The organism is Deefgea chitinilytica, from assembly GCF_016881405.1.
In the GTDB taxonomy this organism is placed as follows: Bacteria; Pseudomonadota; Gammaproteobacteria; order Burkholderiales; family Chitinibacteraceae; genus Deefgea; species Deefgea chitinilytica.
Genome location: NZ_WOFE01000007.1, coordinates 1 through 57,671, shown reverse-complemented (window position 1 = coordinate 57,671; position 57,671 = coordinate 1). Strand labels below are relative to the sequence as shown.

Genomic DNA, 57,671 nt, shown 5'->3' with positions numbered 1-57,671 from the left:
CGGGGACGACCGCCTTCTACCCCATCTCCATGAATAGAACCTTGTGCCAGCGACCAAACTTCGTGTAGCCGCGAATGAACAATACCGAACGTCGTGTCGTCGGCGCGGGCAATCACGATCAGTTTTTTATCGGGCAGGATTGCGCCGTTGAGCCAAACAAAAGTGCGATGCTTGGCGGTTTCGGGGCTGGCGATGTAGCGCGGTAAATCCTTGATGGCGATACGCATATCTTCACCCGTTCTTCCAAAGCGCCACCAATATTTCTTCCGGTTTTTATCTTTGTTTTTGTCACGCTCAGGCTTGACATGCATTTCTACAAAAGCAAACGGTAGTTCAAATAAGGCAGCCTCGTCCTGACTCAGGTGACAGCCAAAATCAATGATCCAGCCATCTGTATAGCGTGAAGTGACGTCTTGACCATTTAAACGTGGTTTCAACACCAAGCTGTTTGGTTGGGCATGTGGATTTGGTTGTTTTAACCATTCTCGTGCCTGAGTACCAGTGATATCAAAAGCGCCGTTTTTTTCTGGCCCCTGAAATGCCACTCCCGCGTTTTCTGCCAAGGGCTTGGCCAGCGTCAGATCACACGATGATTCATCGCCACCCACTGTCAAATCGGCATTAATCCGCGCCACTGGCTGGCCGTCGAGGCAAGCGTAGGATGGGTGGAGCCCCGCAGGGGCGATACCCATCGCGGCATCGATTTGATGATGGGTATCGCTACGCTCCACCCATCCTACGGTTGGCTCAATACCGAAACACACCAGCGACACGCGTACCGCCGCGCCTTCGTTGACCCACGGCTCATCTGACCACGCGTTAAAAATAGGCGCATCGGCGACAATCGCGTCAAGCACTTTGCGATTGCTGCCATTGCGAATGGATTGTGTGGAGACCAGCCCGGCGCGCAGGCATTGCCCCGCAGCGATCTGCTCACGCGCTTTATGAAACCAATAGCAGACCAAGTCGGCACCGCCGGGCACCTGCGCGTCGTACAGACGATTGAGCGCATCAAAATAAGCGCGCCCCAGCTCACCGCTTTTCTTGCTACCGCCCAAAAACGGCGGATTGCCAACGATCGCGTCGCAGGCTGGCCACGCCGTGGCCTTGCCGTCTAAATCAATCAGCGCGTCGGTGTTCTGAATATGATCAAGTGGCTTGAGCAGCGGGCGTTCGTTCAGCGGATAGCCGTTGGCCTGCATCCACTGGATTTCGCCAATCCAGACGGTGACGCGCGCCAGCTCGGCAGCGTAAGGGTCTAGCTCCAGCCCCAGCACATTGGCGGGGCTCACCTCGATGCCGACTTGGCGTTGCAAGCCTAAATCGGCGGCTTCGATATTGGCGCGGTGCTCTAGATCTTTGAGCGCCTTGAGCGCCAGAAACAGGAAGTTGCCGCTGCCGCAAGCGGGGTCAAGCACGCGGAAATTACGCAGCATTTCCAGATAATGCTGGAAGGTTTTTTGCGCTTTTTTATATGCCGCGTCATTGTGTTTTTTTGATTTGGCGAGCTGCTCAGCGATGTCGCTGCGGGTGCTCTGCCATTGGGCGGCTAGTGGCTCGACAATCACCGGATTGATAATTCGCATGATCGAGGCACGGTCGGTGTAGTGCGCGCCGAGCTGGCTGCGTTTTTTCGGGTCTAGCCCGCGCTCGAATAATGTACCGAAAATCGTCGGGTCAATCGCACGCCAGTCGAGCAATGCAGCCTGATGCAGGCGGAATACGTCGTCGCTATTGAGTGCCGGAATGGCGATGTTTTTGAATAAGCCACCATTGAACCAGCGAATTTCATCGTCGCCATAATCGCCGCCCTTTTGCATGGCTTTGAATAGTGCGGTCAATCGGTCAGTGACGCGTTCGGGCTTGGCGAGATTTTTCTCCAGCAAGGTCGTAAACAGTTTGCGCGGCAGCAGTCCTTCGTCCTCGGCAAACATGCAAAATAAGCATTGAATCAAAAAGTGAGCCACTTCGGTGGCGGGCAAATCCCGTGCACGCATCGCTTCGGCAATGTCACCAAACTTGCCTGCCGCTTCTTCGGTAATCGCGGCGGTTGATTTGATGGGTCGCAGTTTTTCCGGTTCGGTAAATACCCAGCGCAGTATTTGTCTGGGCTTCTCATCCAGCAGATCTTGCAGACGAATACGATGTACTTCGTGCGGATAGCCCGTAAAGGCGGTGTGGATTTCTATACTTTCGCGATCACAGACAATCAGTAACGGCGGGTTGTCTAAATTAAGAGCGTAATCCGTCAGCTGTTTGAGTGCTGCTTTGAGATCACGGCCAGGCTTTTTGTTTTCCCACGCAAAATGATCACGCTTCCACACATCGGCCCAACCCTCGCCACCGCTCGTTTTGCTGGCTCCACGCTCGAAGCAATAGTTTTCTGGATCGTAGGGCTTTTCAACTCCAAGCAACTCACACAAATCTGCAAAGTGCAATTGTGCGCCTGCGCGTTCATTGAGATCGTTATTGGTCCATTTCTGGATAAACTGAGCAGGTGTCATTAGGGTATATCTTTAAGATTATTAATTAATTTGGCATAGATAAACATACCCAAACTTAATTGGCAATGTTCAGATTTGATGCTGATGGTTTTTTCTCTTGAAATAGTCCTCACGCCTTTGATGACATAACTCTAATGTTGACTCAAACCATCGCTGAGCGACATTCGATAAGCCCGCCATGCAGGAATCACGGCAATACTCGCCCCAGCAAGCAATGTTGCCAGTAGCAGACCATATTCATGGCTTGACGGCGCGTTGATTGCGATATGCAAACCATAAAATTCTTGCAGTATTGAGCCAAAGACTTTGATTAACAAGTACAACAGCGACATACCCAGAACAATACCAACAGCAAGCAGTAACAGCGTCTCGCCCATCACCAACACAAAGATCTGCCCCGCACTAGCACCGACCGAGCGTAAAATCGCCATTTCGCGGCGGCGCTCATTTAAGCCGGTGAGTAAAGCTGTCAACATGCCCAATAAACCAATCACCATCACAAAACCTGACACCACCAACAAAGCTTGCTCAGCAATTCTCAGCAAAGCCCATAATTCTGATAACGCGACCCCCGGCATCACCGCCATTAAAGGCTCACCTTTAAATTGATTCACCGTACGCTGAAAACTAAAAATCGACGTTCTCGAGTGAAGTCCAACATAAAACGCAGTAATCGAACTCGGCGGTGGGATAGCGCGGTTTTCATCCGCCGCCAACACCCCCGAGCTAGACAACAGTGAGGCACTACCCGATTCCCAGCCTTCGTGAATCGCCGTCAAACCATCCAAACTCACATGCACCGTATCATCGACGGGCGTTCCAGTGGGAGCAAGAATGCCAACGATGGTAAAGGGCTGATCGGTATGATCCGTGAGCGCGCCGTCGCCACTGCCATGCGTCAAAGTGATTTTTTGCCCTAAACTGTAGCCGCGCTTTTGTGCAACATTTGCGCCCAGCACTGCGTCGTGAGTTTTGATAAAAACGCGCCCGTGACGGAAAGCAAGCGCCTGCTGCTCGCCAACACGTAAATGCCTGAAATAATCCAGCGTCGTGCCCAGCACGGCAAAGCCGTGATGACTATCGCCCAGCGACACCGGAATCGTCCACGCCACGCGCGGATCGGCGGCGAGCGCCTGATAGCTATCCCAGCCAATATTATTGGTCGCATTACCAACCCGAAATACGCTATACAGCAGCAATTGCACCGAGCCGGTGCGCGCGCCGACAATCAAATCCGTGCCGCTAACCGTATTGGCAAAACTATTTTTCGCCTCAGTGCGCAAACGCTCAACGCCAAGCAGCAATAACACCGACAACGCGACGGTCAACACCGACAACGCAACGGTTAAGCGCCGATTGAGTAGACTCTTGAACGCGATTTTAAACATCGGCCAGCTCCAGATTGCCACGATTGATTCTTAGCAAATCCACGCTGCGGTCAAACTGCAGCGCCAATTGCGGATCGTGACTGACTAAAAGCACAGCGGTTTGCTGCTCGTCGGCACATTCAAACAATAATTTGATAAACGCGGTACGACGGTCAACATCGAGTGCCGATGTCGGCTCATCAGCAATCAACACTTCGGGCGCGCCAATCAGCGCCCGCGCCAAAGCCACGCGCTGCTGCTGCCCCACCGACAGTGCATTCACGGTGCAATTCAAATAAGCCGTCAGATCCAAGCGTTCCAACAGATGCAAAGCTTGTTGTTGCGGATTACCAGCGCGATGACGGCGAATTTTGGAAAATTGACACGGCAGCAGCACATTATCGAGTACCGATAAATAGCTCAGCAGATTGAATTGCTGAAACACATAGCCAATATGATCGGCACGAAAACGGTCACGGGCAGGGCCAGACATGACTGCCAAATTTTGCCCCAACATCCACACTTGCCCCCGCTGTGGCACTTGGATTCCCGTCAAAATCGACAACAAAGTGCTCTTGCCGCTACCGCTAGGGCCATGTAAAAAGACACGCTCACCCCGCCCAAGGGTAAACGCGGGAATATCTAAGGTTGGCTGCGCGGCACGCGGCCAAGTGAATTGCAAATCAGCCAGTTCAATGAGCACCGCGCACCTTCCTTACAATAATCAAACTTCAATGCATTTAAGTAGGCTGACAAAAATTTCCGCCCATCGTTGGCTCGCCTCGCTGTACTACTTGTACTATCTTCGGCTTCGCCGCCTTGTTCGAAAACTTTTGCTCAGTTACTTATTTCAAATCCAGCACTTGACCCGGTTTAAGCTTGAGTTGCTTCTGGCCTTGCGGCGTTGCCAGATTGACCGTCAATGATTTAAACCCGGGAAACAACTGCCACAGCGGTAATTTGACTTGTGTGGCTTGATTGCTGCACTCAAACACATATTCGACCGAAATATCGCTATGCTCGCCCTTACCAAAGGTCGGCATCGTCACAGCGGGTTTAGCACTTTTACATTGCGCATTCAAAGCAAATAGATTGGCAGGCACTTGCAATTGCGCGGCCACGTCTTTGACTTTGTTTTTCTCATAATCGCTTTTTGGTGCTCGCTCAAAACCCAGCAAATTATCCGCCGGGCTCTCCAAAGTGATCTGCACTTGCAGCCCATCCACCACCACATCCAACTCAGCTACCCCATGCACATGGGCGGAATGTGGCGCAGCCATTACAGGTATCGACACCAAAGCCATGATTAATAATGATTTCATACAAATACCCCTTACTTTGTTGTGTTATACGCGCGAACTTCTGAGGCGAGCATTTGATAACCAACGTCAACATCAGCAGCGCCGTCGGCCAAAGCCAGATTCGCTTTAGCCGATTTAATCGCTAGTTTGCCCACCACGGTCACTGGAGCAAATAAATCGCCTTGTGCAAATCCAGCAGGATATTGCACCACGACCATTTGATTGGGCGGCGGTGCCGGTACATGGATACACGCGCCAATCACTGGCACCAATAAAAATTCAGTCACCAGTTTGCCTTTGAGTTTAAGCGGCAATAAATAGCCACTGAGCTCAATCACTTGCCCTTGCAGGCTGGGTATCATTTCACTGATGCGTTTTTTTTCGAACGCTTCAATCTCAGAAATCAACGGTTTTAAATCTTTCAAATCTTCCTTTAATAAAGCAACATCTGCCGCCGTCAAATTCGCAGGCTTCACTTTATTACTTTCGAGTTGTTGCTTAAGTTCCAGCTGCTGAATCGCTCGCATCAAACGGCTTTTTTGTTCTTGATTCATGCTAGTAATAGCCTTGCGTAACGCGGGGTCATCAGGCTGCAACTGCGGCCATTTCACCACTTTGGCCTCCGCCGCCAGAACCAAATTACTGAACAAGGCAGCAATCAATATCAACAATACGCGAGCCATGAGTATTCACCGTGTTTATCGTGCGGCAATTCTAACGAGCTTGCGTGGTTCTGGTTAGAAAAAATAATTAGCGCCGCATTTTGTATACGAAGTACAACTGCAATCAGTTTGCAATATGAAAAGACTAGGATCAGTTTTAATCCATTCACGTCGAGGAAGTGCCATGAAAAAAGCTGCACAATTATTCACGACTCAACTTAAGACACGCGACGCGTTCAAAAAAACACTCGCCGAACGCATGGTCGGTAAAGCCCCTTTTGCCTGGCTCAAGTTTGCCACCATGCCAACTAACGCAAAATGACCATCTAGTTAGACCTCGCCATCGGCTCTGGTCACGAGCGAGGCATCCCATAGCGGAACGCCAGCCACTCAACTCGGTCTTACACCCCAGCCGCGCACAAAAACTGCGCAGCAGTGCACTGGCTGAACGGAGTTACACTTTGCAATAAATATGCAACATATTGATCTATATAAATATTTGCGTATGACAATTAGATACACAGGCCGCAAATAAGCGTTTACCCTAATGTGCAATGGATTGCAACAGCTTACAATTGGTCTTCAATTCTTCAAAGGGATATAACCCATGCCACAAGCAAAAACCGTCGCCAAGAATTCAGCGCCGTCTCCTGCGAAAGCAAAACCGAATTCAAAGCAAAATTTTGTTGAGCGTATGGCCAATGGGAAGCCTTTTGATTGGCTCAAAGTAGACGCCACCCAAGCCCAGCAAAAATAAATCGGTACTATTTCCGAATAAAAAAACGCCAGCTTAAGCTGGCGTTTAAAGTTTTTTGCACCCAAAACCAAGCACAAACTCACTCACTGAGCGCTTAAGCGCAGCCATCTGCGGTGCAAAATGCATTAGGCTCCGCAACAGCCAGCGGCGTGACGTGCTGCAACAGCGCTTGCAATTTCGCAATAAACTGCTTTGGCTCACCTAGATACGGCGAAATATCAATCAGCTGCTGTACGCCCTGTTTTTCCAGCACCAGCGAGGGAAACCCACGTAAATTCCGGCGCTTCATTGCCATTCGCGTAGCATTAAAATGCGCATCAAGATCTACCGCTTGCTCGCTCATGGCCTGTGCAAATGCTGCGCTTGCAAAGCCTAATTCGACCGCCAATCCCAGTAGCACCGTGCCATCGGCAATCCGTTGCCCTTGCGCATAATGTGCGTGCTGAATCCGCGCCAACATCGCCAAACCAGTTTGCCCGATACCGTCATCGCCACCTAAAGCGGCCGCAGCCAAAACGGCCAAGGTCGGTGGTGTTGAATCAAACACCGCATTTTGATCCAGCAACAAACCATTAAAGTATGCTTCACCAAACGGCTGACCAGTCAAGGCGGCGATGCGCTGATCGTGCGGCATTACGTAGTTGCGCAAGGTTGGCGTCACCGTTTGGCGATTCTCACCACTCATCATGCCGCCAGCGTGCAATTGAACCGCCAACGCTTGGCTCTCTGCTGCCGCGCGCAGCAAGGGTGCCGCGGCGTAGCACCAGCCACATAAGGGATCAAAATAATAATGAAGTACCGGTTTGCTGGCGGCGCTGTCGCTACGGCTTACCATTTCATTTCACCCTTATTCACTTTCGCGCCGATCTCTAATGCCATGCCCAAACCTGCATCGGGATAGGCTTTTTTCATGCTGGCGATCAATTCGGCGCTGTTTTTGGCGGCTGCAGCGTTTTTCTCAAACGTTTGCAGGTATTGCTTGGTGTAGGCGATGTTGCTCACATCCAGCTTGCTACCCGCTTGCATATGCCCCGGCACGATGACTTCGGGTTTTAAGGCCGCCATGTCATCCAATTGCGCAATCCACAATGTGCGTTCAGCGGCATTTTGCGTATCAGCAGTCCAGACATGCAAGCCACCAAACACGCCGATATTGCCAGTAATCGTCTTAGTCGATGGAATCCACACATACGGGCGGTGCGCGAGTGGCCCCTTGGTACCACGAATTTCAATTTTCTCGCCATCAACAGTCAAAGTTTCGCCCTTCAACGCCGCTGGTAGCACGGGTTTCTTCGGCGCATTGGCGCCCATTTTGGGGCCCCAAAATGCGACTTTGCCGTCAAGCTTGCTACTGATTTTCGCCAACACTGCTGGCGTTGCCACGACTTCGGCATTCGGGAACATTTGTTTTAGCACTTCAACGCCAAAATAATAATCAGGATCGGCTTGGCTCACAAAAATCGTTTTCAATTCTTTACCACTATCGAGCACATTTGCGCCAATTCGCAGCGCATCAGCGCGAGTAAAGCCCGCATCGATCACAATCGCCTCTTTTTCGCCGTAGATCAGCGTTGAATTGGCATGAAAACTATTGCCATCGGCGTTATACACTTTCATTTGGAGTGGCTGCTTAGCGGTTTCTGCCTGTGCGTTAGCAAAGGTCAAAGCAAGGGTGGCGGCAAGTAAAGTAGTGCGAAACATAGTGAATCTCCGTTCGGTGTTTGATTAAAGTGACGCTAGTGTAGTTGCATGAAACGAACGGATAAATAGACTAAACTGCGCATGATTGTTGCAATATTCGAGCAGATAGCAAGGAAACACTATGGACCGACTCACTGCGATGAAGGTATTTAGCGAAGTGGCGCACAGCGGCAGCTTTAGCGCCAGCGCTGATAAGCTCGACATGTCGCGCGCGATGGTTACGCGTTATATCGCCGAACTCGAGCAATGGCTCGGTGCACGGCTGCTGCAGCGCACGACGCGCCGCGTCACGCTGACTGATGCGGGTGAAAATTGCCTACGGCGCTGCCAGCAAATGCTGGCCTTGATGGAAAATATCGAAGAAGAAAGCATAAGTCACGATGGCGAGCTGCGCGGCCAATTGCGCCTCACCAGCAGTATGTCGTTCGGATTTGCACATTTGGCCGCGGCAATTAGCGATTTTCTGGCGCAGCATCCCTTGCTTAAAATCGATCTGAATGTCAGCGACACCGCGGTGAATTTAGTCGAGGCGCGGATTGATCTGGCAATCCGCATCAGCAGCGAACCCGACCCAATGTTAATCGCCCGCCCCTTGGCTCGCTGCGACTCTATTTTGGTTGCATCACCAGGGTATTTAGCTGCAAGCAATACTTTAAAAGAACCAGCGGAACTTACCCAACATAAATGTTTAAGCTATGCGAATTTTGGCAAAAGTGTTTGGCACTTTTCGCGCGGCGATGAAACGACGCAAGTCGGCGTTACTAGCCGTTTCAGCGCCAACGAAGCCACCGTATTGCTATACGCCGCACTCGCTGGCTGCGGCATCGCGCTACAACCGACTTACCTTGCCAAGCCCTACATCGACAGCGGCGCGCTGCAAATTGTACTGCCCGATTGGCAAGTCCCCGCGATGACCATCTACGCACTCTACCCTTCTCGCCGCCACCTTTCGCCCGCGGTGCGCGCTTTGCTTGATTTTCTAGTACAGCGGTTTGCTACGCCTTCGTGGTAAATAAAAAAGGGGCTTGCGCCCCTTTTTCAATGCAAAACACCATTTTTAATGCTTTTTTCGTTCCGAAAACTTCAAAATTGGATCAAGCATCAATAAGAAGAACAGCGAAATGGTTAAATTAAAAATCAAATGCGCGGCAGCGACGACTTGACCAGTATCACTAATATGCTGAGTCAACTGATTCGACAGCAGTGCGATAAACGGGAAAAACATCAACAAGCCAACGCCTTTGAACAAGAAATTGTAATACGCGGTTTTTTTGGCAATCGCACTCATGCCCATACTGGCAATCAGCGCAGTCGACGTAGAGCCGACATTAGCACCGAGCGCAATCGCAATCGCGGCCTGTGGCGGCAAAAAGCCTTGTTGCACAAATAAAATCGCTAAACCGGTGGTCACACTGCTCGATTGCACAATCGCTGTAATCACAATCCCCGCTAACACCCCCACCAAGGGCGAATTGGCTTGCGCCATTAATTCCATCACCGCAGGTAATTCACGCAGCGGCATTACCGCACGCGAAATCAAATCCAGCGCGGCAAAAATCATCCCGAAATAAAACAGCGAACGACCGAATTGACCATAGCGTTTTGGCAATAAGGAAACCAACGCCCCTAAGGCAATAAAAATCGGGCCAATTTCAGTCAATTTAAACGATACCAACCATGCCGTGGCCGTCGTACCCACATTGGCGCCGAGTAATACGCCCAAGCTCGCGCGAAACGAAATCACCGACGCATTCACCAAGGCAGTCGTTAACGACGACACCGCGCTGCTCGACTGTAAAATCGCCGTTGCAAACGCACCGACCGCAAAACCAGCCCAACGATTGGACGTCACCTTGCCCAGCCAATCTTGTAAAGTATCGCCACCAACAGCTTGCAACTCACGGCTAAAGCCTTCAAGTGCGTACAAAAAAATTGCAATCGCGGCAATAATCGCTACCAGTGTTTCAAACATGCCCATCCCTTTTTCTCAAATTTTTTTCTGATGCTCAACTCAGTAACGCTGCTGCTGACTGGCGCTTGGCTGATCGGCCAAGCCATCGTCGATTCTAGCGTGGAACGGCATGGATTGCACCGAGCGATGCCAAATGGATGATCCTGCTGCAGTCGCTTCATCACCGGCCGAGCACGATGCCTCTCCCTGCTCAAAGCACAGATCTGGCATAATACGGGTCGCAGCCAGTCACGTCGCCAAACCAGTAATTCATTGGGTATTCTCTTTAATCCAATATCTAACAATGCCTGTGGCAACATACATCAATATCAGGAGTGTTTTGTGTTCATCCCCACCATCAACACCGAGATCCCTACTTATGGCGCTGATGAGCTCACAGAACAGAGCTGGCAATGGCTACATGCTGTCGCACATTTAGTTGCGCAAGAATTGGCTGAGCAAGCCAAGGGCACACTGGCCTTGCTGGAAGATCAAGACCGCGTATATTGGCTAGCGATTATTGGAGATGAAGGCTTTTTGGCCACGGCGACGATTTTTGAAGGCGAGATTGGCATCCAGCACGGCACACTACTGCGTGATCTGTATGGTTTCTCTGTTGAAGAACTGCACTTTCTGCGTGAAGGACTTACGGCCTGGCTCAGCCAGCAAACCACGCTAAAAATCGCCGATCATCGCAGCCTACAACGCTGGCATGAGCTGCCAGCCAGGCCGCACGATTGGTTTGAATAAAGCACGCCAAACCAAACATCAACAAACTGCGCTTAGCGGGATGCGACTCCTTTGGACAGCTCAAGCGGATATTTTTGCGCGTTCAACTGCAACTTTTCTCGCGCAGCTGCAAGTAGATCAATCTGCGTCATCTCACAAAAGCGCAATAAATACAGCAAGATATCCGCCGCCTCATGCGCACTTGCCGTGCGCTGTGCGTCGCTCAGCACGAGCGAATCCTGCGACTCTACCCACTGAAAAATCTCCAGCAACTCGGCGGCCTCGACTGTCAGCGCCATCGATAAATTTTTCGGGCTATGAAACTGTCGCCAGTCCCTTGCTTCAGCAAAATCATTCACCTGCTGAATCAATAATTGTAATGAATCACCTCGCGTCATTGATTTACTCCTGTTCAAATTGAATTTGCCCTATCTGACTTGGCAGTGACTCATTCCGCACAACGCCATGCACATCTTCACCATGCGTCAGCATCACCAGAACAAAAAAATTAATATTATTAGATACTTATAAAGAAAACCGCTCGACGCCTAGCGCCAAGCAAATCCATTTTATTTACTTGACATTACCAGAGCTTAACCAAGAATTACCATTAATACCCATAAGGTAGTAATTATTTATTGCTACTTCCGACTGCCCTAGCAGAGCCTAGTGATCGTAATTCGAGGTAAGCCAATGAAAATCTCAATCAAGCAGCGCATCATTTACACCGTGTTGTTTTTATCCATGCTCTTGGTCTTAATGGGTGGGATGGGATTGTACAATCTAAATGAAGTCAATCGCTCACTGAAGACCGTTTACGAAGACCGCGTAGTGCCACTCAAACAGCTCAAGCTCGTCGCCGACGCGTATGCAGTCAACATGGTTGACGCAATGAATAAAGCCAACGCAGGCATGCTAACCGCCGAAGAAACCGCAAAAAACATCCAACAAGCCAAAGCCGATATTGCCCGCGAATGGGGTGCGTATAAAGCCACGACCCTCACGCCAGAAGAAGCCAAACTCGCCGCCGAATCTGAATCGCGCTTTAACCGCGCCAATGAGGAAATTAATAAACTAGAACAGTTTCTCGTCGGTAAAACAGACATTATTCAAGGCGATCTGATTCAGTTTATTGAACCTTTATATCGTGCTATTGATCCGGTAGGTGAACAAATCACGGCACTGATGAATTTGCAACTTGACGTTGCCAAAACCGAATACACCAGCGCACAAGCCAGTTATGAACGGGTCAAACTGATTGCCATCAGCATGATCGTGCTAGGCTTGGTACTCGCGCTGATTTCTTGCATTTTGCTACTACGAGCCATCTCAATTCCGCTCACCCGCGCGGTAGTCATCGCCGAAAACATCGCTGGCGGCAAGCTCGACAATGAAATTACGCTACGCGATTACGATGAAATGAGTTTGCTACTGAATGCAATGCACGGTATGCAGTGTACCGTGCTGCAATTTATTCAGGCGCAAGCCGATATGGCCAAACAGCACGCAGCGGGTACGACTAGCGCTCGGATGAATGCCGAGTATTTTTCGGGCTCATTTCAGGAAATGGCCAAAGAAACCAATCAATTAGTGACGTCTCACATCCAAGTCACCGAGCAAACAGTGCAGGTGATCGCCCAGTACGCACAAGGTAATTTCGATGTGGATATGGTGCGCCTGAACGGCGATCAGGCACAAATCACGCAGGCCGTTGACCAAGTCAAACAAGCGCTGCTGGCCATCAGCAATGACATCAAGCTGATTGCCGAAGCGGGTGCGCAAGGCAACTTTAGCGTACGCGTCGATGCTGAGCGTTACCAATTCAAATTCAAAGCCATGGTCGAAGATTTAAACCTATTGATCAATACCTGTGATATCGGTTTCAACGACATCTTGCGCGTTGCCAATGCCCTTTCACAAGGCGATTTAAGCCAAACCATTCAAAAAGATTATCCCGGCTTATTTGGTCGCGCCAAAGACGGAGTCAACCATACCGTCTTTGCGCTCAGTAGCATCGTGGCAGAAATCGAAACCATCGTCGCCGCCGCTGCCGAGCAAGGTAATTTTAGCCAGCGGCTTGAATTACTCGACAAACAAGGCTTTAGCGCGAGGCTGGCCACCTTGCTCAATCGGCTCTCGGAAGTAACAGAAACTGGGCTGCGCGATGTGATGCGCGTTGCAAATGCCCTCGCAGAAGGCGATCTAACGCAACAAATCACCCAAGACTATGCTGGGCTATTTGGTGAAACCAAGGATGGCATCAACGCCACCGTCGACAAGCTGCAAATATTAGTAGGAGAGATTCAACAAGCAGGCCGCACGATCAATATCGCATCACAAGAAATTACGCACGGCAACGCCGATCTATCGCGCCGTACCGAAGCACAAGCAGCCAATCTCGAAGAAACCGCCGCCAGCAGCGAAGAGCTGGCCAGCACCGTCAAACAAAATGCGGAAAATGCAATTGAAGCCAGCCAACTGGCGCGCAATTCAGAACAGATTGCGAAAAAAGGTGCGTGTCTGGTTCAAGATGCCGTCAGTAGCATGGCTGCGATCAACGATGCCTCTAGCAAAATTGTCGACATTATCAGCGTGATTGATAGCATTGCCTTCCAAACCAATATTCTGGCACTTAACGCTGCAGTTGAAGCCGCCCGCGCCGGAGAACAAGGGCGTGGCTTTGCAGTCGTCGCTGCAGAAGTCAGAAATCTCGCGCAACGCTCCGCCGTTGCCGCCAAAGAAATCAAAACACTGATTGGTGACAGCGTGAACGAAGTTGAGCGCGGCAGTCATATCGTGAATAGCGCAGGGAGCACGATGACTGAAATCGAACTCAGTATTCAGCGAGTCACCCAGATCATGAGCGAAATTGCTGAGGCGTCCAAAGAGCAAAGCGCTGGGATTGCGCAGGTCAATCAGGCGGTAGCGAATATGGATGAAGTGACGCAGCAAAATGCGGCGCTGGTCGAAGAAGCGGCCGCCGCCGCCGAATCATTGCAAGAACAAGCGGGGCAATTGGCCGAATTGGTCGGCGTTTTCATACTCAAAAACAACAGCCCCCATACGTCCTTTGCACCGAACAAGCTCCCGCTAAAAACAGCGTCGGCACCGACAACGAAAGTAAAACCAATTGCAAAACCGCCAATCCAAGCAACGATCAAAGATGAAGACGAAGAATGGGCAGAATTTTAAGCAGCAAGATTTCACTCAAGATAGGGCGCAAGCCCTATTTTTTTATTCTGTTCAATTAGCGTTTTTTTTTCTGACTAACTACACTGAACACAGGTACTTTAGTCTAGGGTAAAAACATGGCGGAAACGACAACAAAGCCCATCATTTTAGTGGTCGACGACGATGCAATCATTCGTGTTGTAATACGAAAAATACTCGAAACTGAATATCAAGTAGTCGAAGCTGCAGATGGAGAGGCTGGGCTACAAAAAGCACGAGAAATCAAACCCGTCGCAGTAATTGCTGATGTGCAAATGCCCAAAATGAATGGCTTTGCTTTATGCAAAGCCATTTGTGATGATTTTGAATTATCAGACATCCCCGTCATGATGATATCGGCCGAAGAAAACGCCGATGAATTACTCAAAGTATACGATGTTGGCGGGCAGGGTTTTATCACCAAGCCAATCAACCACAAAGCGCTACTGACCCGCATCGCTCACATGCTGCAACAGAGCGCAGAACGCGCACAGATGAAATCCCAGATTAGCTATGCCACTAACACTGCATTTACGGCAATGAGTAGCATGAGCGAAACGGGTTTGTTAATGGAAACGCTCAAAAACTTCAATGGCAGCAATACCGCACAAGGACTGGCGCAATTATTAATTGCCGCGCTTCAGCAATTCCAACTGGACGGAGTCGTCCAGCTTAAAACCGATGCAGGTATCGTTGCACTCAATTTAAAAGGAGAAGCAAGCGGAGTCGAACTCGCTGTATTGCAAAAAATGGCAACGATGGAACGGATTGTACGCTTTCGCAATCGCCTATCAGTCAACTATCCAAATGTGCAATTGATCGTGAACAATATGCCGGTCGATGATGAAGAACGCTCTGGGCGCCTACGCGATCACCTCGCAATTTTAATTGAAGCGGCCGAATCACGACTTGAGGCGATCAAAGTCAAAACCACACTCATCGCCACACAAAATCAATTGGCCATCATGAGTTCTATTCAATCCTTAACCACAACCTTGAGTGAAATCGATCAGCAACAACGGCAAGGCAATGTCGAACGAGCGGCGTTGTTTGGTGATGTGATGATGAATATGGAAAGCGCCCTCTCTGCTTTTGGTTTATCAGACCGGCAAGAAGAAAGTCTATTAAGCGTGGTTCGCAATGGCTGGGAAAAAATCACCGCCATCTATACCGATGAAGCTGCGCTACAAAACAAACTAAGCCAAGTTGTGCAAACGCTCAAAAATTCACTCGAAGAAATTTGAGCACCAACATCGCAAAAAATATCGACGTATTTAAATACAGTCATTTAAAATCAATAGATACGTCGATATACCCAATCTAAAAATCATTCAAGATGAAAATGTAATTCAACCGTATTCTTCGCTGGATCCTGTATAAAAATCTGGCTAATCCCTTCGTCAGCAAAATCCAAACGGCGATAGTTGATACCTAATTGATCTAACTTCAAGACGGCCTGTTCAATATTGCAACAAGTAAACGCAATATGATCGACCACGCGAGGCGCATCCAAAACCACACTCGCATCGCCCTTGAGCACTGATAAATGAATCACTGGCTGCGCGCCAGCGTACAACCAATAGCCCTGCGTACCAAATGGCGGGCGAAAGCCAACTTGCAACTGGATAAGCTCGCAATAAAATGCGCGCATCGCTTCGAGTAAATCAGCCGGCACACGCAAATTGATATGATTTAAACCTAAATTTTTCATTGCAAACTCCCTTTAAAATAAGCGCAGTATTTCGCGAAGGTCTGCGCGATAAATCCACATTAGGTACAATTTAATCCACTTATCGACTCGGGTCTGTTGACGTTTGGTTTTCGGTCGCGCTGGAGCGATTTTCGCGGCAGGTCAAGGCATTTTGTGCGACCAATAACGAGTTATTCGAGCACGAAATAACGCAGAGATGCAGCGAAAAGCGCCCAGCCCGCAGGGTTTGGCTGCTTTTGGCCTGACTCTGCGTTGAAAAACGCTTGCATAGAATGACTATGCCACGCGTCTTTCGCCTTGTTTCAGGCCAAAATCAGCACAAACGCGATCCGCAAACCAAACGTCAACAGACCCGAGGGCCACCTATGCTATTTCGCGAATGGATCGGTAGTACGCATGCACAACCATGGCGACACAATCACTATTTGGGTGAGGAGATACCTTTTCATTTGCACTATCACCCCGAATACGAAATCACTTTAACGACAGGAGCCCGTGGTTTACGGTATTTGGGCGATAATGTCAGCGAGTTTACCAATATTGACCTCACGCTCATCGCACCCAATCTGGCGCATTCATGGCAAGGCAAAACCGCGTCCGATCACGAGCAAATCGAAATCCATGTGGTGTTTTTTCGCGAAGAATGGCTGCATCAATTGGCCGAGCAAGGTTTACCCGAACTACGCGAATTGGGGCAATGGTTGCGGCGAATTCGACATGGCGTGGTCTTTACGCCGACGCTCGCCGCACAACTCGCACCGCGCTTTGCGCAGCTGCTGCAACTGAAAGGTCTCGAGCGCGTACTGTGCCTACTCGATATTTTGCGGCAACTCCCCAGCGATCAGCAGGCTCGCTATCTAGAGCTTGCACCAGCCAATGAGCCCGTCGGCGATCCACGCCTCAAAGTTGCTTTGGATTTCTTGCATCAGCACTACCGCGAAAGCATTACGCTCAGCACCTTGGCCAAGGCCGCCAACATCAACGAAACCACGCTCAAACGGCTCATTGCCCGCCAAGTGGGCAAAAGCTTTAGCGACTTGCTCTCTGAGCTGCGCTTGGGTCACGCCTGCAATCTGCTACTGACTACACAGTACGCCTTGCCGCGCGTAGCACTCGACAGTGGTTTTGCGAGTTTGAGTAACTTTCACCGCCAATTTACCGCCAAAAAGGGCATTTCAGCGGCCAAATTCAGAAAGAACCGAGGAAAACCTCTCGTGTAAAGCGGGTGGAATGAACGTCCAAGCTAAAAAACGGCTTTGTTTTTGCCCTTGGCTCATTTCTATCGTACGGACATCGCGTGCGCCCGCTTTTTCTAGCGTACGGTACAACAGTGGCAAACTACTCGCTTTGGATACAAGGCTGGTAAACCACAAGCAACGCTGGCCGATTTGGCGACTTTCAGAAATCATGCGTTGAATAAACGCCTCTTCGCCGCCCTCGCACCACAGCTCACCACCTTGACCGCCAAAGTTCAGCACGGGCGCTGGCGTCGCAGCCGCTTTACCACGCGGCGCTTTACCGAGGTTTTTCCATTTCCTTTGCGAGCCCTTTGTGGCCTCAGCCAGCGAGGCATGGAACGGTGGATTACATAAAGTCAGATCAAAAAACTCGCCGTCTTGCACAATCCCCAGAAATATTGCGCCAGGAATTTTTTGCTGGCGTAATTCGATATTCAATTGTGGATTCGCATCGACGATCTGCTGAGCGTTTGTCAAAGCGACCGCATCCACTTCTGAACCCACCATTTCCCACTCATACTCAGCCGAGCCAATCAACGGATAAACACAATTCGCGCCGCAACCGATATCGAGCACCCGCACCACTTCCGGTGTTTTACCACGATGACTTTCAACTAATAGATCAGCCAGATTATGAATATAATCAGCGCGCCCCGGGATCGGCGGGCATAAATAGCCCGCTGGCACATCCCAGTTTTTGACGCCATAAAATTTGGCGAGCAAAGCGCGATTGAGCATCTTGACCGCTGCCGGATTAGCAAAATCAATTGACTCATCGCCATACTGATTCACCGCGACAAACGGCTTCAATTCAGCGCAAGCGGCAATCAAGGCCGGAAAATCATAGCGCCCACGATGACGGTTGCGCGGATGCAGCTCTGCTGGCGGCTTTGGCGCAGCAACGGGACGAGCAGCAGGTTTAGAACGTGGTTTTTCGCGCATCGTATTGCCTCAATAGAATTGCCGCCGATTCAATCCAGCGAGCTGCAATGCAAAAAGCCAGAAATCGACCGACTTCTGGCTTTTTTATTTATTTGGAGCGGGCGATGGGAATCGAACCCACGGCTCTAGCTTGGGAAGCTAGGGTATTACCATTATACGACGCCCGCAGAGCGCCCATTATAACAGCATTCCGGCGCGCTTCACCAATCATGCGACAGTAAATGACCAAGCAATCAGCGTAAAATAAGCCACACGCCAAGCAAAAGAGTTCCACCATGACCCCACACAGTCAAACCATCCGTTTTTTACGCCAGCGTATTCCAAGCTTTGAGTGCATTCCCGGCTGTCATGATTGCTGTGGACCGGTGACAACTTCACCAGAAGAAATGTCACGCTTACCACGTAAAACAGCCCAAGAACACGCAGCGGCATTGGCAGAATTAAGTTGCCCGCATTTGGGCGCCAAAGGTTGTACGGTGTATTTAGAGCGGCCGTTGATTTGTAGACTGTTTGGCACTACAGCCAGCCTGCCCTGCCCACACGGTCGCCGCCCTGACTTGCTGATTGATCCCAATATCGAGCAGCAAATCCATCAATATATGGCAAGCACGCGACAAGTATTAGTTTGATGGGTATGCACAGCAAGACCATAAATAAAAAAGCCTAGTTAAATATACCTAAACAATTATGGCAATGCTCTCATTTCATGTTGATGCCGTGCCGCGCTCGTTGGGCCGGGGCTTAAAAATCCCGTCCAAGCACACCGAGCACGAAGAAAGACAAACAGTTTCACCGTTTGGCTTTCGCCACGCGAGGGGACCGCGGAGCGGGGTGCGCCTCGGGTCGCTTTTCTTTGCTTCTTTCTTTGGCGACGCAAAGAAAGAAGTCCACGCTGCGGATTGCAGCACCAAAACATCGTGCCGCAGGCACTAAAAAAGCATCAACCCGTATCTATAACCGCACGGGTGATCGGTAATAATTCTCTGGCGAAAATAGTCCCGCTGAAACATGCTAGCGAATCATCCATTTGCTTGAAACCGCCATGAACAAAATTATTCTCGCCAGCCTGACGGCATTACTTGCAGTGCCTTTCTGCGCTCACGCTGAGCAAATCCTTAACGACGCGAATCATCAGCAAACGATTACCGTCAAACCCAAAGAAATATTCATCGTCAAACTACCAGCCAACCCAAGCACTGGCTATATGTGGCAGTTTAAGCCGCCCGAAGACGGCACGGTGAAATTGGTCGGCAACTGGAAACACACGCCCAGCAAGAAGAACACACCCGGCGCTGGCGGCGAAACCACTTGGCGACTCGTCGCGGGGCAATCAGGCGAGACCTCATTGCAATTTTTCTACCGCCGCCCTTGGGAAGATGCCAGTGTAGAGCCCGCTGAAGTGCGTGAATACAAAATTGTCATCAACAGCACCAGCTCTGCCGCATCGACTCCCGCCAGCGCGGTTAAGCCGTGGTTTTAATCTGCCAGCACGCGCGTTGATAGCAACACATCAGGTAAAATCGGTGTTTTGATCCACACGCACCGCCATCATGCCAATTCGTCCTGTGTTAAAAATGGGTGAGCCTTTGCTGTTAGCCAAGGCTGCGCCCGTCACCGAATTTGATACGCCCGAACTGCATGCGCTGATAGTCGATTTATTCGACACCATGATCGCGACCCATGGCGTTGGGATTGCCGCGCCGCAAATCGGCGTCAGCCTGCAGGTCGTTGTGTTTGGTTTCGAGCAAAACGAGCGCTACCCCGATGCGGATGTGGTGCCACAAACGATACTACTCAATCCAGTGATTACTCCCCTTGATGAAGCAATGGAATCAGGCTGGGAGGGGTGTCTCTCGGTACCCGGCTTACGTGGTTTGGTGCCACGCTATACCCAGATACGTTACCAAGGCTTTGACCAATTCGGAACGCCAATTGATCGTACCGTCAGCGGCTTTCACGCTCGTGTGGTGCAACATGAATGCGACCATCTGTTTGCCGTGCTCTATCCACAACGCATCACCGATATGACGCAATTTGGCTATACCGACGTGCTATTTCCACAGCTCAAGGCAGGACAAGATGAGTAAGAAATCCAGCGGCGGTCTTGTTTACTCCACCGAACACGGCTGCATGTGCCCCGCTTGCCGCCAGCCGCAAGCTGCCTGCATTTGCAAAGCCGCACTTCCCACCGGTGACGGCATCGCCCGCGTCGGCCGCGAAGTACGGAAAGGCAAAGCGGTGATTGTGGTGAGCGGATTGATTCTCGACAGCGCGGAACTCACGAAATTGGGCAAACAACTCAAAACCATTTGCGGCACGGGCGGCACAGTCAAAGACGGCCAAATCGAGATTCAAGGTGAACACCGCGATGCGGTGATGGCAGAACTAGCCAAGCGTGGGTTTAAAGTAAAGCGCGGCGGCGGCTGACTATAACTTTCAGTTCTTGCTGCACTTCTGAATAGCTTCATTCCATTCGCATGATCAGCTCGTTTGATTCGCCAAATTCGAAAAGCAAAGATATGATCGTATTTTTAACTTACACCATCCACCAATGTCCATACTGCTACAAAAAGCCAATTTAACAATTCGCCCTTTTGTTGCAAGTGATGCAACAAGCTTTGCCGCGGCGGCACGTGAATCAATGGCAACTGTTGGACGCTGGCTGCCTTGGTGTCATGAGCAGTTTTCTGAAGAGGATGCGCTTGGCTGGTTTGCGCATTGTGAACAGGCACGAGCAGCAGGATCTGCCTATAGTTTTGGTATTTTTTCTACTGAAAATTCAGAACTGATTGGCGGGATAGGCTTAAACGAAATCATTCGTTATAACCGAAGCTCAGCCAACCTTGGCTACTGGATCCGTGAATCTCGGCAGCGCCAAGGCATAAGCACCCAAGCTATACAAATGATGAGCCAATTTGGCTTTCAAGAATTAGGCTTATTGCGTATAGAGATTGTAGTAATTGATCACAACTTGGCCAGCAATGCAGCAGCGAGAAAAGCCGGAGCTCAATTTGAATGCTGGGCTCGCAATCGTTTAATTCTCAATAATGTTGCCCATACTGCGGCGGTCTACTCTTTAATTCCCGAAACAACTGAATAAAAAGCAAAGTATTCAAGCAAAAGTAAACATTACGCTCAGTCTAAACGCAAAAAAGCCGATCATGAAGATCGGCTTTTTCTTGTATCTGGTGCCCGGGGCCGGACTCGAACCGGCACACCTTGCGGCGGCGGATTTTGAGTCCGCTGCGTCTACCAATTCCGCCACCCGGGCATGAGTGTGTTCTGTGTAGGAGGCGGATTATTCACGAATTCATTGGGCTTGGCAAGCGTTTTTAGTAAAAATTTTTGTCCACGAAAAACACAAAAGGCACAAAAATTAAAATCTGCTGGCCTTGCTACTCTTTAGTGCTGACCTTTGTTCGTGATTTTCGTATCTTTCGTGGACTCTCGCTGTTAACCCTCAGCGATTGCGCGGTTTGAAAAAGGTGTAATTTTGATACGGCTCGAACGCCTCAAAGATCGCCACGGTTCGGGCAGGGATTTCAAGCTGCACACTGCCCGCATTCAGCTTCAAATTCGGCGCGTGACCCAGCGCATCGCGCAGCGGCACGCCGTCGTACCAATGCGAGTACGGAATTAGCAATTTGGCGCTCAGCGGCGCATCGCTTAAATTCATCACGACCAAGGCGGCTTCGCCCGGCACATCAGTAAATCGTAAGAAAACCAAGGTATTGCCCTGCAGCCTATCGCCTAAAACGCATATATCGCCATACTGCAAGGCAGGGTTCTTTTTACGGATATAAATCAGCTGCTTCACCCAAGCGCGCTGGGCGTGATTCCACTCCGCCTCGTTCCAACGCATAGTACGACGGCAATCAGGATCGGCACCGCCTTCCATGCCGATTTCCTCACCGTAATACAGCAGTGGAATCCCCGGCAACGTAAATTGCAGTGCCAGCGCCAACTGTGCGTCGGCAACATTGCCTACAGTGGTAATCAAGCGCGGCGTATCATGGCTAGACAACATATTCCATGAGCACAGCAAACCTTTCAGCCCATACGCTTCGCGCGCATCGCGAATCGCCGCGTTCATTTGGACGCCGTCAATGTCACCAGCCAGCCACGCCAAAATGGCGGTGCGATACCAGTAATTCATCATGCCACTAAAACCGCCGCCCGCTTGAAACCAAGCGCCGGAAAAACCATTCAATTCACCCAGCAAGCCCGCTTGCGGATACGCCTTGCCAACAATAGCAGCCATTTCTTGTGCGACGGGTATGCCCACATCCTGCGCGACATCAAAGCGCCAGTTGTCGATACCCCTCGCCAGCCAATACTGTACCAAGCTTTTTGGCTGCGCATACAGCACATCGCGCACGGCTGGATTGGCTAAATTCAGCTCCGGCATCAAGCCGTAATCTTGCCAGCACAAATAGCTGCCATCGTCCTTAAACGTAAACCAATCGCGCTTTTCAGCGTCACCTGCTTTGGCCGCCAAAAACCACGGATGAAATTCAGAAACATGATTCAGTACCGCATCCAGCGTTAAACTCATTCCGTGTTGATGCAGCATATCGATTAAGCGTAGCAAAGCCGCTTCGCCGCCAAACATCGCGTCTATCGTAAAAAAATCAGTCGCGTCGTATTTATGATTGCTCGGCGCGCTAAATACCGGCGTTAAATACACGCCGGTCACGCCCAATTCGCTCAGATAGTCGATTTTGTCGGCGATGCCATCCAAATCGCCGCCAAAGAATTGTTTGCCCCAGGGCTGATTCAACGTGCTGTCATCCCAATCGCATTTGGCTGCATCAGCCACGTCATACGCAGCATTCGCGAGTTTTTCTGCACTGCTTTTCCCACTACCAATCGCAAACCGCTCGGGGAAAATTTGATAAATAATCTGGCTGGCACGTTGGCGAGTTAGCGCGTCGAGCGAAGTCGAATCGGTCATGGCAGGCTCACAGAGTTAGTTAAAAAGGACAACAATCGGAGTCCACGAAAGACACGAAAAGCACGAACCCAGCAACACACGAAGTCCAACTTAGGATCATATATATTTATTGATGAATTTAAGTTTTTTCGTGCCTTTCGTGTTTTTTGTAGACTAATAGATTTAGCGGTCAATCACGAATCGCACCGTGCTCTTTTAATAATTCAGCCATCGCAGCAGCAAACTGCGCATAACCCGCCGCATTGGGATGAACAGCATCTGATTTCAAGCTGGCTTTGCGCAAAATATCCCACCATTGCTCTTCCGCCAGCACCACATCGGCCTGCTCGGCAAGCTCGGCATACAAAGGATGCGGCTTTGGCGGGATGGACAAACTTGGTACCGCTAACAATACCACTGGAATATTACGCCGCTTGAGTTCGCTGAGCATCGCCGCTAGATTGGCTTTAGCGTCTTCCGGCGGTAAGCGCTGCAAAAAATCATTCCCACCTAAGCCAAGCAGCACCAGCTTGGGCTTCACCTCGTCCAAAGTATCATTTAAACGTTGCAAACCCTGTGCTGTCGTTTCACCCGGCACGCCAGCATTAACCACGGGATGCGCAATCAAGCGACTCAATTGCGTTGGATAATCCTCGCCTGCCGCAGCGCCCGTGCCGAAGGTCAGGCTATCACCATAGGCCAAAATAACGGCATTAGCTGGCAATGGTTCAAGCTTGGCCTGACCGCACGCAGTCAGCAATCCCAGCAAAAACAGCAACGATAAAAAGCGCATCGGCTTGCCCTCAAATTACTAAAAACATATAAATTACAACACCCGACAATATTTTCTTAACTGCAACAAATCGGTAAAAATATAATCGGATACTCTAGATTCTGTTTAACAAAACCTAGCCCTCTTTAGAGCAAAACGTCGTTGCTCAAGCAATGGCCAGCGCTCTTCAATAAGCTGTAAATTGGAGACCTCATGATAGAGCACAATTACATTCTGAAGCTTATTTCCATCCAAGGTACCGAACGCGCGATTGCTACGGGCACCTACGATTCAATTCTCAACGCTTACAATATGAAACGCAAAAAACTCACCGTTGGCCAACGCGTAACGATGTCACGCCGTTGCGAAACTGGTGATATCGTCCTCAAAACTTGCGCCCCCGGTGGTCGCAAATACCCAGAGCAACGCAGCTATTCAATGGCGAGTTATTGCCGCTGAATTTTTACTTCAACGATTGACGATTCACCCTCGTGCTTCGTGAGGGTGAATCAATTTAGGCAAACCCTCACAGCTATTGGGTATGTGGTTAAAGCCTAAATTTAGCAAAGATTTCAAGCAAATACCCAGCACCATTAAATCCCAGCCACCGCCTTTTATCTGTAGCAATGCAGAATTAAGTGATTTTCAAATAGAACGAACGTACAATTAGTTTTATTTGCTCGGCGAATGACCCGTGCTGATTCAACGCAAAATCATTCACATCGATTGCGACTGCTTTTATGCGGCCGTAGAAATGCGCGACCATCCCGAATGGCGGAATGTGCCGCTCGCCGTTGGCGGCTCCAGTGATCGGCGTGGTGTGTTATGCACTAGTAATTATCCTGCGCGCCAGCTCGGCATTCGCGCGGCGATGTCGACGTTCCGCGCACAACAATTGTGCCGCGATCTGATTATCGTGCCGCCCGATTTTCCACGCTATAAAGCCGCCTCAATGGCGATGCGAGCAATTTTTGCCGATTACACTGATGTGATCGAACCCCTGTCACTCGATGAAGCGTATCTGGATGTCAGTGGGCAGCCGCATTGCGCAGGCAGCGCGTCGCGCATGGCGGCAGAGATCCGTGCGCGAATTGAACGAGAAATCGGCATTACCGCCAGCGCAGGCATTGCGCCGAATAAGCTACTCGCCAAAATTGCCAGCGATTGGCACAAACCGAATGGGCAATTTGTGATTCGCCCGCAAGATATTGCTGAATTTATGCCCGCGCTGCCAGTCCGAAAACTATGGGGTATTGGCAAAGTAACTGCAGAGCGATTAGCTCAGCGCGGCATACATACCTGCGCTGATATTCATGCTCGCTCACTAGAGCAATTGATTAGCGAATGGGGGCGGCTCGGCAGGCAATTGTATGAGCAAGCGCAAGGCATCGATCATCGCCCAGTTGCCACAGCAGAGCGTCGAAAATCATTGTCGGTAGAAAACACTTACGCCCATGATTTAGGCTCTTTGCAAGACTGCCAAAACGCGTTGCCCGCTCTGTACCAAGATTGGCAATCACGGATGCGGCGCGCCAGCGGCGAGCGTGCGCATAAAGCGTTTGTCAAAATCAAATTTGCCGACTTCACGCAAACCACCGTCGAATGCATCTGCCCAGATCCGCATTTAACAACCTTTCTTGGCTTACTCGAACAAGGCCTCAAACGCAGCCCACAAGCGGTGCGCCTACTGGGTCTGGGGGTGCGCTTTAATGAATCCGCGACAATCCCACAGCAACTTTGCTTGTGGTAACACGGCGAGAAAAGAGACGGGGCTGCAGATTTTGGCTTGGGTAATTATTGCGAGGCGAATTAGAAAACAATCAAAATTAATATTTGCTAATATTTCAAAAACGCTCAAACTCAATTGATATCGGAATAAAACGATTCAACGGCAAGACTTTAATATTTCTTGAATTGAAAAGCATAAGGCCCGACAATGATTGAAATAATATATTCATGGTTTTATTGCACGATGCATGATTTAAATTTCCGCCGCAGCCCGCTATACACGGCCATCGCCATCTTGGGTTTAGCGATGCCTTTGGCACACAGCGTGACACTCGGCGAGTTGCAAATGCAATCGTATGTCGGGCAACCCTTTCGCGGCTTAGTACCATATCGCTTAAACTCAGGTGAAACGCTGCACGAACAGTGCATTGAACTACAACACGGCAATTCTGAATTACCCAGCATCGGTGCCGCCACAATTCAACTGCGACCAAGCAGCGATCAAGCTGGTTCATTCCTGATTGAGTCCCGCTCTGCGGTTGGCGAACCCATGGTGGCGTTCACGATTCAAATCGCCTGCGGTAACCAACAGATCAGCCGTAATTTTACTGCGTTTTTAAATATTGCTCCGGTCACGAACGAACGAGAAAAACTCACTCGCTTTGCCGTGCGTGAACCAGAACAAAAATCACGAAACACTGATTCCACGCCACTGAAAACAGTAGAAGAATTTGTTGTAAAAAAACCGATTACACTCAAAGAGCTCACCAAGCGCTATTACCCTGCCCATACCCCACAATACCCACGCTATTTACAAAAACTGAGTAATACCAATCCAGATCTTGATCCAAATGCCGAACTCAGCGTCGGCACAACAGTCATCATTCCCGAACGCCTTCGTTCGGTTAAGAAAAAAACCGCGCCAACTACCGTAGTTGAAAGCGGTCAATTACGCCTTGATGCCGCCACCCCAAGCGCCCCAAATTCCCCAGCAACGCCGCAATCGGCGGCTCAATACACCAAAGAACTCGAGCAAAAGGTCAAGATGCTGGAAGACCTTCAGTTGCAAATGCAACTTGAAGTCGAACAACTGAATCAAAAAATCATCGCACTGAATGCCGCAACGGCTGCTAGCCCCGTGATGGCTGCTACCAGCGCCCCACAGCTTGCTAGCGCCACCCCAGCCCAGAACATTACCGCCAGCCAGCCCCTAACTACCCCAGACCAAACCGACTCAAGTTCAGCCCTCCAGCGCTGGCTGATTGGTGGAGGACTCGCTCTGGTTGCGGCGGGCGCAGCGCTTATCGCTTGGCGTCGCCGTCAATCGAGTCCAGACCAAGCATGGTCACCCGAACAAGAAAAAACAGCCCCCACTTTGATGGGGCAACTCAACGCCTTCACTAAGCGTAATAAAGCAACTGAGCACGCCACCATGATGTCGATGTTGCATTCACCAGACCAAGGCATCGAAGTCAGTGATTACGGCAGCAATGATTTAGCACAAATCCAAATTATGCTAGCGCAAGGTGATGTGTCCGAGGCCATTGATTTACTGTACAAGAGTATCGATGAAGAGCCAGAAGACATCGAACGCTGGCTCATGTTGTTCCGCATTTTCCGCCAACAGGGCATGAAAACTGAATATGCCGCGCTCGCTAAAAACTTACGCCTTGTCGTTAAAGATGAAGCCGATTGGGAATTAGTTCGCAATATTGGCGCTAAACTTGATCCTGACAACCATCTTTATCGCCGAACTGAAAATCCACTCAGCGAAGTCGCTGATAACTCTCGCCCAGCCCACCCTCATGTTGATTTGGACATTCATCCAGAGGTAAGCCCCGCATCGATGATGCATGCATTTATGACGCCCCATGTTGCGCCACCAGCGGCTTTCGTCGCCACAAGCATCGCGACCAATACACCGAGCGCTGATGAGATGCTGCTTGACCTGCAGCTTCCCGAGACTACCGAAAATCAAATTCAAGATAGCGCACCAATTCACACCAACGCTGAACCGATACCGGTATTTGAAGTTGATTTATTACCCCCATTTAACATCAATGAAACCCCGCTCAATTGGGATGAGCCCGCAATAGAGCCAACACCACCAGAACCGCAACCACCCAAATCCAGCATTTGATTCATGATCGCCGTTACAATCCAAACTCTGAGCAGCGGCGGGCATGTTAAACTGCGGTTTTTCTAGTTTGCCCAAGGATTTCATATGAGCCCAACACAGCCCTCTAAAGTGGTCATCGCCACCCGCGAAAGCCCATTGGCGCTTTGGCAGGCTTATCATGTGAAATCTTGGCTGGAAAGCACCTATCCGACACTTTCTGTCGAGCTGTTGGGCATCACAACGCAAGGCGACAAAATTCTCGACGTCACATTAAATAAAATTGGCGGAAAAGGCTTGTTCGTCAAAGAGCTCGAGCAAGCAATGGTCGAAGGCCGTGCCGATTTAGCGGTACACTCAATGAAAGATGTACCGATGGTGTTGCCAGAAGGCTTTGCCCTGGCGGCAATTGGTGAGCGCGAAGACCCTCGTGACGCGTTTGTATCGAACCGCTTTAAGCATCCGGATGAATTACCGGAAGGCGCGATTGTCGGCACCGCCAGCCTGCGCCGTGAAAGCCAAATCCGCGCCTTATACCCGCATTTAGTCGTCAAACCTCTGCGCGGCAATGTCGGCACACGCCTCAAAAAACTCGATGATGGTGAGTTTGACGCGATTATTCTCGCCGCAGCAGGTTTAAAACGCTTGGGTTTAGCGGAACGAATCACCTGCGAACTATCGCCAGAAATCAGTTTACCCGCTCCAGGCCAAGGTGCCGTCGGCATTGAAATTCGTGCAGATCGTGCTGATTTAGTGGCGCTACTTGCGCCGTTCAATCATGCGGTCACCGCCGCTTGCGTGACTGCAGAGCGCGCTTTATCGCGCCGCCTCAATGGCTCATGCCAAATTCCACTGGCCGCTTATGCCACCGATGAAGAAGGCTTTTTACGCCTGCGCGGTTTGGTGGCCATGCCCGATGGCAGCCAACGCGTCGTTGCTGAGTCAAATGGCTCACACGCCGCCGCCGATGGTTTGGGTCGCATCGTGGCTGATTTACTCTGCACCGAAGGTGCGCGCGAGATTCTCAAACAACTAGCGCCATGAGTTTGCCATTGAGCAGCTATCGGATTTGGATTACCCGCCCTGCCGCTCAAGCTGGGTATTTGTCTGAATCCATTGTAAAAAAAGGTGCTGAGGTTTATACCCTGCCATTACTTTCGATCAGCCCAGCTACAGATCAGAGCGAACTTAATGATGCACTGAGCCGCTTAGTCCAATTTGACTTAGCCGTATTCATTAGCCCTTCGGCCTTAAATGCCGTTTTTGCCAAATTAAACTCGCCATGGCCCAAAGATTTACCGATTGCGGTGGTCGGCCCTGGCAGCGCTAAACGCGCGGCGGAACTTGGTGCCAAACGCATCATTTGCCCACCGACGCAATTTGACGGAGAAGGCTTGCTCCAAGAACTCGGCGCACAAACGGGCAAAAAAATCGTCTTGTTTCGCGGTAATGGTGGCCGCGATATTCTGCCGGCAGGTTTAAGCGCAGCGGGTGCCAGTGTGACGGTAGTAACCGCATATCAACGCAGCGCCCCGACGCTCGATGTCAGCGAAATCGAATATCAATTGCAACGAGGCTGCGATGGTATTGTCATTTCCAGTTCAGAAGCCGCACAACACTTATTTAACTGGGCTGGAGGCGAGACGCGGCTCAAGCTACAATGTGCATTATATTTTGTTCCGCACCACCGAATTGCCGAGGCACTACAGGCCAATGGGGCCAACCATATCGTGCAAACCGAGGCGGGTGATGATGGCATTACCCAGTCGATTTGCCGGTATTTTGCACCGGTTTTATCTCCAAAAGAGTAATCTCTAAAAGTGTAGAGCCTGATGAATCAAGACAACGCATCCAATACTTTTTCCGCTGCCCTTAGCCAACCTCCCCGCCGGCGCTTACCACAACCCGCGTTGGTATTGGCCTTGGTCGCACTGTTGGCCAGCGGCGGCGCTTGGCTATACCAACAAAATGCGATGGAGACACTCAAACTAGATTTGAGTCGTGAGCTCGCCAACAACAACAAATTACAACAAGAGTTGCGCTCACAACTGCTGATGCAAAATCAAGCTCAGCAACAATTCTTAGCACGGCTCACCATCCAAGAAGGCAAACAAGCCGAAGCTTTGGCACGGCAAGAATCACTGAACGTAATGTACGATACGCTGACCCGCGGCGAAGCATTGCATAGTTTGGCCGAAATTGAGCAAATGCTGTCATTTGCCAGCCAGCAATTGCAAATTGCGGGCGACGTCAACAGCGCGCTGACCGCACTCAATAATATTGACCAACAATTGCAGCGTTTAAATCGCCCCGAACTCATCAGTGTACGTCAAGCGCTCACACAAGATATCAATACACTAAAGAGCACACCTTACGTCGATGTGATTGGCCTCACCGCCAAAATCAATAGCTTAATCGACAGTGTTGAGCGCCTACCATTGCTGATTGATGCGGGGCATGATCCAAAAGGCATGCCGTTCAAAGCCAACCCCAATCACAATCCAATCCAACGTTTTGGTGCCGAAGTTTGGCATGAATTTAAACAACTCATCCAAATCCGTCGAATTGATCAGCCTGATTTGATTTTGCTGTCGCCGGAACAAAGTTTTTTCCTGCGTGAAAATATCAAATTACGCCTACTCAATGCCCGTTCAGCGCTGCTATTACGTAACGAGGCAGCATTCCGAGCGGACATTGCGGCGACAGTCCGCTACTTACAGCAATTTTTCGATGCGCGCGCACCAGCCACTGATAATGCAATCAAAGTATTGCGCCAGCTCGAATCGCAACCACTGGCCATCACCCTACCCGATCTCAGTGCCAGCTTAAATGCAGTTCGTAGCGCACGCACCATGGCTGAGAGGGCAAAACCGTGAAATTTTTGATTTGGTTTATTGGCTTATTTGCATTAGCGGTTGGCTTAACACTGTTTGCTGAATTTAATACAGGCTATGCCTTAATCTTCTTACCGCCATGGCGCGTTGAGATTTCGCTGAATATTTTTATTGTTCTATTAATAAGCAGCGTGGTGGTGCTCTATCTAGCACTCAAAATGTTCGCGGAACTAAGCGGATTACCCGAACGGGTTCGACAATATCGTGCTCGCCAGCAAGAACGCGCCTCAGTTCAGCTCGAACGCGAAGCCCGAATTGCCTTTTATGAAGGTCGCTATCAACGCGCCGAACGTCTTGCTAGCGAAGCTTTTGCGGCCGCACAACACGCCGATGATGCGTTTGCTGCCAATGGCCTACTTGGCGCACGAGCGGCGCATGCCATGCGCGACTACGATAAACGCAATGCTTACTTTGAAAAACTACAAGCCCGCCTTGGCGCACAACATTTGGCGACATTAATGTCGATGGCTGAATTATTCCTCGATGAGCGCCGTTATAACGAAGCGAGCCAAGCGATTAGTGCTGCGCGAGAAATAACGCCGAAACTGACCGCGGCGATGAAAATCGAGCTACGCCTGCGCCAAAAAGAGCGTAACCCAGAAGCCGTACTCAAATTAGTTGATCAACTGACACGCAGCGAGGCGATGGACTCAGAACAAGCCGCGCATATTCGTATTGCCGCGTATCAACAGCAACTGCGGCAACACCCAATGACAGCACGCGAGCTCAAAGATTGGTGCCGCAAGCTGCCAGAAGCAGAGCGCCTCAATCCACAACTAGCCGCCAGCATTGCGAGTCTATACCAAGAACAAGGCGAAACCCTCTTGGCACGCGATACTTTAGCTGTGGCGATCGATGCTGAGTGGAGTGGCGAATTGGTCGAGCAATACGGCCTATTGAAGATAAGCGGCGAAGAACTGAACCAGCAATTGCAGCAAGCAGAACAATGGCTAAAATTGCATCCGAACGATCATCGCTTATTGCTCACACTCGGTCGCTTATGCCGCCAACGCGAGCTATGGGGTAAGGCGCAAACCTATTTTGAGGCCAGTATTGCGATTAAACCGACAGCAATTGCACATGCGGAATTGGCCGGTTTACTCGATCAGCTGGAGCGTAATGAAGAATCCAACTTCCATTACCGCGCTAGCTTGGCTATTGCACTGGCCTAATTTTGCAGAATCAATAAAAAAGGTGGCTTAAGCCACCTTTTTTAATTGCCGAATCAAAGTAAGTCCGGACTTAACGCCGCTTTCAGCACATACTTCACTCGACCATCATCCATCACCCTACGCTGAATCCACCATATACCACCTTTACGGGTATTCCAGTCTAGCTCTTTGCCTGTTACCAGCAAAGAAGCCACTTCACCTAGGTTGGGTTGGTGGCCAACGATCACGACAAACTTACCAATGTCGCGTGGCCAGCGCGCAGCTTCCAGATAACACGCGTTATGGCAGCCCGGATTCAGCTTGGGATTGATTTCATACTGCGGGTTTAGATATTGCGCTGTTGCTTGACTGCGTACTGCCTCACTAGCGATCAAGCGATATCCAGCAACATCTTTTAACTGCCGACGCAGCCATGCAGCTACTTTTTTAGCCTGCTTGACCCCTTTCGGGGTCAATGGCCGTGCCAAATCATCAACACCATACTCAGCATCGGCATGCCGCCACAAAATTAAATCCATTTAACTACGATCACCAGCAGCTAAATCCGCCAGCAACTGCCCTTGTGCAGAACGAACTTTATCGCCACGTGCAACTTTGCGGCGGTAACGGCCATCTGAGAGCATTTCCCAAGCTTGGCTATTATCGACTAAGAACGGGCGCAGGCTCTCGCGAATCACCCGACGCTTCACTTTTGGATTCAAAATTGGGAAGGCAATTTCGATTCGACGGAATAAATTACGCCCCATCCAATCGGCACTTGAAAGATAAACATTTTCCTCACCATTATTGAGGAAATAGAACACCCGATGATGCTCTAAGAAACGACCAATAATAGAGCGAACTCGAATGTTCTCCGATAAACCAGGAATGCCCGGACGTAGTGCACACACACCACGAACAATCAAATGAATCGTCACACCTGCGGTTGATGCTTCATACAATTTATCAATAATGGAAGGCTCAAGCAGCGAATTCATTTTGGCAATAATGACCGCTTTACGGCCTTCTTTTGCGTGGACGATTTCGCGCTCAATCGATTCAATAAATTTGCTATGCAAAGTAAATGGCGCTTGCCACAATTGATGATGATCACCGGCCAAACCCAAACCCGTTAGCTGCATAAAGACATCGTTCACGTCGCTGGTGATTTCTGGGTGCGCAGTTAATAAGCCAAAGTCGGTATACAACTTAGCAGTGCGTGGATGGTAATTACCCGTACCAACGTGCGCATAACGTTTCAGTTGCCCTTCTTCCCGGCGCACAATCAGCAACATTTTGGCATGAGTTTTATAGCCATACACACCATAAACAACGTGAGCGCCAGCACGCTCGAGTTTTGCAGCCCAATTAATATTGGCCTCTTCGTCAAAACGCGCCATTAACTCAACCACGACCGTAACTTCTTTGCCTCGGGCAGCTGCTTCTTGCAGCGCATCCATCAGCACGGATTCCGCACCCGTGCGATAAATCGTCATCTTGATCGCCACAACATGCGGGTCACGTGCAGCCTGCTGCAACAAATCAACCACCGGCGTAAAGCTTTGATAAGGATGATGAAGCAGAATGTCTCCATGGCGGATCGCAGCAAAGAAATCCGATTGCTTACGTAACTCTGGTGGAATACCGGGCATAAATGGCAAAAACTTCAAATCAGGACGATCAACCTGATCCGGCACTTGCATCAAACGCACCATATTCACCGGCCCATTGACGCGATAAATGTCATCAGCATTCAAGCCAAACTGCTCGGACAAGAAATCTTGCAAATGCCGTGGACAATTATCTGCTAACTCTAAACGCACAGCATCGCCGTAAGGACGTTGCGATAGCTCACCTTCAATCGCCGCACGCAGGTCTTTAATATCTTCATCATCCACCGACACATCTGAATCGCGTGTCACGCGGAACTGATAGCAACCAAGCACATGCATACCAGCAAACAATTCATCAATATGCGCATGCAAAATCGACGACAAGAACACAAAGCCGTGCTGCGTGCCGGCAATCTCATCCGGCATTTTGACAAAACGCGGCAAAATACGTGGCGCTTGCACAATCGCAATCCCTGAATTACGACCAAATGCATCCCTGCCTTCCAGCTCAACGATAAAGTTCAGAATTTTATTCGATAGGCGTGGGAATGGATGGGATGGATCCAAACCAATCGGAGTCAAGATTGGCATCAATTCACGGAAAAAATAATCTTTTACCCATGCACGCTGTGCATCAGTCCATAGGCTGCGACGGAAGAAATAAATCCCTTCAGCCTCCATCGCTGGGAACACCGTTTCACGCAACACTCGATATTGGCGCTCAACCAAGTCGTGCGCTTCTTTGGCCACCAGCTCAAATGCCTGATGCGGCGTCATTCCTTCCGGCAATAAGCGAGAAGGATTCAAGCGCATATTTTCTTTCAACCACGCCATCCGCACTTCAAAAAATTCATCCAAATTGCTCGATACGATACATAGAAATTTCAAACGTTCGAGCAATGGATTGCGTACGTCTTCTGCCTGAGCCAAAACGCGGCGATTGAATTCGAGCAAGCCCAATTCACGATTAAGCAAAAGTTGGTTATCGGCAGGTTTATAAGTCATGGCAGCGCTCTTTGGTGGCGATCAATTAAATTAAATGCAGTTTATTTTCGGCATCCAAAAATAAACGTTATGAAACGAAGTTCAGTCTTAGGCAGCGTTGTTTGAAAGCAGCCGCACAGCAGTCAACATACACAAAGGCGGCGCAACGAAACAACGACATTCATGCTGTTCTTTCCGTACTTACAGACACAACAGGCCGCATTATGCGGCCTGTGTCATTACATTATTGTGGAACGTAACCTTGGATGGCATCGGCGCCTGAACCAAAGAAATAGTTCTCAAGCTGTTGCTGCAAGTACTTGCGCGCGCTTGGATCTGCAAGGCTCAAACGGTTTTCATTAATCAACATCGTTTGGTGCTTGACCCACGCCGCCCAAGCTTCTTTAGAAACGGCATCGTATACTTTTTTGCCTAATTCACCCGGCAAAGGAGGGAAATCAAGACCTTCAGCTTCGCGGCCTAATTTAACACATTGAACAGTACGGCTCATTTAATGCTCCAATTTTATGACAAATATATTTCAAATAAATGACACACTAAACGTTGAACAAGAAATTCAAGACATCACCATCCTTAACGACATATTCTTTACCTTCAGCACGCATTTTGCCGGCCTCTTTCGCCCCTTGCTCACCCTTGTAGGCGATAAAGTCTTCAAACGAAATGGTTTGTGCACGAATAAAGCCGCGCTCAAAATCAGTGTGAATTACACCAGCAGCTTGCGGCGCAGTATCACCTTTACGAATCGTCCATGCGCGAACTTCTTTCACGCCAGCCGTAAAGTAGGTTTGCAAACCAAGCAATTCATAGCCGGCACGAATCAAGCGATTCAAACCAGGCTCTTCTTGACCCAAAGACTCCAAAAATTCGACTTTATCAGCATCGTCAAGTTCAGCAATTTCACTCTCAATCGCAGCACATACGGCGACCACGGGCGCACCCTCTGACTCAGCATGCGCGCGAACTTTATCTAATAACGGATTATTCTCAAAACCATCTTCTGCTACGTTCGCGACGTACATCGCGGGCTTAATCGTGAGCAAGCACAACGGTTTGATCGCTGCTTTTTCTTCATCTGATAGTTTTAATGAGCGCGCAGGACGACCTTCATTGAGGTGTGGGAGCAGTTTTTCCAATACGGCAATTGATGCCAACGCTTCTTTGTCACCGGAACGGGCTTTTTTACCATCACGTTGAATCGCTTTTTCAACCGTAGTCATATCGGCCAACGCCAATTCAGTACCGATCACAATAATGTCATCAATCGGATCAACCCGACCAGCAACGTGAATAATATTGTCATTTTCAAAGCAACGAACCACATTCACAATCGCATCCGTTTCCCGAATATTAGCCAAGAATTGGTTACCCAAGCCTTCACCTTTACTCGCACCAGCAACTAGCCCTGCGATATCAACAAATTCAACAATCGCAGGTTGAATTTTTTGTGGATTCACGATTTTCGACAACTCAGCCAAACGCGGATCAGGCACTTCAACGATGCCTGTGTTTGGCTCAATGGTGCAGAAAGGATAGTTAGCGGCTTCGATACCAGAATTGGTTAGCGCATTAAACAGCGTAGATTTGCCGACGTTGGGCAATCCAACAATACCGCACTTGAGACTCATGAATCATTCCTTGCAGGGCGATTAGCGCCCAATAAATACTAAACCGTCAATTTTAACCGAAGCGCAGCACTGTGAGCACAAATTAGGCAAAAATCGAAACTGTTTAATCACGAAACACAGCAAAAATTCAAAGTATTTTATGCAAAACGATTCAAAACCAGCACCATTTCAGTATACCGATCTACGCCAGAATGACGTTCTTTTGAATCTGTTGCAGAATCAATGCTTTATCTAAACATTACGATAATTAGTGCAATTGACGCTTATTGCGCGATGTTCCTCTATTTTCACGAAAAAAATCGCGAATTTCGATCACCATCTCAGGGATTTGTTCGGCCACCTCATTATCATGACGCACCAGATCGATCCCTTCTTTGAGCATATCTGCACGCATCTCGTCGTCCGAACCACTCATGATGGCCATAAACATAAACTGACCTTCTTCTTCATCGATCAATGGTTGCCATTCTTCTTCAGCTAAACCAGCACCAAAGCAGAAACCCAAGCTCCATTCTTCGATGCTCGAGTTTTGCATCGATTCATCTTCCCAATACAGCAAAGGCTCGTACACCGGCGGATCTTGTGCCAATTCATCAGCGATTTGATTGTACAAACGCATCACCAAATTAATGATTGCATCGCCTTCCGGCAGTGCAAATATGGCGGCCTCAGGTCGATCCCAAATTTGTCCTAACCACTGACTGGGCATCACGGTTGCAGGGCCAATTAAGATGGCAGTCAAATAACCGTGTAGCATCGACAAAGACATCGCATCTTTGCCCACCGCATCTGAATACAGAAATTGATCAAGCTGATCTAATTCTTCATCAGTCAAAGGTTGGTCAAGTAATAGGGACATAGACTACTCCAGATATAAAACACTTAATCACAATCGATTAATCTACGGGTATATGGCTGTAGCAATTCAAATAAAAAAGCAAGCACCACATACCCAGATACTATTTAGCTAGTTTCTTCGGGCGTTGCCAACCAGATAAAGTCAGTTGCTTCGCACGCGCAATCGTCAACTCGCCAGCTGGCGCATTTTTGCTTATCACCGAGCCAGCACCGGTCGTTGCGCCTGCGCCGACCGTCACTGGTGCGACTAAGCAATTATTACTACCAATAAATACATTATCCTCAATCACCGTGGTGAACTTGTTGACGCCATCGTAGTTACACGTAATCGTGCCAGCGCCCACATTCACGGTAGCACCAATTTCAGCGTCACCAATATAGCTGAGGTGGTTCACTTTCGAGCCAACACCAACGGTTGATTTTTTAATTTCAACAAAATTGCCAACGTGTACTTGCTCAGCCAATTGCGCCCCAGGGCGTAAACGCGCATAAGGGCCGATCAAACTACCGGCACCAACGACAGCATCTTCTAAATGACAAAATGGATGAATGACTACGCCATCGGCAATGGTTACGTTTTTCAGTACGCAATTGGCACCAATCATTACGCCTTTACCAAGCACGACTTCACCTTCAAAGACGCAATTCACGTCAATCAACACATCTTGACCGTGTTTGAGCGTACCACGCACGTCAATTCGCGCCGGATCAGCCAAACCAACACCAGCGGTCAGTAGGGATTTAGCGATTTCGGCCTGATGAATTCGCTCCAAGCCTGCCAACTGCAATTTATTATTAATCCCTTCCGCTTCCCAGTGATCTTGCGGCTGTACGGTGGCGATTTCAACACCATCCCGCACCGCCAGTGCGATCAAATCAGTCGCGTAATATTCGCCCTGCGCATTATCGTTTTTCAATTCCGATAACCATCCGGCAACGCGAGCGGTTGGTAAAGCTAAAATGCCAGTATTCATTTCACCAATTTTGGCTTGTTCCGGCGTGCAATCTTTTTGCTCGACAATGCAAGTGACCTTGCCAGCGGCATCGCGAACGATACGACCATAACCCGTCGCATCGTCCAAAATATCAGTCAAAATGCCCAGTTTGTCGCCCTGACTGGCAGCTAGCAAGGATTGAATTGTTGCAAGGCGTGTTAAAGGCACATCGCCATACAGCATCAGGGTAATGCCGCCTACGCATTGTGGAATGGCCTGTGCCAATGCATGCCCCGTTCCTAATTGTTCAGCCTGATGTGCCCATGCTAGATCCGTTTGAGCGGCCAACTGCGCCTGCACTTGCTCACCGCCATGACCGTACACAATCACCATTTTTTGCGGCTGCAATTGGCGCGCCGTATCGATAACATGCTGAACTAGCGGTTTTCCTGCTAAACGGTGTAACACTTTTGGCAGGCTTGAATACATCCGCTTACCTTGCCCTGCCGCTAAAATCACCACGTTTAATGCAGTACTCATCTTTTAATACCTATATAAAATTAATCAATTGTCGCTATTCTAATCTTCAACAGAATGCACGCACAGCATGACATCACTTTATTGCGTTATCTGTCATGCTCGCCTAGCAATAGATAAAAAAAAGGCAGCCTAAGCTGCCTTTTTATTTTTTAAGATCGCTAATTTTGCACGATTAATGCAGAATTAGTGGCTTCCTCGCTTCAATTTAGACACCACAGCCAATTTGGCTACTGCATCCATCAATTCAGCCTGCGCCATAGCAAAGTCCATCGACGTAGAATGATTTTTCAATGATTCTTCAGCGCGGCGTTTAGCTTCCAACGCTTTTGCTTCGTCAATGTCAGCGCCACGAATCGCAGTGTCAGCCAATACCGTCACTCCATCCGGTTGAACTTCAATCATGCCACCTGATACAAACAGAATGACATCATCTTCGTTCGAGTTGGCGATCTTGATACGGATCGCACCCGGACGAATGCGGGTCAGCAACGGAGCGTGCCGCGGCAAGATGCCGATCTCACCTTTGTCCGCTGGCGCAGAGATAAACTCAGCAGCACCAGAGTAGATCAGTTCTTCAGCACTAACTACGTCCACACGCATGCTCATGGCCATCGCTTAACCCCTTATTGCATCGATTTGGCTTTTTCGATCGCTTCTTCGATGCCGCCAACCATATAGAAGGCTTGCTCTGGAAGGTGATCGTAATCGCCATTCAAGATGCCCTTGAAGCCCTTGAGGGTTTCTTTGAGCGGAACGTACTTGCCTGGTGAGCCCGTGAAGACTTCAGCAACGTGGAACGGTTGCGACAAGAAACGTTGAATCTTACGTGCACGTGATACAGCCAATTTGTCTTCTGGAGACAATTCGTCCATACCCAGAATCGCGATAATGTCTTGCAATTCTTTGTATTTTTGCAGAGTTTGCTGAACGCCACGCGCTACAGTGTAGTGCTCGTCGCCAACCACTTGCGGATCCAATTGACGTGAAGTTGAATCGAGTGGATCTACCGCTGGATAGATACCCAAAGATGCAATATCACGGCTCAGAACAACAGTCGCATCCAAGTGAGCGAAAGTTGTTGCTGGTGATGGATCGGTCAAGTCATCCGCAGGAACGTAAACGGCTTGAATCGATGTAATCGAACCCGTTTTGGTTGAAGTGATACGCTCTTGCAGAGCACCCATCTCTTCAGCCAATGTTGGCTGGTAACCTACCGCTGAAGGCATACGGCCCAGCAAAGCGGAAACTTCAGTACCGGCCAATGTGTAACGGTAGATATTGTCAACGAAGAACAGAATATCACGGCCTTCGTCACGGAAGTGTTCCGCAATCGACAAGCCCGTCAACGCAACGCGCAAACGGTTACCTGGAGGCTCATTCATCTGACCGTAAACCATCGCCACTTTATCAAGAACGTTAGAGTCCTTCATTTCGTGGTAGAAGTCGTTACCCTCACGAGTACGCTCACCTACACCAGCGAACACAGACAAACCGCTGTGCGCTTTAGCGATGTTATTGATCAATTCCATCATGTTAACGGTTTTACCCACACCGGCACCACCGAACAGACCCACTTTACCACCCTTAGCAAACGGGCAAACCAAGTCAATAACCTTGATACCTGTTTCTAAGAGATCAATACTTTGGTTCAACTCATCGAATTTTGGCGCAGCTTGGTGAATTGCACGAGTTGCCTCGCTGTTCACAGGACCTGCCTCATCGATTGGGTTACCCAATACATCCATAATACGGCCTAGCGTAGCGTTACCTACTGGAACCATGATTGGTGCGCCAGTATTGTTTACGCTTGTACCGCGTTTAAGACCATCGGTACTACCCATGGCAATGGAGCGCACTACGCCGTCACCGAGCTGTTGCTGAACTTCTAGCGTCAGATCGATATCTGCGAGTTTGAGCGCGTCATACACCTTGGGGATGTTGTCACGCGGAAATTCCACGTCAACAACTGGCCCAATGATTTGTACGATTTTACCTTGGCTCATCGTTTTTCCTAATCCAGTTAATCCGTCAGGGCCCAATTAAACTGCTGCCGCGCCGCCAACAATTTCCGAAAGTTCTTTCGTAATTGCCGCTTGACGCGTTTTGTTATACAGCAGTTGCAGGGAGCCGATTACATTGTCCGCGTTATCAGTCGCAGCCTTCATTGCCACCATACGTGCAGCTTGCTCTGATGCGATGTTTTCCGCAACGGCTTGGTAAACCAACGCCTCGATGTAGCGGTTCATCAAATCATCAACAACCGTTTTTGCATCTGGCTCATATAGGTATTCCCAATTGTGCGCAGATTTCGGTTTTTCAAATGCTTCGCTTGCGAGTGGCAATAATTGCTCAATCACTGGCTCTTGTTTCATCGTATTGATGAAACGCGTGTAAACGATATGCACTTCGTCTACTTCACCCGCGATATAAGCATCGATCATTACTTTGATCGGGCCAATCAGCTGTTCCAGATGGGGCGTATCACCAAGGCCAACAGCGGAAGAAATTACCTTCGCACCATTACGCTTCATGAAACCCAAACCTTTATTGCCGATTGCTGTCACGGCGGTTTCAACGCCTTTGTCATGCAATTCTTTCATTTTATTGAAAGCCGAACGCAGAGCGTTGGTGTTCAAGCCACCGCACAACCCTTTGTCCGAAGACACCATAATCAGGCCGACCCGCTTGACGGTGTCGCGCTTTTGGAGATATGGGTGCTCGTAGTCGACTAGAGCTTGGCTCAAGTGGCCAGCCACATTACGGATTTTTTCACCGTAAGGGCGGGCCGCTTTCATACGCTCTTGCGCTTTGCGCATTTTCGACGTAGCCACCATTTCCATGGCGCGGGTGATCTTTTGCGTATTTTTTACGCTCTTGATCTTAGTACGAATCTCTTTACCGCTTGCCATGATTTGATCCTTTTATCAACGTCTCAAATCAGTAAGCAGCGCCAGCTTTAAAGGCATTTACCGCTTTCATGATGATTGCTTCGTCGTCTGCTGAGAGGTCGCCCTTCTCATCAACGCGATTCAATACATCAGCATGGTTTGCTTTCAAATCGCTCAAGAATGCAGCTTCGAAAGCCAAGGCACGATTAACAGCAACGTCATCATAAACGCCCTTGTTAATCAACAGCAGGGTTACACCCAACTCGCCGACTTTCATTGGTGAGTACTGAGCTTGTTTCATCAGCTCGGTCACCATCTTGCCGCGTTCCAATTGCTTACGAGTTGCTTCGTCAAGGTCAGAAGCGAACTGAGCAAAAGCAGCCAATTCACGATACTGAGCCAATGCCAAACGCACACCGCCACCCAATTTCTTGATGACTTTAGTTTGCGCTGCACCACCAACACGTGAAACCGAAATACCGGCATTCATCGCAGGACGAATACCCGCGTTGAACAAGTCAGTTTCCAAGAAGATCTGACCGTCAGTAATCGAAATTACGTTAGTTGGAACGAATGCAGAAACGTCACCCGCTTGAGTTTCAATGATTGGCAGTGCAGTCAATGAGCCTGTTTTGCCTTTTACAGCGCCGTTAGTCAATTTCTCAACTTCATCAGCGTTGATTCGAGCAGCACGCTCTAGCAAACGAGAGTGAAGATAGAAAACGTCGCCAGGGAATGCTTCACGGCCCGGTGGGCGGCGCAACAGCAAGGAAATTTGACGGTAAGCAACGGCTTGTTTAGACAAGTCATCGTACACGATCAAAGCATCTTCGCCGAGGTCGCGGAAGTATTCACCCATCGTGCAACCAGAGTATGCAGCGATGTATTGCAATGCAGCAGCTTCTGAAGCTGAAGCAGCAACAACAATGGTATGACCCAAAGCACCGTGCTCTTCCAATTTACGAACGACGTTCGCAATCGAAGATGCTTTTTGACCAATCGCCACGTAGATACAAGTAACACCAGTACCTTTTTGGTTAATGATCGCGTCAAGCGCAACGGCAGTCTTACCTGTTTGACGGTCACCAATGATCAACTCACGCTGACCACGGCCCACTGGAACCATGGTATCAATTGATTTGATACCAGTTTGCAATGGTTGTGAAACCGATTGACGGGCAATAACGCCTGGTGCAATTTTCTCGATTGGTGCAGAAAGCGTAGTACCCAATGGGCCTTTGCCATCTACAGGTTGACCCAAGGCGTTCACAACACGGCCGATCAATTCACGACCTACTGGAACTTCCAAGATACGGCCAGTACATTTAACCTCATCGCCTTCAGCGATGTGTTTGTAGTCACCTAAAATAACAGCACCAACAGAATCGCGCTCTAAGTTAAGCGCCAAACCGAAGGTATTACCCGGGAACTCCAACATCTCACCTTGCATCACTTCCGATAAACCGTGCACACGCACGATACCGTCAGTTACCGACACAACAGTACCAGTCGTGCTGGATTGTGCGCCTTGCGGTAGATTTTGGATCCGAGCTTTAATCAGTTCACTGATTTCGGACGGATTAAGTTGCATGATTTCTCCTAACTCTTCAGGCTTGTCGCAAGTGCGGTTAATTTGCCACTTACAGAGGCATCAATAACCAAGTCGCCAATCGTAATTTTCACACCGCCGATTAACTCGGGGTTGACACTAACGTCGGCACTGATCTTACGGTTAAGTTGCTGAGTGAGTGTAGCCGTCAGTTCGGCCAGTTGGGCATCAGTCATAGCAAAAGCAGATTCAATGTGCGCTTGCGCTACACCTTCGTCTGCCGCTTTCAGCTGTTCAAACAAAGCCGACACTGCCGGTAAAGTGGCAAATCGACGATTTTCGAGCACTGCTGCCAGGAAGTTTTTAACCTCGGCGTTTGCGTCAGCACCCAGAAGCCCAACCAACAGCTCCTGTACTTGATCAACAGAACACTTCGGATTAGCCACTACGTCAAGAACAGCTTGGCTATCAGCAATCACTGCTAAGTTACCAAGCACATCTGACCATTGTGAAAGCGTATTGCTTTCTTTAGCCAGCCGGAATACGGCCTCGGCGTAGGGTCTAGCGACGGTTATAAGTTCTGCCATGACTGTCTTACAGTTCCGCTTTGATAGATGTCAGCATCTCAGCATGTTTAGCGGCATCGATTTCACGACGCAAGATTTGCTCAGCACCCGCAATCGCTAAAGTAGCGACTTGTTGGCGAAGCGATTCTTTTGCTTGCTGAATTTGCTGTTCGATTTCACCTTGAGCGCCAGCGATCAGGCGTTCGCCTTCTACTTTGGCATTGCTCTTAGCTTCATCAAGAAGTTGCGCTGCACGCTTTTCGGCTTGAGCTACGATCTCCGCTGCGCTTTGCTTTGCTTCGCGCAATTTTTCTGCTGATTTTTTCTCAGCATTTTCGAGATCTTGCTTAGCACGATCTGCAGAGGCCAAGCCATCTGCAATGCGTTTAGCACGCTCATCCATCATCTTAATCAGCGGAGGCCAAACGAACTTCATCGTGAACAGGATCAAGAGACCAAAAGTGATCATTTGACCTATGAGAGATGCATTAAATTCCACGCTGAATGTCCTCCTTAAAGGCTGATCAAATGATTATTGAGCAGCAACAGTCAGAGCAGCCAAGAATGGGTTGTTGAAGGTGTAAAGCATAGCCACACCAACGCCAATCATCGAAATCGCATCCAACAGACCAGCAAGAATAAACAGTTTAGTTTGCAAAACTGGGATCATTTCTGGTTGACGAGCAGCAGACTCAAGGAATTTGCCACCGAGGATAGCAAAACCAAGTGCAGTACCGATAGCAGCCAAACCGATGATGATCGCAGCAGCGATTACAGTCATGCCTTGTACGGAAGCAATTACTTCAGGTGCAGCCATTTTAATACTCCTAGTTTGATTCAAAAGTTACGAGGGTTGGGTAAAACTGAGTCTAATGTCGTGCACCCAACCGATACACGCCACTAGACTGAAAATCAATGGTCTTCGACTGCCAAGCTCAAGTAAACAATCGTCAACATCATAAATACGAAGGCTTGCAATGTTACAACTAAGATATGGAAGATCGCCCATGGTGTACCCAACACCCAGTTTACCCACCATGGCAACAGCGCGATCAAGATAAAGATCAGCTCACCAGCATACATATTACCGAATAGACGCAAGGCCAATGAAATTGGTTTAGCAATCAATTCAACCAATTGCATCGCAAAGTTGGCGGGGGCAAGTAGGATAATCATCGCTGGCGATTCAGCGTGGAATGGCGCAGTGAAAATCTCTTTAATCCAGCCGAACAAACCTTTTGATGCAATCGAGAAACCAATAATCATAAACATCACTGTGAGTGACATTGCGAAAGTTAAGTTCACGTCAGCAGTCGGAACAACGCGCAAATAAACGTGATGTGGGTCTGCACCGAAGAACGTCACACCAATCCATTGTGCAATCGTCGGCAACAAATCAACCGGCAAAAAGTCCATCGCGTTCATCAAGAACACCCAGCAGAAAATGGTCAGAGCCAATGGCCCGATCAATTTAGATTTTGCATGGAATGTATCTTTAACTTGACCGTCAACCATTTCAACAATCAATTCAACGAAATTTTGCAAACGACCAGGAACGCCTGAAGTGGCCTTGCGCGCAACATAGGCAAACACACCTACGAACAGCAAACCCAAAATCAAAGAAAATCCAAAAGTATCTAAATGGATACCACCGAATAGGTCTGACTTTGCAAAGGTCAGATGGTGCTTGATATAGCTAGTTGCGTCTTGTGCCATAATTTACTTTTTACCGTCAAATTTAATTAAAAGCCCAAACCAGTAAGCGCTCGCTGCGACGAGGTACCCTAAGAATACCCACAACCAAGCGACCTCCCGATAAAACATAAAGAATGCTGCAAACGCAATCAGCGTTAGCGACAACTTAGCCATTTCTGCAGCAAAGTGTCTGCGCAGCAATTCTGCTGCGGCGGCAAACCCGGCACTGTAAGCGATGAAGGAATACAACACGCTGCCTAGTACTGCGATCAAACCACCGGAAAAACTTGCAATTGCGGCTTTTTGTCCCAAGATTAACAAAAGCGCAATTGAGAGGACTATCGTGAAGCCAATCTGTAATCGGATCACGCCCCGAATCTGTGCCTTCCCGTACATAGCACCACCGTAAGAGAAACGACGCGATTATACGTAGTTGATTTGCTCTGAGTCAATTTTTACCGTTGACTTTAGCTGATTTATTTTTATTTCATGACAAATAAAAATCGTCACAATTCCTTTCAAAAACAGTAACAAATCGCATGACGCCGTTTCAAATCATCACAATGCATCACTTTGATGCCGTACTATGCACCAAAAACTTACAGACGGCTAAGTAATGAATCGAGCTGATCTAAACTACCGTATTCAATCGTTAACTTGCCACTGCCTTTTTTCCCCGACTGAATGATCACTCGTGCACCAATGCGCTCGGAAACGCTTTCTTGCAAACGCAGCACATCGGGATCAATTGCCTTTTCTTTTGCTGCAACTGGCTCTTGCTGCATTTTTTTAACCAAGGCTTCCACATCCCGTACTGACAACCCTTTCAAAACGACCAGCCGAGCCGCCTCAATTTGCTGCAGGGTATCAAGTGGCAGCAAAGCGCGCGCATGGCCCATATCCAGATGCCCCGCCATTAACATCTCGCGCACTGGTTCAGTAAGATTGAGTAACCGTAATAAATTGGCAACGCTAGAGCGTGATTTACCGACCGCCTGCGCTGCTGATTCTTGCGTCAGACCAAACTCGTCAACCAAACGCTGAATGCCAATCGCTTCTTCAAGTGGATTTAAATTTTCACGCTGAATATTTTCGATCAATGCCATCGCCAAGGCAGTTTCGTCAGCAATTACACGAACTAAGGCGGGAATTTCAGTCAGCCCTGCGCGTTGCGACGCACGCCAGCGACGCTCACCTGCAATGATTTCATAGCGATCAATATCAATTTCGCGCACCAGCACCGGCTGCATCAAACCTTGCGCGCGAATTGAATCGGCCAATTCTTCCAGCGCTTCGTCGTTCATCAAGGTGCGCGGCTGGTATTTGCCCGGCTGCAAGGCATCAAGCGGCAAGGTTTTTAGCATATCGCCCGCCGACGGATCACCCATCAAGGCGTCCAAGCCACGGCCAAGGCCTTTCAATTTTTTACTTACCATAACATTGAGTTCCAATTAAACCGTGGCGACCGCTTCTAGCGCATCGTGACGCGCCAACATTTCTTCGGCGAGCTGTAAATAAGCTTGCGCGCCTTTTGAGGATTTGTCGTAGGCCAAAATCGGGCGACCATAGCTCGGCGCTTCGGCCAAGCGTACATTGCGTGGAATGACGGTATGATACAGCTTGCTGGTGAAATGCTTCACCAACTGCTCGGAGACTTGCTGCGCCAAGGTTGAGCGTGGATCAAACATCGTCCGCAGCAGACCTTCAATTTCAATTTTTTTATTCAGGTTTTGCTTAATGCGACGCAAGGTATTGACCAAATCCGACAAACCTTCCAGCGCAAAATATTCGCACTGCATCGGAATCATGACCGCATCGGCAGCCACCAAGCCATTCAAGGTTAGTAAATTCAACGCTGGTGGGCAATCGAGCAAAACATAATCATAATTGCCGGCAACCATCGCTAAAGCAGTTTTCAAGCGCGTTTCGCGCGCCGTGGCATCAACCAACTCAACTTCTGCACCTGCCAAATCTCGCGACGCGGGCAGCAAATCATAGTCGCCGCTTTCAGAGTTTTTCAGCGTTTGCTCGATGCTTGAATCGCCTAGCAGCAAAGAATACGTCGAGTGTTTCAATTTGGATTTATCAATGCCCGACCCCATCGTGGCATTGGCTTGCGGATCCAAATCGACCAACAAGACGCGTTTACCCAAATGCGCCAAACTCGCCGCCAAATTGACTGCAGTCGTCGTTTTACCCACACCGCCTTTTTGATTTGCTATGGCCAACACTTTCATCGTCGTTCCCGCCGGGGTTTGAATCGCTTTAGAGTGAACCGCAGACAGCTCAAACAACTTTAGCCACATGCACCAAGTGGCGTTCGGCATCCAAACCTGGCACGGCCAAACTATCTACTCCCACTACGTATACATCTGCAGGCAATAATGCAATTTCCTCATAAGGGTATACCCCCTTCAATGCAGCCCACTCGCCGCCTTCTGCCAGCAGATGCGTAGTCAAACGGACAAACTCAGCCAACTCAGAAAACGCCCGCGAGGTGATAATCTGAAAGCCCGCTTCTGGCTGATAAGCTTCAACACGATCAGTCACTACCGTCACGTTATCAAGCTTCAACTCCAAAATCGCTTGGCGCAAAAATGTCGTTTTTTTGTGATTGGAATCGAGTAAAGTCAGTTGCCAGTCTGGGCGGGCAATCGCCAAGGGGATGCCTGGCGTACCGAAGCCCGAACCCACATCAAGCATTCGCAACGCTTGATTCGGCAGCTTGCTTAGTGGCGCGAGCGAATCGAGCAAATGATGCGGCACCATGCGCTCTGGCTCGCGAATCGCCGTCAAACTATAAGTTTTATTCCATTTATCCAGTAAGCCAACGTAGGCCAACAGTTTCTCTTGCTGGCCGGCACTGAGCGTCAAATCCAAAGCCAGCAAGCCTTGCGCCAAAGTATCGGCTAATTTTTTTTCTGCAACTACAGTCATTGTATTTCTGCCTTATTTTGCTGGCTTGCGGCAACCAGCTGACTTTTCTTGAGATAGACGACCAATAAAGCCAACGCAGCGGGGGTAACCCCCGAAATACGCGAGGCCAAACCCAAAGTCTGTGGTCGTTGAGTGCTTAATTTTTGCTGGATTTCTTTCGAAAGCCCCGAGACTGCGCTGTAATCAAAGTCATCAGGCAACGCAACGTCCTCTAGGGTATCGCGTTTTGCGACCTCAAATTGTTGTCGTTCGATATAACCCTGATATTTAACCTGAATTTCAATTTGTTCGGCGACTTTTTCGTCCTGCACGCCCGGCCCCGCCACATCTAAAGTCATCAAACTGGCGTAAGTCACTTCCGGGCGGCGCAATAAATCGGCCAAGGTGTATTCACGCTCAATCGCTTTACCCAGCACACGCTCAGCCTCAGAAGCGGCGAGAATTTTCGGATTTACCCAAGTCGATTTGATGCGCTCAAGTTCTAGCGCGACGGCTTCGCGCTTGGTTTCAAACATTTGCCACTGCGCATCACCGACCAAGCCCAAGCGGCGGCCTTGCTCGGTTAAGCGCAAATCGGCATTGTCTTCGCGCAACTGCAAACGGAACTCGGCGCGGCTGGTAAACATACGGTATGGCTCGGTAACACCCTTGGTAACTAGGTCATCCACCAATACCCCAATGTACGCTTCATCACGCCCCGGGCACCACGGCGCTTCATCACGCGCATAGAGTGCCGCATTCAAGCCAGCAAACAAGCCTTGTGCTGCCGCTTCTTCGTAACCGGTTGTGCCGTTAATTTGGCCGGCAAAGAATAAACCCGCAATCGCTTTGGATTCAAAACTATTTTTTAACGCGCGTGGATCGAAATAATCGTATTCAATGGCGTAACCAGGACGAATAATTCGAGCATTCTCCAGCCCCACCATCGACTGCACCGCAGCCAACTGAATATCAAATGGCAAGCTCGTTGAAATGCCGTTTGGATAAAACTCATGCGTCGTTAAGCCTTCCGGCTCAAGGAAAATCTGATGGCTGTCTTTGTCGGCAAAGCGATTGATTTTATCTTCAATACTTGGGCAATAACGTGGCCCAACGCCTTCGATCTTGCCAGTAAACATCGGGCTACGATCAAAACCGGAACGGATAATGTCGTGCGTGCGCTCATTGGTGTGCGCAATCCAGCATGGCATTTGTCGCGGATGCATCGCCTGATTACCGCGCACGGAAAACACCGGCTCTGGCGTATCGCCCGGCTGAATTTCAAGGATATCTAAATTAATCGTGCGCCCGTCGATACGCGGCGGCGTACCGGTTTTCAAACGGCCAACCGGCAAGTTCAACTCACGCAATTTGTGCGACAAGGTAATCGACGCCGGATCGCCAGCACGCCCCCCCACTGAGTTTTCTAAACCCACGTGGATTTTGCCGCCCAAGAACGTGCCGGCAGTCAGCACGACGCTGGAGGCCATAAACTCAATACCGATTTGTGTCACTGCGCCGATGACCTTATCGCCATCGAGCAGCAAGTCATCCACTGCTTGCTGGAAAATATCAAGATTTTCTTGGTTTTCCAGCATGCCGCGAATCGCAGCCTTATACAAAATCCGATCCGCTTGTGCACGCGTTGCGCGTACCGCAGGACCTTTGCTGGCGTTCAACGTTTTAAACTGAATACCGCCCATATCGGTGGCCAGCGCCATCGCGCCGCCGAGCGCATCGACTTCGCGCACCAAATGACCTTTACCAATCCCCCCAATCGATGGATTGCAGCTCATTTGTCCCAAGGTTTCAATATTGTGGGTCAGCAATAATGTTTTACGTCCCATGCGGGCACTGGCTAACGCCGCCTCGGTACCAGCGTGGCCACCACCAACTACAATCACATCATATCGAACGGGATAGCGCATGGCGCAGTTCCAAAATAAGGGCAAAGGGGCAATATTCTATGCCAAAACAGAGACTTGCGCGAGTTTTTCAAACTCACAAACTAGAAATTTTAGCAAAATCAACTATCTTGCCTAGATTAGAGTTGATTGTAATTGGAAGGAACTCCAATGCTAAGCACACTACAGCAATCGATAGCGAGCCTGATGAATAGGCTAAGATATCCGCAAAAATTCATGCTAGTCAGCGGCGTATTTATTTTACCCATCCTAATTTTATTATTTTTTACATGGAGCACGCTGCGCGAAGATATTCAATTTGCTAAAACAGAACAAGATGGGGTACAGGTCCTTCAAATGGCCACCCGGCAACTTAATGCAATTGTAGCGAATCAGAAACCTCCATTAATTTCAGCTCAAGAAACAAGCCAAATAAAAGACCTAGTAAGCTCTTTATCGGCCGATAAAGAGTATCAAGCATTACGCTCGGCAACCGATTCTCAGCAAGTACAAGATGCCGCTTTACAATTGATAGCTCGCATCAATGACACCTCTAATTTAATTTTAGATCCAGAGCTTGCGAGTTATTTCGTCGGCGATGTCACGATTGGCAAATTACCCTTACTAATGACACTTGTGGCGCAACTAGCCTCCCAAAACGCAAATAGTCCAGAAGCAAAATTACGAGCACAAACGATTGCCCCCCAAATCAGTGGTCTAGCTGCGGACCTGCAAGTCGACATTGATAAAGCTGCAGCAGCTCAACCAGAAGCACTCAAAGCCACACAAGAACAAGCGCGTTTATTCCAAGCGGCAATTCATCAAGTACTCAGTGAATATCAAGATCGGATTGCATCACCCTTGGTCAACAACAAGCCAGTGGATGAAAATATCAGCAAACTCAAGGAGCGCATACAAGTCGCAACCACTGCAGGCACCCAACTATCCGAAGCTGGACTTAAAACACTAGACGCTCTATTACAACAACGTATCGACCAGCGCAGCAACAAACTAGGTTTTGCGATTGGCATCAGTTTATTTGCCATCATCGCAGCTATTTTGTTGCAGATTGGTTTCTTTCTCTCCACTAAGAACAATATTAATTTACTCAATCAGAGCTTTTCACAGATCAGCCTAGGTGAATTTAATCATGTCACTCAGCTTAAAGGTAAAGACGAACTCGCCGCACTCAATCAACCGATTCACACGATGCTAGACACATTAAGACGCTTCAGTACAGCGCAACTGCACATGGCGGCAGCGCATGATGCTGGCGATATTCACCACACGATTGATGACACGCAATTTTGTGGCGGTTATCAAGAAATGGCAATGCGTATCAACGAGCTCGTTCGATCTCACACCGCGATTCAAATGAAAATGGTTGCGCTTACCAGCCTCTATACACAAGGAGAATTCTCTGTTTCGATTGAGAATATGAAAGGCCTAAAAGCCATGATTACAGACGAAGTCGATAAAGTGAGAGATCGAATGCACGAGGCATCGATCGCTGCCGACTTCACGTTAAAAATCAAACAAGCGCTAGACCAAGTCACAACCCCAGTCATGATTAGTGACGCAAATGATTTTCCTATGTATCAAAATCAAGCTGCCGAACAACAACTTGGTCCAATGCCGCAACAAACGCTAAAGCACGTCTTGAATGCTGGCCAATGGCTAGACTGGCGCAGCGGACACGCCAGCCAAGGCCAAATAATCCGACAAGGCAGCACTTTCCGTGTCAATGTGACGCCAATCTTTAATGAGGAGCATACGCTAATTGGTCATGTAACCGAATGGCAAGATCAAACCGCCGAATTAGCCATGGGCACCGAAATCAGCCAGGTTGTAAGTGCGGCTGCGACAGGCGTATTCAGCCAGCGCATACGCTTGGACAATAAGATCGGTTTTTATGCTGACCTAGGGATGCATCTAAATGGCTTGCTCGATCAAACACAATCTAGCCTCAGTGCGTTTGGCAAGGCTTTAATCCAGTTAGCCGAAGGCGACCTAACTCACTCTCTACCTACCAATTATCAAGGTATTTTTGGCGAATTAGCCCACAGCACCAACCGCACAACCCACCAGCTCAACCAAATTATCAACGACATTCGGAGCGCAACCTCTGAAGTCGCCAATTCCGCCATTCAAGTTACACAAACTTCAGCCAGCTTATTAGAAAAAACGCAGTCTCAAGCCGCTGCGACCGAAAAGACAGCCGCCTCAGCTAACGAAGTCGCTAGTGCAGTCCAACAAAATGCCGACCATGCTGGAGCAGCTGCTACGCTAGTTAGATCAGCACACGAAGAGGCAGAAGTGACGCGCACAGCCATGACGGGTGTACAGGAAGCGATGAAAAAGCTCACCGAAAGCGCAAAAAAAATTGCCGATATCACAGGTTTGATAGATGGCATTGCCTTTCAAACAAATATCTTGGCACTCAATGCGGCAGTGGAAGCGGCACGGGCAGGCGATGCTGGTCGTGGGTTTGCAGTAGTCGCCGCAGAGGTGCGAAATTTGGCGCAAAAAAGTGGCGATGCGGCACGTGAAATTCGCAGTTTGATTGAAAACTCAGTTCGCGAAATCCACCAAGGGCATACCCGCGTTGAGCAGTCCGCCACCTTGATGCACCACATGCACGAGCAAGTACAACAATTGTCCTTTTTGATTAGCGACATTGCAAATGCCTCGAAAGAACAACTAAGTGGCGTTAATGAAATTAGCCATGCACTCAGTCAGATTGATCATGCTGGCCAGCAAAACCAATCCCTTGCCTCTCAGCAAACCCACAATGCAGAAAACATGCAAAAACAAGCAGAGCGCCTAAATCAGACTGTGGCGATATTTAAAATTTAAGCAAGGCACAATTGAAAAGCCCATATCATCACAGGGCTTTTCAATTGTGCGACCAGTTCTTAATTCAAACTATTACAGCGCGCGGCCTCTAATGCGGCGCCAACAATCCCCGCATCATTTTTTAAGGCGGCAGGAACAACTTTAAAGCGTAAGTCTTTCAACTCGGGAATAAACTTCTCATGTTTCTTGCTAATCCCGCCACCGATAATGACAAAATCTGGCGAAAACAATAGCTGTAGATGCAATAAGTATTTATTCAGGCGCTCAGTATATTCGCCCCATTTCATATCTGAATCTTCTTTGACTTTGGCCGAACAATATTTTTCCGCGATTTCATTTTTTGGGAAAATCAGATGACCAAACTCAGTATTGGTAATCAGTTTGCCATCAACAATCAAGGCACTGCCAATCCCTGTACCCAGAGTAATCACGATGGTTTTCCCACCACGGCCTTTTGCCGCGCCAAATACGACTTCTGCCAAACCTGCAGCATCAGCATCATTTAGCAATACTAAAGGCAAGCCAACCGCTTTCGCGAGAATCTCTTGTGCTGGTGCTTGAATCCAACTTTGATCTACATTGGCAGCTGACATTGTTATACCATTGTGAACAATCGCCGGAAAGGTACAGCCAATCGGTCCCGTCCAATTGAAATGATCGACCAAGGCTTTAACGACTTTCCCAACCGCTTCAGGCGTAGCAGGTTGCGGCGTCTCAATTCGATGGCGTTCCGCCAAAAACTCGCCGGTATCAATATTGACTGGCGCCCCTTTAATACCAGTTCCGCCAATATCAATCCCGAGCACCGCACGTACTTGCGTATTTTGTTCTGTCATTTTTGCTTACTTCTTCTAAAGGAGGAATTGTGCCATTACCGTACGGCTTATCAAACACGGTAAAACCCGCAGCTTAAAGTTAATACCCTAAACTGGCCTTGTGAAATCTCAATCTTAATTCGGCTGCACGCTCTTGAGCTCGATGAAACGCTTTTTCTGCACCGCTGCACGATCATGAATCATCACAATATCGTTCTGCTGCGTCATGATCAGCTTATCAATGTCTTCCACTTCCTTGCGGCTCACGTCGATTTCCGCCTGTAAATCTGCAGGAATAGCGCGTTTTGACTTTTGCAAACGCTGCACTTGCTGCTGTTGTTGCTCCATCCGCTTTGTCGCCGCTTCACGACGTAAGCGATTGGTTTGCAAGCCAGCCTGAACCGCTTCGATTTGACGATCCCGCAGTAAATCAATCTCTTCAGGTTTCGAAAACGATTGCAGCAAAGCCTTATCACTACGTCGCTGCTCTAATTCAGCTTTCTTTTTCTCTTCTAAAGCAGCTTTCTCTTCCGGAGAAAGCTGCGCCTCGTTGCCTTTGCGAATGCGGCCGGACTTATCCAACTCCATCACAGACTTCGACGTTCCTGCTGGTGGCTTATCGCTATATTGGACTTTGCCTGATTCGTCCACCCAGCGATAAACCGTCGCTGCATAGTTGGGCGAGCACAGAATAGTCAACATCAAAACCAACAAATAGCGCATAGCCAACCTTCTCAAATTATTCAATCCCGTACTGATTACGGTAATTTTGCACACGAGATAGATTGTCAGTCATTCCTTCTTGTTCGGCAAGAAATCCCAATAAATCTTGCAAGCTTGCAATAGGAATCACCGGAATACCCACATTTTGCTCAACTTCCTGCACCGCCGACAATGCTCCTTGACCACGCTCCATCCGATCCAGTGCAATCAAAACGCCTGCCGGCTCGGCGCCCGCATCGCGGATAATTTTGACGGACTCACGCACCGAAGTCCCCGCTGAAATTACGTCATCAATAATCATCACCCGACCTTTCAGTGGCGCGCCAACCAATACGCCACCTTCGCCGTGGTCTTTCGCCTCTTTGCGGTTAAACACAAACGGCACATTGTGCCCCGCATTAGCAAGAGCAACTGCAGTGGCTGACGCCAAAACAATCCCTTTATAAGCCGGTCCAAATAGCACATCAAACTGAACACCTGACGCCAGCGCAGCTTGCGCATAAAAACGCGCCAATTCACCCACTGAGGTACCGTCGCTAAAAAGTCCGGCATTAAAGAAGTACGGCGAAGCGCGGCCAGCTTTGGTGATAAAATCGCCAAAACAGAGTACTTTGCTCTCAACAGCAAATCGGATGAAATCGCGGCGAAAATCAGTCATGCAAAATAGTCCCTCTAAAACGTTAAATGCGTGTGTCCCAATCTCTGGCAAGTCCCTCAGCGACAAAACGCAGGCGACGTCCGGTCTGCTCAGCCAACGCTGCAAATCAAGACGGCGGCAAGCCAAAGCATGGGCACAACAACTTACTCATTGAATAACCCCGAAGCATATCACCCTTGAACAAGGATTTCTCTAAGTGCGCATCATTTCAGCCAATCTCAACGGTATTCGTTCCGCCACTACTAAAGGCTTTTTCAATTGGCTAGCAACGCAAAATGCCGATGTGGTTGGCGTGCAAGAATTAAAAGCACAAGCCGCCGACCTCACCGCCGAAATGCAAAATCCCAACGGCATGCATGGCTATTTCCACTATGCCGAAAAAAAGGGCTATAGCGGCGTTGGCCTGTATTGCCGCAAACAACCTGACGCCGTTATTGTCGGCCTTGGGATTGCCGAGATCGACAGCGAAGGCCGTTATTTAGAGCTTCAGTTTGGCAAGGTTTCAATCATTTCGCTCTACCTACCATCAGGTTCATCATCGGAAGAACGACAAACGGTTAAATTTCAATTCCTCGATCATTTCTGGCCTCGCTTAACTGAACTAGCCGAATCGGGTCGCGAAGTGATCATCATGGGCGACTGGAATATTGCGCACAACGAAATCGACCTGAAAAACTGGAAAGGCAATCTAAAAAATTCAGGCTTTCTACCTGAAGAGCGTGCTTGGTTCGGCAAGATGCTCACTGAGCTGAAGTGGGTAGATATTTGGCGTACGCTCTACCCCGAAATTCCCGGCTACTCGTGGTGGAGTAACCGCGGCCAGGCGTACGCCAAAGACGTCGGTTGGCGTATCGATTATCAAATCGTAACCCCAAAATTGGCGGCGACAGCAACGCAGGCGAGTATTTATAAAGACGAAAAATTCTCGGATCACGCGCCCTTGATTGTTGATTACGATTATTCACTTTAACGTAATTCAACACCGCTAGGGTAGTCAACAACAACCCACTCAAAAAATCTAACAGGTATTGCCCGCTAGCAATTACCAATAAAAGCACAGAGAGCAATACCCATGTTTTCTACGTATTTTGCCGTTTTTAATAATCGCCGTATTTGTGCTGCAATGCTGCTGGGATTTGCCTCTGGCCTGCCTTTGGCGCTCACCGGCTCGACGCTGCAGGCATGGCTGTCTGACGCTGGTTTAGACGTTAAAACGATAGGCTGGTTTACATTAGTGGGTCAGCCGTATACGTGGAAATTTCTTTGGTCGCCGCTGATTGATCGCTTTCCAATGCCACTGCTTGGCCGCCGACGCGGTTGGATTTTACTCAGCCAGATTGCACTTGCCCTCACTATCGCCACCATGAGTGGGCTCGATCCGAAAACCCATTTAGCGACATTTGCCTTGCTGGCAGTGATGATTGCTTTTTTCTCTGCCACCCAAGACGTGGTCATTGATGCCTACCGCACCGAAGTTTTACAACCCGAAGAGCGTGGCGCAGGTGCGGCAGTAGGTGTCTTTGGCTATCGGATGGCGATGCTCACTTCTGGCGCAATCGCGCTGATTTTGGCCGATGGTTTTTTAACTTGGGAACAAACTTATTTAGTCATGGCGGGTTTGATGGGCGCAATGGCATTGATTACTTTTACTGCCCCTGAACCCACGCTGCAAGTTCGCCCACCACGCACCTTGCGCGAAGCCATTTTTGCGCCTTTGCAAGAGTTTTTTTCCCGCCAAGGCGCATGGATATTACTAGCGCTGGTTATCGGCTACAAACTTGGTGACGCGTTTGCCGGTAGTTTATCGACGAAATTTCTACTGGATATGGGTTATAGCAAATCAATCATTGGCCAAGCCTATAAAGTCTTCGGCCTGATTGCTACGCTACTCGGTGGATTTCTTGGTGCCATTTTGATGGTGCGCTGGGGCTTGTTCCGCTCACTATTCATTTTTGGCTTATTGCAGGCGTTTACCAATTTAGGTTATTGGCTAATTGCCATACATGGCAGCCCCAATATTGCACTACTGATGTTTGCAATTAGCGCGGAGAATTTAGCCGGCGGTATGGGCACCACCGCAGCGGTGGCGCTGTTAATGAGTTTATGTAATCCCAACTTTACCGCCACACAGTATGCGCTACTCTCTGCGCTCGCCTCATTCGGGCGGGTCTACGTGGGTCCCGCCTCAGGCTATTTAGTTGTAGCGCTGGGCTGGGCCAACTTCTTTGTAGCATCCGCACTCATTGCAATTCCGGGATTATTACTAGTTTGCTGGCTACGCAACACGATCAAACAACTCGATCAAGCCGCAGAGCAGATACCGCAAGAACGTTAAATCATCACTCGGCAAAAGTCGATTGCTTGCACCATACGCCGTTTTCAAAACGGAAATATTTTAATAGTAGACTGTGATTTCCTGCCGCTAACGCTTGCTTATGCGCAGAAGTTAACTGTTTAATCGCATGCTCCAGTTGTAGAGCTACGCTTTGACTCTCACAAGGCCACTGCACAAGAATAGATTCGGGCGGAAAAGATCGGGTGAATCTCGCCCCTTTCCCGGCAAGGTGCGCCTCAAACCGCTGAGCCACGTCCAAAGCGACACCAGTATATAAGCGCCCACCGCGACAAGTTAAAATATACACGGACCAAATCACGCAGCATTACCTCAGAGTTGATCGGACACTAGTTGGACAGTAATCGCCCCAGCTATTTACAGCGCAATCTGCACGATAAAGCTAAAACATGGCAAGATTTGCTACGCCTTAAAGCGGAATTGCACCGCTAGTTCTATTCGAATATCACCAAGTACTTCCACAAAGCCTTTTTCAACCAATGCTTAGCAAACAATACCCACG

Annotated in this window: 59 protein-coding genes and 2 tRNA genes (1 of these 61 running past the window's edge); 22 read left to right on the top strand and 39 right to left on the bottom strand. The window is 49.1% G+C overall.

Annotated features, from left to right (window positions below; genetic code table 11):
• The 5 genes from GM173_RS12695 to GM173_RS12675 all read right to left on the bottom strand — a co-directional run.
• Positions 1–2,504, bottom strand: partial view of a class I SAM-dependent DNA methyltransferase gene (locus GM173_RS12695; RefSeq protein ID WP_203571755.1) — the 5' portion only. It extends 469 nt beyond the left edge of the window; only the first 2,504 of its 2,973 coding nucleotides appear in the window; the start codon lies at positions 2,502–2,504; its stop codon lies off the left edge, out of view.
• Positions 2,505–2,635: 131 nt separating this feature from the next.
• Positions 2,636–3,892: an ABC transporter permease gene (locus GM173_RS12690; RefSeq protein ID WP_203571754.1), complete on the bottom strand. Its 1,257-nt coding sequence runs from the start codon at positions 3,890–3,892 to the stop codon at positions 2,636–2,638.
• Positions 3,885–4,574, bottom strand: a complete 690-nt coding sequence (locus GM173_RS12685) for an ABC transporter ATP-binding protein (protein ID WP_203571753.1) — start codon at positions 4,572–4,574, stop codon at positions 3,885–3,887. Before GM173_RS12685 ends, GM173_RS12690 begins: the two co-directional genes overlap by 8 nt.
• Before the next feature lie 142 nt (positions 4,575–4,716).
• Positions 4,717–5,193, bottom strand: a complete 477-nt coding sequence (locus tag GM173_RS12680; protein WP_203571752.1) for a DUF2796 domain-containing protein — start codon at positions 5,191–5,193, stop codon at positions 4,717–4,719.
• 11 nt (positions 5,194–5,204) lie between these two features.
• Complete coding sequence (locus GM173_RS12675) at positions 5,205–5,855, bottom strand: DUF3299 domain-containing protein (RefSeq protein ID WP_203571751.1); 651 nt, start codon at positions 5,853–5,855, stop codon at positions 5,205–5,207.
• Positions 5,856–6,018: 163 nt separating this feature from the next.
• Here GM173_RS12675 and GM173_RS12670 point away from each other — a divergent pair, with 163 nt between their 5' ends.
• Together GM173_RS12670 and GM173_RS12665 are read left to right on the top strand one after the other, a co-directional pair.
• Positions 6,019–6,156 carry a hypothetical protein gene (locus GM173_RS12670; RefSeq protein ID WP_203571750.1) on the top strand — a complete coding sequence of 46 codons (138 nt, stop codon included), beginning with the start codon at positions 6,019–6,021 and terminating at the stop codon, positions 6,154–6,156.
• 285 nt (positions 6,157–6,441) lie between these two features.
• Complete coding sequence (locus tag GM173_RS12665; protein ID WP_203571749.1) at positions 6,442–6,591, top strand: hypothetical protein; 150 nt, start codon at positions 6,442–6,444, stop codon at positions 6,589–6,591.
• A 94-nt stretch (positions 6,592–6,685) separates the two neighbouring features.
• Here the strand turns inward: GM173_RS12665 and GM173_RS12660 are convergent, their stop codons facing one another.
• Both GM173_RS12660 and GM173_RS12655 read right to left on the bottom strand, forming a co-directional pair.
• Complete coding sequence (locus GM173_RS12660; RefSeq protein WP_203571748.1) at positions 6,686–7,426, bottom strand: DsbA family protein; 741 nt, start codon at positions 7,424–7,426, stop codon at positions 6,686–6,688.
• Positions 7,420–8,292 carry an MBL fold metallo-hydrolase gene (locus GM173_RS12655; protein WP_203571747.1) on the bottom strand — a complete coding sequence of 291 codons (873 nt, stop codon included), beginning with the start codon at positions 8,290–8,292 and terminating at the stop codon, positions 7,420–7,422. The genes GM173_RS12660 and GM173_RS12655 overlap by 7 nt, the downstream gene beginning before the upstream one ends.
• A 121-nt stretch (positions 8,293–8,413) precedes the next feature.
• Between GM173_RS12655 and GM173_RS12650 the strand changes: the two genes are divergently transcribed.
• Positions 8,414–9,304, top strand: coding sequence for a LysR family transcriptional regulator (locus GM173_RS12650; protein ID WP_203571746.1), 891 nt, complete (start codon positions 8,414–8,416; stop codon positions 9,302–9,304).
• A gap of 45 nt (positions 9,305–9,349) precedes the next feature.
• Here GM173_RS12650 and GM173_RS12645 read toward each other — a convergent pair whose 3' ends face one another.
• Together GM173_RS12645 and GM173_RS12640 are read right to left on the bottom strand one after the other, a co-directional pair.
• Positions 9,350–10,264: a Na/Pi cotransporter family protein gene (locus tag GM173_RS12645; RefSeq protein WP_203571745.1), complete on the bottom strand. Its 915-nt coding sequence runs from the start codon at positions 10,262–10,264 to the stop codon at positions 9,350–9,352.
• Between the two features lie 39 nt (positions 10,265–10,303).
• Positions 10,304–10,474 (bottom strand): hypothetical protein, encoded by a 171-nt coding sequence (locus GM173_RS12640; protein WP_203571744.1) that lies wholly within the window; start codon positions 10,472–10,474, stop codon positions 10,304–10,306.
• Positions 10,475–10,585: 111 nt separating this feature from the next.
• On the opposite strand from GM173_RS12640, the gene GM173_RS12635 reads away from it, so the two are divergent.
• The gene (locus tag GM173_RS12635) at positions 10,586–10,993 is read left to right on the top strand and encodes a hypothetical protein (protein WP_203571743.1); all 408 of its coding nucleotides are present in this window, start codon (positions 10,586–10,588) and stop codon (positions 10,991–10,993) included.
• Between the two features lie 32 nt (positions 10,994–11,025).
• Here the strand turns inward: GM173_RS12635 and GM173_RS12630 are convergent, their stop codons facing one another.
• The gene (locus tag GM173_RS12630) at positions 11,026–11,370 is read right to left on the bottom strand and encodes a nucleotide pyrophosphohydrolase (protein ID WP_203571742.1); all 345 of its coding nucleotides are present in this window, start codon (positions 11,368–11,370) and stop codon (positions 11,026–11,028) included.
• A 295-nt stretch (positions 11,371–11,665) separates the two neighbouring features.
• Between GM173_RS12630 and GM173_RS16315 the strand changes: the two genes are divergently transcribed.
• Together GM173_RS16315 and GM173_RS12620 are read left to right on the top strand one after the other, a co-directional pair.
• On the top strand, positions 11,666–14,164 hold the full coding sequence (locus tag GM173_RS16315) for a methyl-accepting chemotaxis protein (RefSeq protein WP_203571741.1): 2,499 nt from the start codon (positions 11,666–11,668) through the stop codon (positions 14,162–14,164).
• A 116-nt stretch (positions 14,165–14,280) separates the two neighbouring features.
• Positions 14,281–15,426 carry a response regulator gene (locus tag GM173_RS12620; protein ID WP_203571740.1) on the top strand — a complete coding sequence of 382 codons (1,146 nt, stop codon included), beginning with the start codon at positions 14,281–14,283 and terminating at the stop codon, positions 15,424–15,426.
• Positions 15,427–15,509: 83 nt separating this feature from the next.
• Here GM173_RS12620 and GM173_RS12615 read toward each other — a convergent pair whose 3' ends face one another.
• Positions 15,510–15,893, bottom strand: coding sequence for a VOC family protein (locus GM173_RS12615; protein WP_203571739.1), 384 nt, complete (start codon positions 15,891–15,893; stop codon positions 15,510–15,512).
• A 278-nt stretch (positions 15,894–16,171) separates the two neighbouring features.
• Here GM173_RS12615 and GM173_RS12610 point away from each other — a divergent pair, with 278 nt between their 5' ends.
• The gene (locus GM173_RS12610) at positions 16,172–17,113 is read left to right on the top strand and encodes a helix-turn-helix domain-containing protein (RefSeq protein ID WP_203571738.1); all 942 of its coding nucleotides are present in this window, start codon (positions 16,172–16,174) and stop codon (positions 17,111–17,113) included.
• Here the strand turns inward: GM173_RS12610 and rlmF are convergent.
• On the bottom strand, positions 17,069–18,073 hold the full coding sequence (gene rlmF, locus GM173_RS12605; protein ID WP_203571737.1) for a 23S rRNA (adenine(1618)-N(6))-methyltransferase RlmF: 1,005 nt from the start codon (positions 18,071–18,073) through the stop codon (positions 17,069–17,071). The two genes, GM173_RS12610 and rlmF, sit on opposite strands and share 45 nt — an antisense overlap.
• A 93-nt stretch (positions 18,074–18,166) precedes the next feature.
• Positions 18,167–18,240: transfer RNA gene (locus tag GM173_RS12600), tRNA-Gly, on the bottom strand.
• A gap of 108 nt (positions 18,241–18,348) precedes the next feature.
• Here GM173_RS12600 and GM173_RS12595 point away from each other — a divergent pair.
• From GM173_RS12595 to GM173_RS12575, 5 genes are all read left to right on the top strand, one after another.
• On the top strand, positions 18,349–18,702 hold the full coding sequence (locus GM173_RS12595; protein ID WP_203571736.1) for a YkgJ family cysteine cluster protein: 354 nt from the start codon (positions 18,349–18,351) through the stop codon (positions 18,700–18,702).
• Positions 18,703–19,115: 413 nt separating this feature from the next.
• A complete protein-coding gene (locus tag GM173_RS12590) occupies positions 19,116–19,553 on the top strand; it encodes a protease inhibitor I42 family protein (protein WP_203571735.1) in 438 nt (145 codons plus the stop codon).
• A gap of 70 nt (positions 19,554–19,623) precedes the next feature.
• Complete coding sequence (def, locus tag GM173_RS12585) at positions 19,624–20,160, top strand: peptide deformylase (protein ID WP_203571734.1); 537 nt, start codon at positions 19,624–19,626, stop codon at positions 20,158–20,160.
• On the top strand, positions 20,153–20,500 hold the full coding sequence (locus tag GM173_RS12580; RefSeq protein ID WP_203571733.1) for a translation initiation factor Sui1: 348 nt from the start codon (positions 20,153–20,155) through the stop codon (positions 20,498–20,500). Before def ends, GM173_RS12580 begins: the two co-directional genes overlap by 8 nt.
• 124 nt (positions 20,501–20,624) lie before the next feature.
• Positions 20,625–21,173, top strand: coding sequence for a GNAT family N-acetyltransferase (locus tag GM173_RS12575; protein WP_203571732.1), 549 nt, complete (start codon positions 20,625–20,627; stop codon positions 21,171–21,173).
• Positions 21,174–21,259: 86 nt separating this feature from the next.
• On the opposite strand, the gene GM173_RS12570 is transcribed toward GM173_RS12575, so the two are convergent.
• The 3 genes from GM173_RS12570 to GM173_RS12560 form a co-directional block, all read right to left on the bottom strand.
• Positions 21,260–21,344 (bottom strand) — tRNA-Leu (locus tag GM173_RS12570).
• 189 nt (positions 21,345–21,533) lie between these two features.
• On the bottom strand, positions 21,534–23,027 hold the full coding sequence (locus GM173_RS12565) for a glycoside hydrolase family 13 protein (protein WP_203571731.1): 1,494 nt from the start codon (positions 23,025–23,027) through the stop codon (positions 21,534–21,536).
• A 169-nt stretch (positions 23,028–23,196) separates the two neighbouring features.
• Positions 23,197–23,799 (bottom strand): GDSL-type esterase/lipase family protein, encoded by a 603-nt coding sequence (locus GM173_RS12560; protein ID WP_203571730.1) that lies wholly within the window; start codon positions 23,797–23,799, stop codon positions 23,197–23,199.
• Between the two features lie 192 nt (positions 23,800–23,991).
• Between GM173_RS12560 and GM173_RS12555 the strand changes: the two genes are divergently transcribed.
• The 7 genes from GM173_RS12555 (at position 23,992) to GM173_RS12525 (ending at position 31,688) form a co-directional block, all read left to right on the top strand.
• On the top strand, positions 23,992–24,237 hold the full coding sequence (locus GM173_RS12555) for a hypothetical protein (RefSeq protein ID WP_203571729.1): 246 nt from the start codon (positions 23,992–23,994) through the stop codon (positions 24,235–24,237).
• 235 nt (positions 24,238–24,472) lie between these two features.
• Entirely contained in the window at positions 24,473–25,528 is a 1,056-nt protein-coding gene (gene dinB / locus GM173_RS12550) for a DNA polymerase IV (protein WP_203571728.1), read from the top strand.
• Between the two features lie 186 nt (positions 25,529–25,714).
• Positions 25,715–27,646, top strand: coding sequence for a type IV pilus assembly protein FimV (locus tag GM173_RS12545; RefSeq protein WP_203571727.1), 1,932 nt, complete (start codon positions 25,715–25,717; stop codon positions 27,644–27,646).
• 84 nt (positions 27,647–27,730) lie between these two features.
• Complete coding sequence (hemC, locus tag GM173_RS12540) at positions 27,731–28,666, top strand: hydroxymethylbilane synthase (protein ID WP_203571726.1); 936 nt, start codon at positions 27,731–27,733, stop codon at positions 28,664–28,666.
• The gene (locus GM173_RS12535) at positions 28,663–29,433 is read left to right on the top strand and encodes a uroporphyrinogen-III synthase (protein WP_203571725.1); all 771 of its coding nucleotides are present in this window, start codon (positions 28,663–28,665) and stop codon (positions 29,431–29,433) included. The genes hemC and GM173_RS12535 overlap by 4 nt, the downstream gene beginning before the upstream one ends.
• Positions 29,434–29,454: 21 nt before the next feature.
• Positions 29,455–30,498: a uroporphyrinogen-III C-methyltransferase gene (locus GM173_RS12530; protein ID WP_203571724.1), complete on the top strand. Its 1,044-nt coding sequence runs from the start codon at positions 29,455–29,457 to the stop codon at positions 30,496–30,498.
• Entirely contained in the window at positions 30,495–31,688 is a 1,194-nt protein-coding gene (locus GM173_RS12525; RefSeq protein ID WP_203571723.1) for a heme biosynthesis HemY N-terminal domain-containing protein, read from the top strand. The genes GM173_RS12530 and GM173_RS12525 overlap by 4 nt, the downstream gene beginning before the upstream one ends.
• 53 nt (positions 31,689–31,741) lie before the next feature.
• Here the strand turns inward: GM173_RS12525 and GM173_RS12520 are convergent, their stop codons facing one another.
• The 19 genes from GM173_RS12520 to mnmG all read right to left on the bottom strand — a co-directional run bounded on the left by GM173_RS12520 (position 31,742) and on the right by mnmG (position 49,788).
• Positions 31,742–32,206 carry a SixA phosphatase family protein gene (locus GM173_RS12520; protein WP_203571722.1) on the bottom strand — a complete coding sequence of 155 codons (465 nt, stop codon included), beginning with the start codon at positions 32,204–32,206 and terminating at the stop codon, positions 31,742–31,744.
• Complete coding sequence (gene ppk1, locus GM173_RS12515) at positions 32,207–34,285, bottom strand: polyphosphate kinase 1 (protein ID WP_203571721.1); 2,079 nt, start codon at positions 34,283–34,285, stop codon at positions 32,207–32,209.
• A gap of 223 nt (positions 34,286–34,508) precedes the next feature.
• On the bottom strand, positions 34,509–34,775 hold the full coding sequence (locus tag GM173_RS12510) for an oxidative damage protection protein (RefSeq protein ID WP_203571720.1): 267 nt from the start codon (positions 34,773–34,775) through the stop codon (positions 34,509–34,511).
• A gap of 46 nt (positions 34,776–34,821) precedes the next feature.
• Entirely contained in the window at positions 34,822–35,913 is a 1,092-nt protein-coding gene (gene ychF / locus GM173_RS12505; protein WP_203571719.1) for a redox-regulated ATPase YchF, read from the bottom strand.
• A gap of 247 nt (positions 35,914–36,160) precedes the next feature.
• Complete coding sequence (locus tag GM173_RS12500; protein WP_203571718.1) at positions 36,161–36,772, bottom strand: YecA/YgfB family protein; 612 nt, start codon at positions 36,770–36,772, stop codon at positions 36,161–36,163.
• A 100-nt stretch (positions 36,773–36,872) separates the two neighbouring features.
• The gene (gene glmU, locus GM173_RS12495) at positions 36,873–38,246 is read right to left on the bottom strand and encodes a bifunctional UDP-N-acetylglucosamine diphosphorylase/glucosamine-1-phosphate N-acetyltransferase GlmU (protein ID WP_203571717.1); all 1,374 of its coding nucleotides are present in this window, start codon (positions 38,244–38,246) and stop codon (positions 36,873–36,875) included.
• A gap of 183 nt (positions 38,247–38,429) precedes the next feature.
• Positions 38,430–38,852, bottom strand: coding sequence for a F0F1 ATP synthase subunit epsilon (locus GM173_RS12490; protein ID WP_373309378.1), 423 nt, complete (start codon positions 38,850–38,852; stop codon positions 38,430–38,432).
• 17 nt (positions 38,853–38,869) lie between these two features.
• Positions 38,870–40,249, bottom strand: coding sequence for a F0F1 ATP synthase subunit beta (gene atpD / locus GM173_RS12485; RefSeq protein WP_203571715.1), 1,380 nt, complete (start codon positions 40,247–40,249; stop codon positions 38,870–38,872).
• A gap of 36 nt (positions 40,250–40,285) precedes the next feature.
• Complete coding sequence (atpG, locus tag GM173_RS12480) at positions 40,286–41,155, bottom strand: F0F1 ATP synthase subunit gamma (protein WP_203571714.1); 870 nt, start codon at positions 41,153–41,155, stop codon at positions 40,286–40,288.
• A gap of 28 nt (positions 41,156–41,183) precedes the next feature.
• The gene (gene atpA, locus GM173_RS12475) at positions 41,184–42,725 is read right to left on the bottom strand and encodes a F0F1 ATP synthase subunit alpha (protein WP_203571713.1); all 1,542 of its coding nucleotides are present in this window, start codon (positions 42,723–42,725) and stop codon (positions 41,184–41,186) included.
• Positions 42,726–42,733: 8 nt separating this feature from the next.
• A complete protein-coding gene (locus GM173_RS12470) occupies positions 42,734–43,270 on the bottom strand; it encodes a F0F1 ATP synthase subunit delta (protein ID WP_203571712.1) in 537 nt (178 codons plus the stop codon).
• 7 nt (positions 43,271–43,277) lie between these two features.
• Positions 43,278–43,748 carry a F0F1 ATP synthase subunit B gene (locus GM173_RS12465; RefSeq protein ID WP_203571711.1) on the bottom strand — a complete coding sequence of 157 codons (471 nt, stop codon included), beginning with the start codon at positions 43,746–43,748 and terminating at the stop codon, positions 43,278–43,280.
• A gap of 33 nt (positions 43,749–43,781) precedes the next feature.
• On the bottom strand, positions 43,782–44,066 hold the full coding sequence (gene atpE, locus GM173_RS12460) for a F0F1 ATP synthase subunit C (protein ID WP_203571710.1): 285 nt from the start codon (positions 44,064–44,066) through the stop codon (positions 43,782–43,784).
• A gap of 95 nt (positions 44,067–44,161) precedes the next feature.
• The gene (atpB, locus tag GM173_RS12455; RefSeq protein ID WP_203571709.1) at positions 44,162–44,965 is read right to left on the bottom strand and encodes a F0F1 ATP synthase subunit A; all 804 of its coding nucleotides are present in this window, start codon (positions 44,963–44,965) and stop codon (positions 44,162–44,164) included.
• Positions 44,966–44,968: 3 nt separating this feature from the next.
• Entirely contained in the window at positions 44,969–45,313 is a 345-nt protein-coding gene (locus GM173_RS12450) for an ATP synthase subunit I (protein ID WP_203571708.1), read from the bottom strand.
• Positions 45,314–45,543: 230 nt separating this feature from the next.
• Positions 45,544–46,380 (bottom strand): ParB/RepB/Spo0J family partition protein, encoded by an 837-nt coding sequence (locus tag GM173_RS12445; protein ID WP_203571707.1) that lies wholly within the window; start codon positions 46,378–46,380, stop codon positions 45,544–45,546.
• Positions 46,381–46,395: 15 nt separating this feature from the next.
• Positions 46,396–47,181: a ParA family protein gene (locus tag GM173_RS12440; RefSeq protein WP_203571830.1), complete on the bottom strand. Its 786-nt coding sequence runs from the start codon at positions 47,179–47,181 to the stop codon at positions 46,396–46,398.
• 49 nt (positions 47,182–47,230) lie between these two features.
• Positions 47,231–47,881 (bottom strand): 16S rRNA (guanine(527)-N(7))-methyltransferase RsmG, encoded by a 651-nt coding sequence (gene rsmG / locus GM173_RS12435; RefSeq protein ID WP_203571706.1) that lies wholly within the window; start codon positions 47,879–47,881, stop codon positions 47,231–47,233.
• The gene (mnmG, locus tag GM173_RS12430; protein ID WP_203571705.1) at positions 47,878–49,788 is read right to left on the bottom strand and encodes a tRNA uridine-5-carboxymethylaminomethyl(34) synthesis enzyme MnmG; all 1,911 of its coding nucleotides are present in this window, start codon (positions 49,786–49,788) and stop codon (positions 47,878–47,880) included. Before mnmG ends, rsmG begins: the two co-directional genes overlap by 4 nt.
• A 183-nt stretch (positions 49,789–49,971) precedes the next feature.
• Here mnmG and GM173_RS12425 point away from each other — a divergent pair, with 183 nt between their 5' ends.
• A complete protein-coding gene (locus GM173_RS12425; protein WP_203571704.1) occupies positions 49,972–52,620 on the top strand; it encodes a methyl-accepting chemotaxis protein in 2,649 nt (882 codons plus the stop codon).
• Positions 52,621–52,679: 59 nt separating this feature from the next.
• On the opposite strand, the gene ppgK is transcribed toward GM173_RS12425, so the two are convergent.
• The 3 genes from ppgK to pyrE form a co-directional block, all read right to left on the bottom strand.
• Positions 52,680–53,456 carry a polyphosphate--glucose phosphotransferase gene (gene ppgK / locus GM173_RS12420; protein ID WP_203571703.1) on the bottom strand — a complete coding sequence of 259 codons (777 nt, stop codon included), beginning with the start codon at positions 53,454–53,456 and terminating at the stop codon, positions 52,680–52,682.
• A 114-nt stretch (positions 53,457–53,570) separates the two neighbouring features.
• Positions 53,571–54,158: a DUF4124 domain-containing protein gene (locus GM173_RS12415; protein WP_203571702.1), complete on the bottom strand. Its 588-nt coding sequence runs from the start codon at positions 54,156–54,158 to the stop codon at positions 53,571–53,573.
• A gap of 16 nt (positions 54,159–54,174) precedes the next feature.
• Positions 54,175–54,816, bottom strand: a complete 642-nt coding sequence (gene pyrE, locus GM173_RS12410; RefSeq protein ID WP_203571701.1) for an orotate phosphoribosyltransferase — start codon at positions 54,814–54,816, stop codon at positions 54,175–54,177.
• 196 nt (positions 54,817–55,012) lie between these two features.
• Here pyrE and GM173_RS12405 point away from each other — a divergent pair, with 196 nt between their 5' ends.
• Together GM173_RS12405 and GM173_RS12400 are read left to right on the top strand one after the other, a co-directional pair.
• Positions 55,013–55,786, top strand: a complete 774-nt coding sequence (locus GM173_RS12405; protein WP_203571700.1) for an exodeoxyribonuclease III — start codon at positions 55,013–55,015, stop codon at positions 55,784–55,786.
• Positions 55,787–55,888: 102 nt separating this feature from the next.
• The gene (locus GM173_RS12400; protein ID WP_203571699.1) at positions 55,889–57,151 is read left to right on the top strand and encodes an AmpG family muropeptide MFS transporter; all 1,263 of its coding nucleotides are present in this window, start codon (positions 55,889–55,891) and stop codon (positions 57,149–57,151) included.
• A gap of 4 nt (positions 57,152–57,155) precedes the next feature.
• Here the strand turns inward: GM173_RS12400 and GM173_RS12395 are convergent, their stop codons facing one another.
• Complete coding sequence (locus tag GM173_RS12395) at positions 57,156–57,458, bottom strand: GIY-YIG nuclease family protein (RefSeq protein WP_308439601.1); 303 nt, start codon at positions 57,456–57,458, stop codon at positions 57,156–57,158.
• Positions 57,459–57,671 lie beyond the last annotated feature (213 nt).

Coding starts and splice junctions, on each gene's coding strand:
- GM173_RS12690 (WP_203571754.1), bottom strand. CDS start 3,892: ATGTTTAAAATCGCGTTCAAGAGTCTACTCAATCGGCGCTTAACCGTT.
- GM173_RS12680 (WP_203571752.1), bottom strand. CDS start 5,193: ATGAAATCATTATTAATCATGGCTTTGGTGTCGATACCTGTAATGGCT.
- GM173_RS12675 (WP_203571751.1), bottom strand. CDS start 5,855: ATGGCTCGCGTATTGTTGATATTGATTGCTGCCTTGTTCAGTAATTTG.
- GM173_RS12670 (WP_203571750.1), top strand. CDS start 6,019: ATGAAAAAAGCTGCACAATTATTCACGACTCAACTTAAGACACGCGAC.
- GM173_RS12665 (WP_203571749.1), top strand. CDS start 6,442: ATGCCACAAGCAAAAACCGTCGCCAAGAATTCAGCGCCGTCTCCTGCG.
- GM173_RS12660 (WP_203571748.1), bottom strand. CDS start 7,426: ATGGTAAGCCGTAGCGACAGCGCCGCCAGCAAACCGGTACTTCATTAT.
- GM173_RS12655 (WP_203571747.1), bottom strand. CDS start 8,292: ATGTTTCGCACTACTTTACTTGCCGCCACCCTTGCTTTGACCTTTGCT.
- GM173_RS12650 (WP_203571746.1), top strand. CDS start 8,414: ATGGACCGACTCACTGCGATGAAGGTATTTAGCGAAGTGGCGCACAGC.
- GM173_RS12645 (WP_203571745.1), bottom strand. CDS start 10,264: ATGTTTGAAACACTGGTAGCGATTATTGCCGCGATTGCAATTTTTTTG.
- GM173_RS12640 (WP_203571744.1), bottom strand. CDS start 10,474: ATGCCAGATCTGTGCTTTGAGCAGGGAGAGGCATCGTGCTCGGCCGGT.
- GM173_RS12630 (WP_203571742.1), bottom strand. CDS start 11,370: ATGACGCGAGGTGATTCATTACAATTATTGATTCAGCAGGTGAATGAT.
- GM173_RS16315 (WP_203571741.1), top strand. CDS start 11,666: ATGAAAATCTCAATCAAGCAGCGCATCATTTACACCGTGTTGTTTTTA.
- GM173_RS12620 (WP_203571740.1), top strand. CDS start 14,281: ATGGCGGAAACGACAACAAAGCCCATCATTTTAGTGGTCGACGACGAT.
- GM173_RS12615 (WP_203571739.1), bottom strand. CDS start 15,893: ATGAAAAATTTAGGTTTAAATCATATCAATTTGCGTGTGCCGGCTGAT.
- GM173_RS12610 (WP_203571738.1), top strand. CDS start 16,172: ATGCCACGCGTCTTTCGCCTTGTTTCAGGCCAAAATCAGCACAAACGC.
- rlmF (WP_203571737.1), bottom strand. CDS start 18,073: ATGCGCGAAAAACCACGTTCTAAACCTGCTGCTCGTCCCGTTGCTGCG.
- GM173_RS12595 (WP_203571736.1), top strand. CDS start 18,349: ATGACCCCACACAGTCAAACCATCCGTTTTTTACGCCAGCGTATTCCA.
- GM173_RS12590 (WP_203571735.1), top strand. CDS start 19,116: ATGAACAAAATTATTCTCGCCAGCCTGACGGCATTACTTGCAGTGCCT.
- def (WP_203571734.1), top strand. CDS start 19,624: ATGCCAATTCGTCCTGTGTTAAAAATGGGTGAGCCTTTGCTGTTAGCC.
- GM173_RS12580 (WP_203571733.1), top strand. CDS start 20,153: ATGAGTAAGAAATCCAGCGGCGGTCTTGTTTACTCCACCGAACACGGC.
- GM173_RS12575 (WP_203571732.1), top strand. CDS start 20,625: ATGTCCATACTGCTACAAAAAGCCAATTTAACAATTCGCCCTTTTGTT.
- GM173_RS12565 (WP_203571731.1), bottom strand. CDS start 23,027: ATGACCGATTCGACTTCGCTCGACGCGCTAACTCGCCAACGTGCCAGC.
- GM173_RS12560 (WP_203571730.1), bottom strand. CDS start 23,799: ATGCGCTTTTTATCGTTGCTGTTTTTGCTGGGATTGCTGACTGCGTGC.
- GM173_RS12555 (WP_203571729.1), top strand. CDS start 23,992: ATGATAGAGCACAATTACATTCTGAAGCTTATTTCCATCCAAGGTACC.
- GM173_RS12545 (WP_203571727.1), top strand. CDS start 25,715: ATGATTGAAATAATATATTCATGGTTTTATTGCACGATGCATGATTTA.
- hemC (WP_203571726.1), top strand. CDS start 27,731: ATGAGCCCAACACAGCCCTCTAAAGTGGTCATCGCCACCCGCGAAAGC.
- GM173_RS12535 (WP_203571725.1), top strand. CDS start 28,663: ATGAGTTTGCCATTGAGCAGCTATCGGATTTGGATTACCCGCCCTGCC.
- GM173_RS12530 (WP_203571724.1), top strand. CDS start 29,455: ATGAATCAAGACAACGCATCCAATACTTTTTCCGCTGCCCTTAGCCAA.
- GM173_RS12520 (WP_203571722.1), bottom strand. CDS start 32,206: ATGGATTTAATTTTGTGGCGGCATGCCGATGCTGAGTATGGTGTTGAT.
- ppk1 (WP_203571721.1), bottom strand. CDS start 34,285: ATGACTTATAAACCTGCCGATAACCAACTTTTGCTTAATCGTGAATTG.
- GM173_RS12510 (WP_203571720.1), bottom strand. CDS start 34,775: ATGAGCCGTACTGTTCAATGTGTTAAATTAGGCCGCGAAGCTGAAGGT.
- ychF (WP_203571719.1), bottom strand. CDS start 35,913: ATGAGTCTCAAGTGCGGTATTGTTGGATTGCCCAACGTCGGCAAATCT.
- GM173_RS12500 (WP_203571718.1), bottom strand. CDS start 36,772: ATGTCCCTATTACTTGACCAACCTTTGACTGATGAAGAATTAGATCAG.
- glmU (WP_203571717.1), bottom strand. CDS start 38,246: ATGAGTACTGCATTAAACGTGGTGATTTTAGCGGCAGGGCAAGGTAAG.
- GM173_RS12490 (WP_373309378.1), bottom strand. CDS start 38,852: ATGAGCATGCGTGTGGACGTAGTTAGTGCTGAAGAACTGATCTACTCT.
- atpD (WP_203571715.1), bottom strand. CDS start 40,249: ATGAGCCAAGGTAAAATCGTACAAATCATTGGGCCAGTTGTTGACGTG.
- atpG (WP_203571714.1), bottom strand. CDS start 41,155: ATGGCAAGCGGTAAAGAGATTCGTACTAAGATCAAGAGCGTAAAAAAT.
- atpA (WP_203571713.1), bottom strand. CDS start 42,725: ATGCAACTTAATCCGTCCGAAATCAGTGAACTGATTAAAGCTCGGATC.
- GM173_RS12470 (WP_203571712.1), bottom strand. CDS start 43,270: ATGGCAGAACTTATAACCGTCGCTAGACCCTACGCCGAGGCCGTATTC.
- atpE (WP_203571710.1), bottom strand. CDS start 44,066: ATGGCTGCACCTGAAGTAATTGCTTCCGTACAAGGCATGACTGTAATC.
- atpB (WP_203571709.1), bottom strand. CDS start 44,965: ATGGCACAAGACGCAACTAGCTATATCAAGCACCATCTGACCTTTGCA.
- GM173_RS12445 (WP_203571707.1), bottom strand. CDS start 46,380: ATGGTAAGTAAAAAATTGAAAGGCCTTGGCCGTGGCTTGGACGCCTTG.
- GM173_RS12440 (WP_203571830.1), bottom strand. CDS start 47,181: ATGAAAGTGTTGGCCATAGCAAATCAAAAAGGCGGTGTGGGTAAAACG.
- rsmG (WP_203571706.1), bottom strand. CDS start 47,881: ATGACTGTAGTTGCAGAAAAAAAATTAGCCGATACTTTGGCGCAAGGC.
- mnmG (WP_203571705.1), bottom strand. CDS start 49,788: ATGCGCTATCCCGTTCGATATGATGTGATTGTAGTTGGTGGTGGCCAC.
- GM173_RS12425 (WP_203571704.1), top strand. CDS start 49,972: ATGAATAGGCTAAGATATCCGCAAAAATTCATGCTAGTCAGCGGCGTA.
- ppgK (WP_203571703.1), bottom strand. CDS start 53,456: ATGACAGAACAAAATACGCAAGTACGTGCGGTGCTCGGGATTGATATT.
- GM173_RS12415 (WP_203571702.1), bottom strand. CDS start 54,158: ATGCGCTATTTGTTGGTTTTGATGTTGACTATTCTGTGCTCGCCCAAC.
- pyrE (WP_203571701.1), bottom strand. CDS start 54,816: ATGACTGATTTTCGCCGCGATTTCATCCGATTTGCTGTTGAGAGCAAA.
- GM173_RS12400 (WP_203571699.1), top strand. CDS start 55,889: ATGTTTTCTACGTATTTTGCCGTTTTTAATAATCGCCGTATTTGTGCT.